The organism is Ensifer sp. NM-2, from assembly GCF_003024455.1.
Taxonomy (GTDB): Bacteria; Pseudomonadota; Alphaproteobacteria; order Rhizobiales; family Rhizobiaceae; genus Ensifer; species Ensifer canadensis.
On sequence record NZ_PVZR01000028.1, the window covers coordinates 1 to 57,355 of the forward strand.

The window sequence follows — 57,355 nt, forward strand, 5'->3', positions numbered from 1 at the left end:
TCCGGGGTGATCGTGGCGCACTTGACGCCGACGCCGTGCTTCTTGATGGCGTTGGCTGCATCGATCGTCACCTGGTCGTCGGTGGCGTCGCGGTTTTCCATGCCGAGGTCATAATACTCAAGATCGATGTCGAGGTAGGGATGGATCAGCTTGTCCTTGATGAACTGCCAGATGATGCGGGTCATCTCATCGCCGTCGAGTTCGACGACCGGATTGGCGACCTTGATCTTTGCCATGAATATGCCTTGATATACTCGATTGCTCTGCAAGCTTGAAAGATGACCCGCGCCGCAATGCGGCTAGGCGTGTATCATCAGGAAGTCTCCTCCGCCCTGATGATCTTGGTCGGCTAGGCATTCCTTAACCAGCCATGGCGTCAGTATTCCTGCGAAAAGCATGATCACTGAGATAACGGCGACGCCCGTTTCGAGTTCTGACAAATAGGTCCACACTTCGGTTCTCCTCCCTTGGCAGTCTATAATGGTTCTATCGTATATATGTTAGTATGATTTGCAATGCGGTATCTGAATTTATATGCGGCCGTCGAAGGGAGGCGACCGCACGAAGCGAGACCCGCGTAGAGGGCTCTGTCACTGAGGGGGGATTGAATGCAGCCTGCTACAAGAACAAACTTGACAGACAGCGCCGCAGAGAGCCTGCGCTATGCCATAGCCGATGGGCGTTGGACTATCGGCGAGCGCATTCCGAACGAATCGGATCTTTGTGGTTTGCTGTGTGTCAGTCGGGGAACCGTCCGCGAGGCGGTAAAAGCGCTGGTTTCACAGGGGCTGCTTGAAACGCGCCAAGGTTCAGGCACCTATGTCCGTTCGACATTCACGTCGGCACAAGCGCTCGTCCGCATCAAGAGTTCGGGACTTCGGGATTTGTGGGAAGCGCGCACTGCACTAGATGTGGAGGCCGCACGACTGGCGGCCTTGCGACACACGCAGTGCGACTTGGACCATATGGCCGAGCTCCTGGCTGCGCGTGGAACGGTGGCGGATGGTGGAGCTGAAGCATTTGTCCGTCGCGACGTGGCGTTCCATAAGTCGGTTGTCGAAGCTTCAGGCAATCGGGCATTGATCGAACTCTACGATTTCTTCAGCTCCGCTATTCTAGAAACGATCCAATCGACTCTCGTTGGTTGGGTGCCTGAACCAGATCAGAAAGCTCACGCTGCTATCATTCGCGCAATTCAAACGGGCGACGCTGAGCTTGCTGGAGCCGTTGCACGTGCACTGAGCGCACCGGCGCTGCAGAAGCTGGAAAGGCTCACTGCGACGCCCACACCTTAAGAGTAGGCTCCGCACTGCGGGCAGAGCGGAGTGTCTCGTCTGCTCGCCTCAGGCCTCTCGGCCGTTCGGCTACAAATAGACGCAATTGTATGGCGTCGTGCTGGAAAGCACTTCAAGCATTGCATCAGCGATGTTCTCCAGGCGACGCTTTTGATCGTCCTCGTCGCCAATGGCTGAAGCGTTCACCTCCATCGCGAGGCAGTCCTGTGTCGACAAAAGGATGGTCACGACTGAAATCCCGCCGTCTTCGAGCTCAAGAGAGAGCCCTTTCAACATGGCTCTGGTCGCGGCCGTTGCCGAGGCGGCGGCCGAGCGGCCGGGAACCTCAAGGGCAACTTCATTGGGCAAAAGAACAACGAGCCTTCCGCCCTCGCGGAGACGAGGCATGTACTCCTTTACGAAACGCCAGAAGCTCCAAAAAACCTCTTCAAATACAGTCTCTAGCTGTGCTCCGGATTGTTCGGCAATTACGGACCTGTCGGAAAAAAATCGAGGTGCGAACACCAGATACTCAAATCCTTCATCTGAGGATCCGTCGCTGATCGCAGCACTGCTATCAACGGCCGTAAGCCTAATGCCTGCCCGCGAGGCACTGTGGAGCAAATGTGCGTTCAAAACATTCGTCGGGCCGAAGAATGCGATCCGTGGTGTGCCTGTCAAAACCTTGCCTCATTGGCTGCTGCCTACCGTGAAGAGCCGACAATATTCGTAGCTACAGCCGAAAACAATCGTGCTCTGGGAGACGCAGTAGTTTAGCCTCTTGCTTCTCCTCCGGATCGACCGTCACTTGGCGCGCGACTTCTGCGACGTTCAACGTTGGCCATCGCGGCGCAACAATTTAAGGACAGCGAACAACACCATAACGGTAGGTGGTCACTGCACTGCCGGATCCGCAAGCACCTGTTCACAACGCTAAGCGTAAGCATCCGGCCACCGTTCTCGTCCCGCCAGTAAAACTGCATGTCCAGTTCGGCCAGGGAGGCGGTACAGGGAATCGAAGCAAGCTCGACGTTCGGCCAGTTGCAGCTGTCGCCCTGGATTTCCGTGCCGGTGCCTTCACGATCGGGCGAATGCGCCATCGCCCCGAACCTGGAGCCCAGCAATCCGTTAGACGATATTCGATGTATGAGCGCAGTATATTGCGGACAATGGCGCGCTCGCTGATCCTGGAAGAACCGATAGGGGCAGTGCCGGTAGTCTGTCTTCACGCCACGCTGGCCTTGCACAGGTGGCGTTCTCTTTTTGTACCCCTAGGATCGCATAAATGTATCGGGCCTTTATCAACCAAAGACAGCAATATCCTTGCTATCCAAGGTTTGCCATGCGATTCTTCGGGCATGATCCGAGGGAGATGAGAATGTCGGAAACGATGCTTGCAGCGCTTACCAACATTCGGACCGCGGAAGATATGATCGTGGCCTTTCGCGATGAGGAGCAGTGTCGGCGATTGCTGGAAAGCATGGTTTGGCCGGCTGGGAGAGTTTGCCCTGCCTGTGGTTACAAGCGCTCGATCGCGATAGCCGGGCGCGATATGGGCAAGCGGCGTGCGCGTCCGGGTCTCTATCAATGTTCCAGCGGCAATTGCCGGTTCCAGTTCACGGTGACGACCCACACGCCTCTGCATTCCACAAAACTACCTTTGAGCCTCTGGCTGAAGGGCATGTGGCTTATGCTGCAGTCGGATAAAGGTTTGTCCTCGGTGCGCCTGGCCGAGGCTCTGGGAGTGAGCCAACCCACGGCCTGGCGGATGGGACACGCGCTGCGTCTCATGGCGGCGCGCGAGCACATGCTCGATGGCACGGTGGAGATCGACCATTTTCATCTCGGTGGGCGACCGAGAATAAATCCGGACGATCCACCGCCTGGACGAGGCCGAAAAGGTCTACCGAATACCCAGAAGACGCCTGTCATGGTGATCGTGCAGCGACCAGATGACGTCACACCCGGCACTCCGGCCGGTGACGCGCGTGCTGCGGTGGTGACTGGTCTTTCGCTACGTGCAGCGGCGCGCGCGGCCGAAGCGCAGATCGACCCCGACGCCTACTTGATGAGCGATGAGGCGGCAGCGTTCATAGCCCTTGGCGAGAACTATGCCAGGCATGACACCGTGAAGCATTCCAGCCGCGAATACGTTCGCGACGCCGTCCATGTCAATTCGGTCGAGGGTTTCAATTCCCGCGTCCGTCGCACAATTGCCGGCGTCTTTCATCATATCAGCCCGCAGCACGCCGACCTGTATTTCCACGAGATCGGTTTCCGCTGGTCGCAGCGCATTGTGACTGGCCAGGCTGTGCGAAAAAGCCGAAATGGCAAGGAGCGCATGAAAACCCTTTGGTCACGAGTGCCGCCGGCGCTGCAATTGCTGCAAGTCTTTCGCGCCGCTACCGGCCGTCAACTGCGCAGAAGTCCGGATGGTGGGATCATCGTCAAATCAGCAGTCGCTGTCTTTGGTTGATAAAGGCCATGTATCGATTGGAACACGCGCGCGAGTATAAGCGCTCTAGGCCGCCGATTGTGAAGCTATTGCGAAGAAATCGTTACGGTTGCTTCGTTGAATTCGCCGGGACCTTTGGGCAAGTTATCATCAACTCGACCGACGGATCCCCACGCGAAGGACTGACTGTTTGTTGATGAAGGGGGGAACTCGACCCGTCTGGGTTGCGCACTCCGTTTGACCGGCTAAAATCGGGTGGGCCTATCGCCCGCGAAGCGAAAGTTCTTTCCAAAAATGATGAAATCCAGCCTCGATCACTTGCCCGAGCCGAAGCGGCAGCAGCTTACCCGAGCGATGGAGATCCTGCGCGAGGAGTTCGCGGACGCCTTGGCGGGAGGCGAGGCGGAATTCAAGAAAAAAGGCCGGATCCTCAAGGTGATCCTATTTGGTTCCTATGCGCGCGGCGATTGGGTGGATGAGGAGCACATCGGCAAGGGCTATCGCTCCGATTACGACCTGCTGGTGATCGTCAACAATCGAAAGCTGACGGATTTCACCGCGTATTGGAACAACGCTGCGGACCGGCTTCTTAACGACCGCATCCTGAAGGGCATGCAAGTGTCCTTCATCGTGCACTCTCGCCGTGAGGTGAACGAGGAGTTCAGGCGCGGAAAGGACTTCTTCTGCGACATTCGCCAGCAAGGCATTGTCCTTTACGAGCTCGATAACGAGCCGCTGGTGGAACCGAGGCCTATCAGTCTTGAACAGCAGTTCAGGATCGCCCACGGGCACTTCGAGAGCCGTTTTCCGCACGCAGAAGGGTTCGTGATAGGTGCTGAATTTCATTGGAAGGGCGGTCGCCCCAACCATGCCGCATTCGAATTGCATCAGGCGATCGAGCACGCCTACTCAACCGTGCTTCTTGTTCTAAAGGAATTATGGTCCGCCAACCCACAACCTGCGTTCCCTGCGCGGTTTTGCAGAAGATCTGGACCGTCGACTCGCAGACGCCTGGCCACAAGACCGGCAGCGCTACTCGGCCTGGTTCAATACAATCAATGAGGCCTATGTGAAGGCGCGGTATTCCAGCCATTACCAGATAAGCGAAGAGGCGCTTTCCTTCCTAATTGAGCGTACGCAGGTACTTCACGCGCTGGTAAATGCGGTGTGCGAAAACCATCTGATCACGCTGGCTGGCGAAATCGCCGAGGAAAAGTCTAAGCGATGATCCGGTGTCGGCATTTGGGTCTGGAAGCAGGCGCCACAGGTTCACGCGATCGGCGCCCGCTAGCCTGTGGTGATCAGGATCAGGAGTACGAAGACCGTCGGCACCAGGACCAGCGCCGGGACGATGATGGCGGGATAGCCGAAGGCAATGATCGCCAGCAGCCAGATCAGCATACAGTTGATGAGAAACAGCACCTTGGCGGTGCCGGAACCCTGCGCCGCTTCCTTGAGCATCCAGCCGAACACCGGCACGCGATAGACTATTTTCGCAATCATTGTTTTCAAACCTTTCTTTCGGGGCGGACGCCAAGCCCGCCGTGAACTGTTGGGATCGCTGCACTCGTGCGAGGGTCAGTCCCTGCGCATAAGCCCTGCCATCGTCCGCAATTGCTGCTCGTCGAGGATGCGCACCGTCTTCGGATGGTTGAAGTCGATCAGGCGATCGCGCTTGAAACGGTTGAGGCAGCGGCTGACGGTCTCGACCGTCAGGCCCAGCCAGTCAGCCAGGTCGGCACGCGAGAGATAGAGGTTGAAGCTGAACCGGGCGGCGCTTCCGGCGCGACCGCGCCATGCGAACTGGTCGGCAAGATCGATGAGCGCCGTGGCAACCTTCTCCGTCGCTGTCTTACGTCCGAGCAGGGTTGCGTGTGCCTGCATCCGGTGCAGCGTCGCCTTAAGTTCGGCGGCGACAGCCGGCCCGTGGTCGCCGTCTTCGACCTGGCTGGCGGCGAGCGTCTCTATCCGGGCGAAGGTCAATGTTTCGGCGGTGGCGATATTGCGGCCGTCATGGGTGAAGCCGAAGAGCCGTCCCGGGCCGAGCACGTCGGTGATCTGGCGACGGCCGTCGTCGAGCAATTGCGACAGCGCGACACAGCCGTCGACGACGCGATAGAGTTGGCGGTTTCGCCCTCCCTGGAAGAGCAGAGTGGCGTGCTCTCCTACCAGTCGCTGCCGGTTGGGGGAGAGCTTGGTCGTCGAAAAGGCCGCCGTTGGCGGGGGCGGAAGTGTTGTTTCCGCGAAAGTGATCGTATCGGGCATGGTGGCGATCCGTATTGCGATCTCGTCGGCATCGTCGCTGAGCGACGCGTCGGAGATCAGACATCAGCGGTCAGTCACGATCGGTCGTGACAGGGGCTCAGGCGTGGGAGCTCGATGCTGGCGGCCCGCGTGGGCTGGCATTGGGCGGGAGCTGTGACCTCGCGGATGCAATCGGCTGTTCCGGCGGCAGCACTTTTTCACTCTTGCGCGCGATCGAGTGCAAAGAATCGGCAGGTGCCGGCAAGTGGGCCCAGAAGACGCGGCAGGCGCCGCAGAAGTGACTGTGGGAGAGTTGTTTGCCGTTGCCGTCGTCGTCGGCGGCTGTGGGCAGGCAGAGGTCGGGCAGGGAACCGTCGGGCAGCGCGAACTGTGCCCGCTCCGTCGCGGAAAGCGCTGTTGCCCCTGCGGGCGCCGGGTGCGCGAAGCCGAGAAGCAGCACGGCTATTGCGCAAAACATGCGCATGACCTGCTGCATTCTGATCCTCGTGCAAGGCTTCATTCGGTTTGCCTATCCCTGTGCCAATCTGATGGCTCAGGGATAGGCGACGTTATTGACAAACCTCAATGTGGCAAACCGCGCAGGGGCAGAATGCCGCATCCCGTCTATCATTCTTCCTCGACGAAAACCTCCTCGCGCTTGGCCTTGACGCTCGGCAGGAACACCACCACCAGCACCATGGCTGCGATCAACAGCAGGATCGCGCTGATCGGCCGCGTAACGAAGGTGGTCGGATCGCCGCGCGACAGGATCATCGCCCGCCGCAGGTTTTCTTCCAGCAACGGACCAAGCACGAAACCGAGCAGGAGCGGAGCCGGTTCGCAGCGCAGCTTCAAGAGCAGGTAGCCGACGAGGCCGAAGAAGGCGACGGCATAGAGGTCGTAGACGTTGGAGTTGACGCTGTAGACGCCGATCGAGCAGAACGCCATGATGATCGGGAAGAGCACATAATACGGGATCTTCAACAGCCGCACCCACAGCCCGATCAGCGGCAGGTTCAGCACCACCAGCATCAGGTTGCCGATCCACATCGAGGCGATGATGCCCCAGAAGAGCGCCGGCTGTTCTGCTGCAACGTTGGGCCCGGGTACGATGCCCTGGATGATCATCGCGCCGATCATCAGTGCCATGACCGGGTTTGCCGGGATGCCGAGCGTCAAGAGCGGGATGAACGAGGTCTGGGCACCGGCGTTGTTGGCGCTTTCCGGGCCGGCGACGCCGGCGATGGCGCCGTGGCCGAATTCTTCCGGTCGGTCGGAGACGCGCTTTTCGACGGTATAGGAGGCGAAGGCCGCGAGGATGGCGCCGCCGCCGGGCAGAATGCCCAGCGCCGAGCCGATCGCGGTGCCGCGCAGAACCGGGCCGACCATGCGCTTGAAGTCGTCGCGCGTCGGCATCAGGTCCGTGACCTTGGCCATCAGCACTTCGCGCGTGCGCTCGTTTTCGAGGTTGCGCAGGATTTCGGCGATGCCGAAGACGCCGACCGCCAGGGCGACGAAGTTCAGGCCGTCCGAATATTCCCGGATCCCCAGGGTGAAGCGTGGCGTGCCGGTGTAGATGTCGGTGCCGACGAGGCCGAGCAAGAGGCCGAGCGCTACCATCGCCAAGGCCTTGACGATCGATCCGTGTGCCAGCGCGACCGACGACACCAGGCCGACGATCATCAGCGAGAAATATTCTGCCGCGCCGAACTTCAGCGCGATCTCGGTCAGGGGCGGGGCGAACACCGCGACCAGGAAGGTCGAGACCGTACCGGCGAAGAACGAGCCGAGCGCGGCGATTGCCAGTGCGGCACCGGCCCGGCCTTTGCGGGCCATCTGGTAACCGTCGATCGCGGTGACGGCAGACGAGGATTCGCCTGGCATGTTGATGAGGATGGCCGTGGTCGAGCCGCCGTACTGTGCGCCGTAATAGATACCGGCGAGCATGATCAGCGAGGAGACCGGCTCCAGCTGAAAGGTGATCGGCAGCAGCATGGCGATGGTCGCCGTTGCGCCGATGCCGGGCAGCACGCCGATCAGCGTGCCGAGCAGAACGCCGATCAGGCAGAAGAGCAGGTTTTCCGGCGAGGCGGCCGTGGTGAATCCGAGTGCAAGATTGCTGAATAGATCCATCATCCCTCTCCTAGTACTGGGTCCAGGGGCCGAAGCGCTGGAAGGGCAAGCCGAGGCCGTAGCTGAAGACCGCGACCGAAAAAGCCGTCAGCGCCAGCGACAGGGCGATGGCGGTCAACGGTTTCATGCGGCCGGAGGCAAAGCAGGCGATGAGTGCCGTAAAAAACAGCGAGGGGACGAAGCCCAGACCACGAACCGTCAGGCCGAAGAAGATCGGTGCCGGAAGGATGAACAACATGCCGCGCACGGCGATAGCCCCGATCGGCTCTCCCTGGACCCGGGTCGACTGAACGAGGATCACGATACCGAGAAGCGTCAGGATGACGGCGAGCACCAGCGGGAAATAGCCCGGGCCCATGCGGAAGGCGGTGCCGAGCTCGAGGTTGAAGGCCTGCCAGGCGAAGAACAGCCCGACGGCCGTCAGGAGGCCGCCACAGAGCGCATTGGTGGTGTCGAAGGAGATTGATTTCATCGTGTCCCCATTTGGTTTTTTTTGGCTGAGCGCCGACCGGGAAGGGTCGAACTCAAGCTCGGACTGCCAGTTGCCAGTGACGTCTTGCGACTGACGATCGGATGACACCTTGAAGTGTAACCGAAGCCGACGGCCGGCGCGATTACCCTCCGGCGATGCCGTATGCCCTGCCTCAGGCGACAAACCCGCCACGATCCAGTCGGCGTAGGCTTAAGAATCGTGGCGGGCAGCGTCTCAATTTAGTCGGCGTACTGGCCGGCGGCTTCGATGACCGGCTTCCAGCGGGTGATTTCGCTTTCAAGCTTAGCCTTCAGCGCTGCCGGGGTGGCATCGGCTTCGCTCGACGGTACCGTGCCGAGTTCGCCGAAGCGGGCGACGACGTTCGGATCCTTGAGAGCCACCTGCAGCGACTTCGACAGCCGCTCGTTGACTTCGGCCGGCGTGCCCTTCGGCGTATAAACACCGTGCCAGATGCCGACCTGCAGCCCCGGAAGGCCGCCTTCCGTTGTCGTCGGCAAGTCCGGGAAGACCTTGAGACGTTCAGGCGAAGTGACGGCATAGGCCTTGATCGTGCCGCCCTGGATCTGCTTGGTGGTGTTGGTGGTCTGGTCGCACATGATGTCGACCTGGCCGCCGAGCAGATCGGTCATTGCCGGACCGGTGCCCTTGTAGGGAACGGTGGTCAGCGGCGTTTCGATGGCGCTCATGAACATCATGCCGCAGAGGTGCGAGGCAGCGCCGATGCCGGCATTGGCAACGGTGACCGTGTCCTTGTTCGCCTTTGCGTATTCGACGAGGCCCTTGAGATCGGTCGGCTCGAGATCCTTGCGCGCGACGATCGTCATCGGCACTTCGGTGACGAGACCGACATACTCGAACGCGTTCAGCGTGTCATAGGCGAGCTTGCGGTAGAGCGTGGCGCTGGTTGCCATGCCGATATGGTGGAGCAGTACCGTGTAGCCATCCGGATCGGCCTGGGCAACGCGACCGGCGCCCAAAGTGCCGCCGGCGCCGCCGACGTTTTCGACGATGATCTGCTGGCCGAGATCCTTCGACATGGATTCGGCGACGAGGCGTGCGACGGTATCCGTCGGGCCGCCGGCCGAGAACGGAACGACCATGGTGATCGAGCGTTCGGGATAGGTCTGCGCATTGGCGGAAGCGGCAAACAGGGACAGCGCGGCAACGGCGCCAAGAAGCGCATTCAGGGTTTTCATCTTTTCCTCCCGGATGAAATATCGACCAGCCGGCAAGGCTCCTCCCATGCCGATTCTGGTTGACCCATTTGCAGAGGCAATCTTAGCACAGACAACGGGTTCGCCGTGCGTTGCCGTGCATTTCTGCCGACGGTTGTCTGGTTTTGGGTGGATTCGGAAACAAGAGGCTCGCTTGGTGGGTGGATTTCCACCCATTGCGGGCGCCGCGGATCACCGCGGTCGTGGCGACGCTGCCCGCGAACGGCCGTTCGGCGGCTATTGCTGTCCCGTACGCTGCCTCAGATACTGCACTTCGTCTGTTGTCAGCGGACGCGTCGCGCCTTTCGCAAGCTTTCCGAGCGCGATGTCGCCGATCGAGACGCGCACGAGCCGCAGCACCTCGAAGCCGAGGACGTCGAGCATGCGGCGGATCTGGCGATTGCGCCCTTCGTGCAGCTCGACCTCGATCCAGCTGTTCTTCTCGCCGCCTCTTAACTGTCCGGCGCGCGCAGCGCGCAAATGCTCGCCGCCCTCGTCGACGCCGTCGACCATCGACCGGAGCTTGGCGTCGCCGATCTCGCCCGGTACCTGGACATGATAGACCTTGCCGAGATGGGTTTCCGGGTCGAGCAGGCGCTGGGCGAGCACGGTGTCGTTGGTGAAGAGCAGCAGGCCCTCGCTCGCCTTGTCCAGCCGACCGACCGGCGAGAGGAACTGTGCATCGCTCTCGCTCAGGCAATCAAAGACGGTCGGGCGCCCCTCCGGGTCGTGCCGTGTCGTCACCAGGCCACGCGGTTTGTTGAGCATCAGGTAGATCTTGTCTTCCGCCAGAACGGCCTTGCCGTCGACGGCGATGCGGTCTTTTTCGATATCGACCCATTGGGCTAGATCGGTGGTCTTGCGGCCGCCGATGCTGACTCGGCCCTCAAGCACCAGCTTTTCCGCCTGCGTCCGCGAGCAGTAGCCAAGCTTGGAAAGGGCACGGGCGATGGTTACGCGCTTGCCGATGTCGCCGGTCATGCGTCCAGTGCCTTCGCCTCGTCCTGCTGCCGGCCGTTTCTGCCTCACTTCGGGTCGTCTCCATCTATCTCTGGCTGCCGGCGCCTGTCGCGAAGCCTCGGAACCGTCGTTCAGTCGACCTTGATATAGTCGATCTGCCGGGCAAGCCAGCATCCGATCGTCAGGCCGGAAACGGCGCCCTGTCCGTTGCGGTGGATCCGTACGGTCCAGTCGCCGGGCGCCGGCGCGTCCATCGAGCGCTTGCAGCTGAGCAGCCAGACATCATCGGCAAACGGCCGCAGCGCATGCATCGCACCCTTGCCGAGCATGCCATTAAAACCGGCAAAGAAGATGCCGTTGGTGGAAACGATTTCGATATCGGCGTCGAGTTCTGCGGAGTGGTAACGACCGGCTATGTCAGGCTTTGCCTTGCCGGCAACCCTCTCGGCCGTCGTCTGCAGGTTCTCGCGCTCACGCTCCATGTGCAGGCCGGTGCCGTTCGGCGTCAACGAAACCGATCCGGAGCGGGCGATAGCGTCCGCTGCGATCTGCAGCGATTCTCCTGCCGTCGCGAAGCGCAGTTCAAGCCACCCCGATCCCAACGGCCGCGTCGACAGCGCCAGGCCGGTCTCCGGTTCGAGATAGGTGCCGAACTGTTCGCTATTCCAGTCGCCGGCTGCCGCCTTGGCATCGCGGTGACCGAGCGCGACCTTCATCAGTGCCGTCGCCGCGGCATGGGCGTCGGCCTCGTGGTTGAACATCACGACGATCGAGAGGCGCTCACTGGCCGCATGAAGGCGACGGCTGCGGAAGCCGCGCAAGGCGCCGCCATGGCCGGTGATCGCGACGTCGCCGATCCGTTCGTGGGCAAGGCCGAAGCCGTAAGTTGCTGCCCGCCCGTCCGCATAGGTCTGCGGCGCGGAAAGCCTGCGGTAGAGGCCGGCTTCGTCGTCACGCGTACGATCGATGAAGCGCTCCCAGGCGAGCATGTCGTCAAGCGTCGCCGAAATACCGGCATCCCCCGCCCAGTAGATCCGGTTGGTCGCCTCGAAATAGCCTGTGGTCTCATTGCCCTCGTAGCCGATCACGCCGTTCGGCGAGATACTGGTATCGGGGGTGAGGGCGGCCGTGGTCATGCCGGCCGGACCGAAAGTGCTGCGGTCGTAGAGCTCGGACAACGATCGACCCGAAAAATCTTCGATGAGGTCGGCCAGGATACGGTAGTTGCCGTTCGAATAGGAATAGCGCGTGCCGGGCTCGAAATGCGTCGAGCGGGCGCGCGACAGCAGCGGCCGGGCGTGCTCACGGCGGAAGACGCCGTCGGCCATGGCGCCCTGCAGCACCGTCAGGGCCCAGTAGTCGCGCAGGCCAGACTGGTTGTGGCAGAGATGCGCCACGCTCGGACGTTTGCCTTCGATCAGCGGCAGGTAGGCATCGAGTGCGCCATCGAGCTTGGCGGGATCGCCCACCGTGTCGAGCAACACCGCGCAGGTGAACTGTTTGCTGATCGAGCAGATCGGCAGCAGCGTGCCTGCCGTCATCGGCTTGCGCGCCGTAAGATCGGCATAGCCCCAGACGTGCTTGAGGATGACCTCGCCGTCCCTGACGACACCGACGACGCCGCCGGGCCCCCTGTATTGCTGCGGCAAGGCGAGCACGGCTCGTTCGAGGGCGGGAAGATCCAGGGTGTTCATGGTGCGCAATGCCAGTCGGTGGGGCCAGTCGGTAGGCCCAGTCGATGGGGCCAGTCGGTCGGGAAGGAAACCTGCCGCCCGGACGGGCGGATCGGCTTCGTACCTACCGCTCCGTCAACGCAAGTGCAACCGCGCTGCGCCGGCCTCAACGCAATCCGGCCTGGGCGTGATAAAGCCGGCTATAGGTGCCCTTGGCGGCGAGCAGCGTGTCGTGTGGTCCTTGTTCGCTGATGCCGTTCGTGTCGACGACGATGATGCGGTCGGCATCGCGGATCGTCGCCAGGCGGTGGGCGATGACCAGTGTGGTTCGACCTTTGGAAAGTTCGGCAAGCGATTGCTGGATCGCCTTTTCGGTTTCCGTGTCGAGCGCCGATGTGGCTTCGTCGAGGATCAGGATTGACGGGTTCTTCAGGAACATCCGGGCGATTGCCAGGCGCTGCTTCTGACCGCCGGATAGCTTGACGCCGCGCTCCCCGATGACCGTGTCCATGCCGTCGGGCAGAGCCGCGATCATGCCGTCGAGTTTGGCCCGGCGAGCGGCATCGAGGATATCGGCTTGGCTTGCGCCCAGACGTCCATAGGCGATGTTGTCGCGGATTGTGCCGGCGAACAGGAAAACATCCTGCTGCACGATGCCGATCTGTCCGCGAAGAGAGGCGAGCTTGATGTCACGAATGTCGACGCCGTCGACGGTGATGCTGCCTTCGGCGACCTCGTAGAACCGCGGCAGCAGCGAGCAGATCGTCGTCTTGCCGGCGCCCGAGGGGCCGACAAAGGCCACGGTTTCTCCGGCTTTGATCGTCAGGTCGATGTTGGCGATGGTCGGCTTGTCGGGGCTGTAGCCGAATGAGACGTTGCGATAGGTGATGTCGCCGCGCAGGCCGGACACGTCGACGGCGCCCGGACGATCCTCGATGTCAGGCTCGGTCTCCATCAGCTCGATGAAGCGTTTGAAGCCGGCGATGCCCTTGGGATAGGTCTCGATGACCGAGTTGATCTTCTCAACCGGGCGGAAGAAGACGCCGACCAAAAGCAGGAAGCCGATAAAGCCGCCATTGCTCAATTGTCCGGTCAGCACGAAGTAGCTGCCGGTAATCATTACGATCAACTGCGTCAGCCGCATGCTCATGTAGCTGAGCGAGGTGCTGGCGGCCATGATGCGGTAGGCCTCGAGCTTCGTTTGGCGGTAGTTCTGATTGTCGGTCTCGAACAGGTTGCGCTCGTGCTCTTCGTTGACGAAGGCCTGGACCACGCGGATGCCGCCGACATTTTCCTCGATGCGGGCGTTGAAGTCGCCGACGCGGCCATAAAGGTTGCGGAAGTTGCTGGCCATCCGGCCGCCGTAGCGGCTGGTGACCCAGGCGGTGATCGGCACGACCGCCGCCGTGATCAGCGCCAATTGCCAATGCACCGTCATCATCAAAAGCAACGCGCCGATGAAGGTCATGATCGCGATGAAAAGGTCTTCGGGGCCGTGATGAGCGACTTCGCCGATCTCTTCGAGGTCCTTCGTCAGGCGCCCGACGAGATGCCCGGTCTTCTGGTTGTCGAAGAAACTGAAGGAAAGCTTCTGCAGATGATCGAAAGCCATGCGGCGCATATCGGTTTCGATGTTGATGCCGAGCATGTGTCCCCAATAGGTGACCGTCGCCATCAAGCCGGTATTGACGAGATAGACGACGAGAAGACCGACGGAGGCGAGCAGGATCAGTGTCCATTCCTGGCTCGGCAGCAGCTGGTCGACGAACAGCTTGACCGCGACCGGAAAGCCGAGCTCCAGCAGGCCGGACAACACCGCGCAGGTGAAGTCGAGAATGAAGAGGCCGCCATAGGGCCGGTAGAACGCGAAGAAGCGCTTCAACATGACAACCGCACTCACATGGGCAGCCGCTTGGGAACGGCCGTAAAATCTGAGTTCAAATGTCATGTTTCTACCCGGAAGCCAACAGATATGCGACCGAAAAAGCGAATTGATGCTGTCACAAAGCGCACCAACCCGGGCATGTAATCCCCGGATGAGACGGAACGTGGGAAAGGGAAGAAAACGTTAACCATAAGCTCCGTAGAAGAGGGAATCAGCAGGGGAGCGAATGAAGCAATGGCAGGCGATAGATCAGATGAAGCGGCGGTGTTTGGCGGACGTGATGTCGTCCCGTTTCCGATGGCAAGAAGACTGAGCACCATTCGCATCTGTGCTGCCGAACTCGAAGACCTCCATGGTGACGACGCCGTGCAATATTGGCGGCGGGAATGCCGGGCACTTGCTGACGAGTTGCTTGCGCTCGGCTGCTCCGATGCGGAAATGCGTGAGCAGGTCATGGCATTTCAGGCCGAGGTACAGGCCGAACTCTGGCAGCGCCACCAGTCCCGGCTTTCCGCCGGTGCAGTAAGCCAGTAATTCGAACGGACGGTTCGACCTTTCGTATTGATCGCTCGGCCAGCAAGGGAAAGCCCCGGCGCTTGCGCCGGAGCCGTGGTGGTCAGCGCCCGATGGCCCCCTGCAGACGATGCGCCGCCCATGCGGCCGCGCAGCCGAGGCCGGCGACACCAGCCAGTTCGCAAAACGCGAGCCATCCGGGCTCCAGATGCGCCGCGAAGAATGATCAGGCCAAGAAAATAGGCAGGCACGTTGTTGACTGGGGCGGTTGCACGTAAGGACACCACAATCATCGCGACGACAAAGACGACCGGCCCGAAGGCCAGCGCCCCCATTGCAGGCATCAAAGCCCGGAGCGCGAGGGCCGCAGCCATGCCGATGGCGATGCCGACGGCAAGGCAGATGTAGCTGGTCAATGCCTCACGTGCCGTGTGACCGCGGGTAAAGAACGCGACCCACCCCATGAACATCGCCCAGACGGGCCAGCCGACGCTTGCCGAAGTCGTGGCAGCGACGGCGGCCGTGGTTGCCGCCACGAGCGTCAGCAGATTGAATTTCCAGGCGGAGGGCGCTCGGCCGGTTGGTTCTGTTTGCGCGGCCATGACATATCCTCGAAATGGGTTTAATGGGCGCTTTCACCGGACAGCCAAGGTCAGGCTTGGGTCTTTTCGATCGACAGCAGGTCGGCGATGCCGATGCGCCGGGCGAAGTCGATGCGCATGCGTTCGGCGACCTCGATCACTTCCGCAGCACCGTCTCCGACGAAATCGATGACCGATCGCGCGGGGCGCGATCCCTCCGGCAGGCCGACGATGCGCACGACTTCGTCGGCAACGGCCCGTGGATCGGCATCATCCGGCGTCAACTCGCTCAGGCGCTCGCCGACCTGGTCCAGGAGACCGTCATAGCGGGCGTAGGCCGCGACCGTTTCCTCGTCCGCTGGGCGCCCGGCGGTCGGGAAATGATTGGTCCCGCGGGTAAAGGCGCCGGGCACGACGATCGAGGTCTCGATGCCGAAACGCGTCAGTTCGTAGGACATGGTAACGGCAAGGGAATCCATCGCCGCCTTGGCAGCTGCATAGGGTCCGAGGAAGGGCGGGAAACCGCCTTTGGTGGTGGTGCTGTTGATCCACAGGACAAGCCCGTGTTCACGCTTGCGCATTTCCGGCAGCACGGCGCGGTTGACCCGCTGCACGCCGAAGAGGTTGGTATCGAAGACCTTGGCCAGTTCCTCCGGCGTGAACGCCTCGGTCGGGCCGATGACGAGGTGACCGACATTGTGCATGACGACGTCGATGCCGCCCTGTTCGGCGATGATCGTCGCAACGGCGGCGTCCGCGGAGGGCTGTGACAACACATCGAGTTCGAGCGGGCGCAGATCGTATCCGCCGCGCTCGGCGGCGGCGCGCATCTCCAAGGCGCGGTCGCTGTTACGGCCGTCGATGCCGCGCATCGAGGCGTAGACGGTATGTCCGGCGCGGGCAAGTGCTTCGGCGGAAAGCCTGCCGATGCCGGAGCCGGCCCCGGTAACAAGAATGACGGAAGACATGGTTCTGCTCCTTCGTTCGAAAAGGGGTACGGGAGGGGATGGGCGCGGATGTCAGGCAACGCCGCCGTTAGCGCGCAGGATCTGACCGTTGACCCAGCCGGCATCGGGACCGACAAGGAAGGCGACGACACTGGCGATGTCGTCCGGCTGACCGAGCCGCTCAAGCGGCGGCATCTTGGCAAACTGGGCGACAAGCTCTTCGCTCTTGCCCGACAGAAACAGATCGGTCGCAATCGGACCTGGCGCCACGGCGTTGACGGTGATGTCGCGGCCGCGAAGCTCCTTGGCAAAAACGTGTGTTAGCGCTTCAACTGCGGCCTTGGTGGCGTTGTAGACCGCATAGCCCGGCAGGTTTAGGGCGAGGGTCGTCGAGGAGAAGTTGACGATGCGGCCACCGCTGCGCATGCGTTTTGAGGCTTCGCGCAGGGTGTTGAAGGTGCCCTTGGTGTTGATGGCGAAGTGACGGTCGAATTCCTCGTCGCTGGTTTCGGCAAGAGCGGCGGTCTTCAGGACGCCAGCGTTGTTGATCAGTATGTCGATGCCGCCGAACGCAGCCTCGGTTGCGTCGAACAGGCGCTTCACCGCTTCCGGATCGGCAACATCGGCCCTGGCGGTTAGGGCGCGGCCACCCTTCTCCTCAATCTTTCGTGCCAGCTTCTCGGCGGAAGCGGCGTCACCGGCATAGTTGATGACGACCGTGAGACCGTCGGCGGCCAGGCGTTCGGCAATCGCCGCACCGATGCCGCGCGAGGCGCCGGTAACGATGGCGACCCTGTTGGTGTGTTCCTGCATGATGTTTCTCCTTCGTTGTGAAGCGCTTGGCTTGTTGGTGAGGAGAAGATGACGTCTTTCGTGACTCGGATAATCATGCATAATCCGGCAACATAATCCGGAGATTACGAACAAATGGACAGGTTCGATGCCATGCGCGTGTTCTCGCGCGTCGTTGAAAGGCGCAGTTTCACGCAAGCCGCTGATGATCTTGGCCTGCCGCGCTCGACGGTGACCGATGCGGTTAAGCAGTTGGAAGCACGGCTGGGTGTTCGCCTGCTGCAGCGCACGACGCGCCATGTTAGCCCGACATTGGACGGTGCTGCCTATCACCAGCGCTGCATCTCCATTCTCGACGATATCGAAGATGCCGAAGGCGCCTTTGCCGGCGCCAGGCCCAAAGGCCTGCTTCGCATCGACGTGCATGGAACGCTGGCACGCCACTTCGTGCTGCCGAGCCTGCCCGCCTTTCTCGCGACCTACCCTGAGATCGAACTCTACATGAGCGAGGGCGACCGTTTGGTCGATCTCATTCGGGAAGGCATCGATTGTGTGCTGCGGGTCGGCGAGCCGCAGGACAGCGAGATGATCGGGCGGCGCATGACGATGCTCGATGAGATCACCTGTGCGTCACCCGACTATATCGCCCGCCACGGCAGGCCCGAAAGGTTCGATAGCCTGGAAGGGCATCGCATGGTCGGCTTTCGTTCGTCGACTTCAGGCGCTCCGATACCGCTCGAATTCCAGATTGGGGGCAAGGTCGAATATGTCGCACTGCCGGTGACGGTCGCGGTTAACGCCGCCGAAAGCTTCGTTGCTGCCGCAAGGCTGGGGCTCGGGCTCATTCAGGTGCCGCGTTACCATGTCGAGCGAGATCTCCACGAGGGTACGCTGGTCGAGGTGCTTGAAAACTGCCGTCCGACGCCGACGCCGGTTTTCCTGCTCTATCCGCGCAACCGCCAGCTTTCGCCGCGGGTGCGCGTCTTCATCGACTGGCTGGCTGGCGTGTTCGCCGAGGGTTGCGATCGATAATGTGCATCAATCCGTCGGCAGTTCCGGATCCCAGGTGAACAGTTCCTTTGCTCGGGCAATCCCCCGCAGAGCAAAACGTCCGAGCGAAACAGCGTCTGCCTGAAGCTCAGGCGGGCAGGCCTCGACGAAATCCGCCGACATGATCACCTGTCGTTCGACCGAGCGGCACATCGAGGCGATACGGCTGACTTCGTTGACCGCGGGGCCGACGACGGTGAAGTCGAGACGGTTCTGGCTGCCGATATTGCCGTAGAAGACCTCGCCGATGTGCAGGCCGAGATAGACGTCGGTTGTCGGCTTTCCCTCCTCTTGTCGGCGCGCATTCAGCGCCACCAGCATGCGCCGCAATTGCCGCTCGGCGGCGGTCGCGTTGGCGCAGGCAGTCGTTGGCTCGTCGGCATTGAAGATGGCAAGCACGCCGTCGCCGATCAGCTTGAGCACGCTGCCGCCGTGATCGTGGATGGCTGAGATGACCATGCCCGCATAGTCGTTGAGGAAGGGGATGATGTCTTCCGGGGCGGCTGTGTCGGAGATCCGGGTGTAGTTGCGCAGGTCCGAAAACCACATGACGGTTTCGATGCGCTCGGCCTCGCCGCGCACGATGCTGCCTTCGACCACGCGCCGGCCGGCATCGGCGCCGAGATAGACATCGGCGAGTGTGCTGATGATCCGGACGCAGGACGTGGTCTTTACCGCCAGCGCAAGGGTCGGCAGGAGAATGCGAAGGGCGGCGATTTCTTCTTCGGCAAAGCCGCTTTGCCGGCGTGTGGTCCAGTAGGAATAGAAGCAATCCATCTCGCCGACGCGGCCCTGGTCGGTGAAGTGATGGATCATGTTGATGCAATCGGTGTGGCCTTCCGCCTTCAGGCGGTCGAGCACATGATATTGCACCGAGCGCTCGTCGGCGAGGCGCACGCGCCGCTCCGGCTCGCACGCCGTCAGCATGTGGTAGAAGATCGAGCGATGCCAATTCGCCTGCGCTTCTCCGCCGGTGGTCGAGGAATATTGCACGACCTCCGGCGCCACGTCGCTTTCGCGGTTCCACTGGAAGGCCCGGCCCTCGAATTCCGGATGCAACGTGTCGATCAGCCCCTGGCCACGGGCAATGTCCATGCCCGCGGCAATGCAGCGCTCGCAGAAGCCGGCAAGCATCTCGGGTTCTTGCAGGCCCTTGAGGCCCTCTTCCGACAGCCAGAGGATGATGTCGCGGATCTGTTGGTCGTTCATAACGGGTCCCGCTCTGGAGCTGCCGGTGGCTTGGCGCAGTCTGCGTTATCAATAGCCAAAGTGCCGGCGCGGTTCCAGCACCTGAAGCGATTCAGGCCTCAAGCAGATAGGAAGGTGCAGCCCGCAGCCGCGCGATGTCGCGTAGCGGCGGCGCACCGAAAAGGCGGGCGTATTCGCGCGAAAACTGCGAAGGACTGTCGTAGCCCACATGATGCCCGGCCGTGGCCGCATCGATCGCCTGGCTGAGGATCAATCGTCGAGCCTCCTGCAGCCGGAGCTGCTTTTGATATTGCAGCGGGCTCATCGACGTCACCGCCTTGAAATGCTGATGAAAGGACGAGAGGCTCATATTGGCTTTTGCTGCCAGATCTTCGATGCGCAGCGGCTTGCGGAAGTCGCGTTTGATGAGGTCGATCGCGCGGTTGACCTGGGTCAGCTTGCTCTCGGAGCGGGCGATCTGGCGCAGTCGGTGACCCTGCTCACCCATCAGCAGACGGTAGAGGATCTCGCGTTCCGCCAGCGGCGCCAGCACGGCGATTTCCTCCGGCCGGTCGAGCAGGCGCAGCAGCCGGACGATCGCGTCGAGCAGCTCGGCGGTGGTGTCGCTGAGGAACAGCCCGGGTCCGGGCACGCCGCCATCGATCGGCGAGTGGCCAGCCTCGAGCGCCAATGCACTCAGCATCGTCGGGTCGAGGTCGAGGCGCAGGCAGAGATAGGGTTTTTCCGGTGACGCGTCGATGACCTGGCCGATGACCGGCAGGTCGACGGAAACGGTGAGATACCGGTTTGGATCGTAGGTGTGGACCGTCTCGCCCAGCATCACCTGCTTGGATCCTTGCGCGATGAAGCAGACGGCGGGTTCATGCAACGTATGGATCGGCTCGGTCGGGCTCGACGATCGGATCAGGATGAGGCGCGGTATCGCCGTCGACAGCACGCCGTCGATGCCGCTGTTGCGCTCCATCAGGTGCTGGAATTCATCGAGATCGCCCAAGGCCGTTTTCCTTTATGCGGGATTGGCGTCCGGCAGAGGCTGACCTTTTCCGGGCGCAAGTTCAACGGGATAATTGGTGCGGCAGCGGCGGATGCCACCAGCCGCCGCTGCCCCTTGGCCTAGTCTTCCCGGCGCAGGATCATGCCGGCATGATAGAGCACACCGTCGATGAAATCGCCGTCGGCGGTAAAACCGGTATCGTCGACATAGTCGATATGATTGCCGGTCACCCAGTAACGGCCCTGATAGGCGCTCTGCCGTTTGCCTCGCGCTTCGTCATAGCGGCCATCAGGCAGGAGGTGGTGGCGGATACGGCCGTCTTCGGTAACCCACATGCCGACATATGGATGCGGCGCCTGTTGCATGATTTTCTCCTGTGCGGATGACGGATCTGGCGTCGGGGCGGAAAGGAAGAGACCCAATACCACCCATGTTCGAAAAGCGCGGCTCATCTGCGAGCGCTCCATTTGTTCCTGATCAGTGCGGGCTTGCCGTCGGGCGCACGATGATCTCGCTGACATCGACATCTGAGGGCTGTTCGATGGCATAGGCGATTGCCCGGGCAATTGCGGTGGCCGGGATGGCGATGCGCCGGAAGTCGCGCATTGCGCCGCGGGCAGTCTCGTCAGAGATGCTGTCGGCCAGTTCCGATTCGGTGACGCCGGGCGAGACCACGCTGACGCGGATGCGATCGGTTTCCTGGCGAAGGCCATCGGAAATCGCCCGGACGGCGAACTTCGTGGCGCAATAGACGGCGGCGGTCGGCGAGACGGCGTGACCGCCGATCGACGACAGGTTGACGATCTGGCCGTTGCCCTGCTCGGTCATCACGGGCAGGCTGGCGGCGATGCCATTCAGCACGCCGCGGATGTTGACATCGATCATCCGGTTCCACTCGTCGACCTTGAGGGCCGAAAGTGGCGACAGCGGCATGACGCCGGCATTGTTGACGATGACGTCAAGCCGTCCGAACTCGGAAACGGCATGGGCTACGAAGGCCTGCATATTGGCAAGGTCGGTGACATCCAGCGCCTTGAAGCTGGCGGTGCCGCCGGCGGCGCGGATTTCGCCGGCAAGGGTTTCCAGACGATCGGTGCGGCGGGCGCCAAGAATGACGCGGGCACCGGCGGCGGCCAGATATCGGGCGGCCGCCTCGCCAATGCCGCTGCTGGCGCCGGTGATGGCGACGACTTTTCCTTGAAGCTCGGACATGCTTGGTTCCTTTCGCGATGGGCCGGGGCGTCCCCGGTTCTGAAAGTCACCATGCGCTCTCCGGTCGATGGAGCGGTAGAACAGCACTCCGGCATTCTTGCACGATTCTCCGAATGGCCCGCCGCTACGGTCCTGACCCGTCGTCGGGCGCCCCGGTGCCGCGGGTCTAGACGGCCAACTGGAGCGCCTGCCCGTCATTTTCCGCCGGAACGGCGCAGCAGATCAATGCCTCGCCTTGGCCGACCTCGAAGGACGGTTGCTGGGGATAGGCGACCTCGCCTTCCAGAACCCGCGTGCTGCAACTGCCGCAACTGCCGTTGCGGCAACCATATTCGGGCGAAAGGCCGCGGGCTTCGGCCAGCTCGAGCAGGGTACCTTCGCCCGGTTGCCAACGGGCTTCCTTGCCGGAGTCGGTAAAAATCACGCGGACCGATGTGTTGGCAGGCGGCTTCGACACCGTCGGCAATCCTGCGTCGAGGTTGCGGGTCAGCGACGACAGGCCGAATGTCTCCGCATGGATACGGGCGTCGGCGACGTTCAACGCCCGCAGCCCGTCATAGAGCGATTGCATGAAAGCCCGTGGGCCGCAGAGATAGAAATCATAGTCGTCAAAGGGCAGTGTTGATTGCAACAACGGGAGGTCGATGCGCCCGGCGGCGTCGTAGTTCTCGCCCTTGCTTGCGCCATCCGTCTGGCTGAGCACGCGCGTCAGGTGGATCTTGCCTTGGCCGGCATCGACAAGGGAAGTGATCTCCTGGTCGAAGGCGCGTTCATCGAGACTGCGGGCAGATTGGAACAGCCATGTCGGGCGGATGCGCCGCTTGCGCAAGCCCTCATAGAGGATGTGGCGCAACATCGCGATCATCGGCGTGATGCCGACGCCGGCGGCAAGCAGCACCGCCGGCCGCCGCTCGCTCGCGTCGATGACGAAACTGCCAGCCGGCGCGCGGGCCTCGATGACATCACCGGAGCTGAGGCGATGCAGGAGGGAGGAGACGGCGCCGTCACGCTTGACGCTGATGCGGTAGGCAGCGTCTGAGGGGGCGGCCGAAAGCGTGTAGCTGCGAACGATCGGCTTGCCTTCCGCCTTGAGCCGGATCGACAGATGCTGGCCGGCATGAAACGATGTCAGACCGGCATCATCGGCCGGCTCCAGGTAGAGCGAGCGGATGGTCGCGCTCTCGTCCCTCGTACGCACGATCCGAAATGGCCGCCATTCTCCGGCGCGGGCGGCGGCGCGCAGACGGTCCTCCGTCTGCTGCCAATCGCCTGTCATCAGCGAATTGGGCGACCAGCCTGCCTGCCCGAAGGACCAGCGAAGCGGCGAACCATCAGGCCGGTAGATCACCTGCCGCGGTCGAAAATGCCAGAGGCGTTCGGCGCCTTGGAACGCGTCGATTTCCGGCGAGGCGAGGATGACTTCGGCCTCGCCCGTCATCTGTAGCATGTCCCCGGTCGCAAAATCGACGAAGAGCAGGCCTGCCCTGGGGTTGAGCATGAAATTGCCCAGTGTGTTGAAGAACAGATTGCCGGCGAAGTCAGGGATCGTCAGCACGCCATCCTCGCTGACGTGGACAAAGCCGGTCTTGCCACCGCGATGCGAGACGTCGACCTGACGCTCGCCATTGTCGCGGTCGACATAGGAGGCAACGAAGAATGTGTCGGCGTTGGCGATGATTTCTTTCGCGCGCGCATCGAGACTGTCGAGGTGAACGGGGGGCGCCTTTGGTGGAGCGTTCGGTTCCCGCGTGAATGAAAAATCCCGCAACTGGATATATTGCGGACAGTTGCCGAAGCTCTGGCCGACGGCGACAACAAAGCGATCGTCCGCTGTCCGTCGGATGGTGCCGTTCAACCGATTCCGGCGCCGCGTTTCCAACTGGATGCCGAGCACGGCAATGGCGGCGCCATCCTCCATGCCCCCGTCGGCCGGGTCGTTTCGGTCGCGTGGCAGCTGGACATTGAGGGCATGTGCGTCCGGCGCCTGCATGAAGCCCGGTTCACCCGCCCGCAGGCTTGCCCAGACATCGCCGGCGGGATCGACGGCTCCAAGCACGATGAAGGGCAACATCGGAAAAAACTGCTGGTGCTGCTCGGGCATGAAGGAACGAACGAAATTGCGGCCCGGCGCGTCCATGCGGTCGACAACGCCGAGGCTGCGTTGAATGGCAAGTTCGCCCTCATGCCAGGGGGACGCGGCGTGGGTCGGCTCGATCTTCTCCAGCATCGGTGGCTTCCTTTCTGATGAGAAAGGCCAGGGCGGAGCAGTCCGCCCTGGCAGGACAATCATGCGGCAAGGCCCGCTGCGGTTTTCTGGAAGCCGACGAAACCGGGCAGGGCTTCGATCCGCCCCAGCCAGTTGCGCACGTTGGCATAGTTGCCGAGGTCGACATTTCCTTCGGGCGCGCTGGAGACATAGCTGTAAAGCGCGACGTCGGCGATGGTCGGCCGGCTGCCCAAAAGGAAATCACGCTCAGTGAGTTCTGCGTCGAGCAGTTCCAGGATGCGATGCGCTCGGGAGATCACCTCTTCGGGGCGAAGGTTTGCGCCGAAGACTGTGACGAGCCGTGCGGCGGCCGGTCCGTAGGCGATCTCGCCGGCGGCGACCGAAAGCCATTTTTGCACTTTCGCCGCACCGACGGCGTCTTCCGGCAGCCAGTCGGTGCGACCGAGCTTCTTGGCGAGATAAACGAGGATGGCGTTGGAATCCGTCACGATGGTGCCGTCGTCGTCGAGCACAGGGACCTGACCGAAGGCGTTGAGCTTGAGGAAATCCGGCGCCTTGTGCGCCCTTGCCATCAGGTCGACATCGACGAGTTCGTGCGGCGCGCCAAGCAGAGCCAGAAAGAGCTGAGCGCGATGCGAGTGGCCCGAAAGCGGGTGGCGGTAGAGTTTCATGGTCATGTTCCCTTTGGTAGCGGCGTCCGTCGATCTGGAGCGTCGGCGGATGCATGATGCGGTCACTCGGCAGCGTCTGGCGATTGCGAAAGCCGGATCATTGCAGCTCGTTCGGCGCTTCCGGGCAGTTCGGAATGAACTGCCTTCTTCAGCAATCTATGCCCTTCCAGATTTTGGCTGTAGAGTGCCTTCGTGATAGATGGTCTCTCGATTATTGGAAGGCAGATGGATCGACTGGATGCAATGACCGTGCTTCTCGGTGTTATCGAGGGCGGGAGCCTGTCTGCCGCGTCGCGGCAGCTGCGCATGCCGCTGGCGACGGTCAGTCGCAAGGTTTCGGAGCTTGAAGCCCACCTCGGTGCGCAATTGCTGACCAGGACGAACCGCAGGATCCAGCTGACCGAGGCAGGGCGATCCTATGTCGAAGCGGCGCGGGAAATTCTTGCTCGGGTCGACGAGGCGGAGCGGGTAGCGGCCGGCGAATACTCGACGGTCAAGGGCGATCTGACGATGACGGCGCCGATCGTTTTCGGACGGCTGCACGTGTTGCCGGTCGTCGTCGATTTTCTGAAAGCCAACCCTGAGGTCAACATGCGCTTGTCGCTTGGCGACCGGCTCGTCAACCTCATCGACGATCACATCGATGTTGCGCTCAGGATCGGCAACCTGCCGGACAGCAACCTGATCGCCACTAAGCTCGGCACGATACGGCGTGTCGTCTATGGGAGCCCGAGCTATGTCGCCAGACATGGCCAGCCTGGCCATCCGCACGAACTTGCCGACCATGATTGCATCACGTTCGAAGGTTTGATGTCGAACCGCAGCTGGAGCTTTGCCGATGAGAGGGGCGAGATGGCCACGCCGATCCACTCACGCCTCGTGGTCAACACCGCGGAGGCTGCCGTCGACGCGGCGGTTGCCGGCCTCGGCCTGACGCGTGTTCTGTCCTATCAGGCGGCACGCGCCGTCGCCGATCGTTTGCTTGTGCCGTTGCTGGAACCCTTCGAACATCCGGCGCTGCCGGTTCAACTGGTCTATCTGCCGCAGGGTCTCGTGCCGATGAAACTCAGGGCATTCGTCGATTTCGCCGCGCTCCGGCTGAGAGCAGTGCTGAAATGACGACGGCCGCACCTTCCTTGCGGATCTTACGCTGATATCACGAGCTGATCTGCGGCGCCTCGCGGATGACGACGCCCCCTTCAGCGGTCACCGCTTGCGGGTCACGGGCCGGCCGAGGCTGATGCATCGCTTGTAGCGGTCGCGGCCGGTGGACGAGCGTGACCAGAACGAAGGACAGGATCATCAGCAGATACCAGGCGCCTAGCTTTTGCAGCGATACCGGTGTCCAGCCGGCGTGCTGCGAGGGATAGATCCAGGCGCGCGACCAGGTTCCGATATTTTCGGCAAACCAGATGAACAGAGCGATGAGCAGAAAACCGATGAGCAGCGGCATGCGGTGGCGGAACCGGAAGACACGGTAGTGCACATTCGTGCGCCAGAACAGGATCGCGATGATTGCAAACAGCAGATAACGCAGGTCGATGACGAAGTGGTGCGTGAAGAAATTGGCATAGATGGCGAGCGCCAGCAGCACCGTCGCAGAGCGGGGCGGATAATGGGTGTAATGCAGGTCGAGAATGCGGGTCACGCGCGCCAGGTAGGAACCGACGGCGGCATACATGAATCCTGAAAAGAGCGGCACGCCGCCGATGCGAAAGAAACTGGGCTCCGGATAGATCCAGGAACCGACGGACGTCTTGAAAATCTCCATGAGCGTACCGACGATATGGAAGATCAGGATAACCTTGGCTTCGGCAATGGTCTCGAGCTTAAAGGCCAGCATCAGAAGCTGAATGCCGAGTGCGGCGAGGAAAAGGAAATCATAGCGGGCAAAGCCGATTGCGTCCGGCCAGAACAGCTTGGTTGCAATCATGAGCGTCAGCATGGCGCCGCCGAAGAGGCATGCGAAAGCCTGCTTGATGCCGAAGACCAGCAGCTCCGTCAGGCCGCCAAGCAAGCCGCGGTCAGGAAGCCGGTCGAGCAACCGGTGGGCGGCCGCATCGATGCGCGCTTCGCGCGAGGTGAACCGTTTTTCGTCCGACAGCCGAGCCACGCGATTCGCCTCCTTGCCAGTGCCGATGGAGCGATGCCGAGGCAATGCGGTCGAATTGTGGATCAGTCGGAGCTGGACGGTTCCGGCTGATCCACACGCTTGTCTAGATCATTTCACTGTTTCACCGAAACAGTGAAATGATCTAACTCGTTGAAATAACGCAATTCCGGACGGAAAACCGTTTCACACTTTTCCTGGAATTGCTCTAGGCGCCGACGCATTGATCGCCGTGGCTTGAGAGCGCCTGCGCTATCGGAACAGGCTTGGCAGCCAGAGGGACAGGCCGGGGATGTAGGTGACGAGCATCAACACGGCGATGCTTGCGCCGAAGAACGGCCAGATGGTGCGCATCGCCTCGCGGATCGAAATGCCGCCGACGGCGCAGCCAACAAAGAGCACGGTGCCGACCGGCGGCGTGTTGAGGCCGATGCCGGCGTTGAGGATCATCACCACGCCGAAATGCACCGGGTCTATCCCGAACGCCTTGACGACAGGAAGAAGCACCGGTGTGCTGATGATCACCAGCGGCGCCATGTCCATGAACGTGCCAAGCAGCAGCAGAATGATGTTGATGAGCAAAAGCACGATAACAGGGTTGTCGGAGATCGCGCTGATCGCCGCGACCATTCCCTGCTGGACCTGCAGGAACGCCATCAGCCAGCCGAAGGAGGCGGCGGTGCCGATCACCAGCAGCACCATCGCGGTGGTGCGCACCGCCTGCAGCACCGCCTCGACGAAGCCGCTCCAATCGAGTTCGCGGTAGACGAGGATCGCAACGAGCAACGCATAGAACACGGCGATGCAAGAGCTTTCCGTTGCCGTGAAGATGCCGGAGCGCACGCCGCCGAAGATGATGCCGATCAGGAGCAGCCCTGGAAGCGAAGCCAGAAAGTAGAAGCCGAGGCGGCGCAGGCCAGGGAAGGGTTCCGACGGATATCCTTTCTTCCGCGCCACCACATAGGCTGTGACCATCAGGGCTGCAGCCAGAAGCAGACCGGGCAGGATACCGGCGGTAAAGAGATCGGCGACCGAGACGTTGCCGCCCGCTGCGATCGAATAGAGGATCATGTTGTGGGAGGGCGGGATCATCAATGCGATTATCGCCGCATTGACCGTGACGTTGACGGCGTAGCTGCGGTCATAGCCGCGCGCCGCCATCTGCGGGATCATCAACCCGCCGACGGCGGATGCGTCGGCGACGGCGGAGCCGGAAATGCCTCCGAACAGCGTCGAGGCGACGATATTGACCTGGCCTAGACCGCCGCGCAGATGCCCGACGATGCCGGCGGCAAAGCGGATCAGGCGGTCGGCGATGCCGCCGCGCACCATCAGGTCGCCGGCGAAGATGAAGAACGGGATCGCCATCATCGCAAAGACGTTCATGCCGGAGTTCATCTGCTGGAAGACGACGATCGGCGGCAGCCCCATGTAGATGACGGTGGCAAGCGACGCGATGCCAAGGCAAAAGGCGATCGGCATGCCGATCATCATCAGGAGCGTGAAGGTGCCGAAGAGAATGCTGTAGGCCACTATGCTGCCTCCTGAATGACGACATCGGCGACGGGCGCTTCGCCCAGCACAACGTCGGCAAGACGCTCCGCCGCAAACAGTGCGATCAGCAGGCCGCCTGCGATCATCGGGAAGAAATCGACGCCGCCCGGCCAGCCGAGCACGGGGATGGTCGCCGCCCAGGTGCCGGCGGCAAGCAGGGTCGAATAGAAGCTCATGGCCAGGCCAAAGAGCACGATCAGCGAAAGGCTGACGATATCCATCAGGCGCTGCGTCGCAGGCGATGCCGAATGGCGCACGAAATCGAGCCCGAGATGCACGCTCTCGCGCACGCCGACGGCCGCGCCGAGCAGGATGAACCAGGACATCAGATGCAGCGACAGGGGTTCCGACCAGCTGGGCGTGTCGTTGAGGACATAGCGGGCGAAGACCTGCCAGCCGACGATTGCCGTCATGGTGACGAGGCCGAGGCCTGAGATGTAAAGCGAGAGCCGGCTGAGCCGGGCTAGCACAGGCCTGACAGCCTGCAAGAAACGCCACATTGCCTTTATCCTCCGTTGGCTGCCGGCGAGTGGAGTGTCCAACCGATCGGGCCGGACACTCAGGCGTATCGGATGCCGCTAAAGCGCGTCGCGATCTCCAGGATTCGCTAAGCTCTTGATTTTTCGCATCTCGGCATCGCAAAACCGCTGCACACTTTTACGCAGCTTGCTCTAGTTGATGGCGCGGATCCGCTCGAGCAGGTCCTTCATCTGTGGGTCGGTGACGAAGCGATCGTAGACCGGCTTCATCGCCGCGGAGAATTCGGCCTTGTCGACGGTGATGACGTTGGCGCCGGCTGCACGAACCTTTTCCTCCGACGCCTTTTCCCGCGCCGTCCAGAGCTCACGCATCTTCACCACCGATTCCTTCGCCGATTCCTTCAGGACCTTCTGGTCGTCGGGCGAAAGCTTGTCCCAGCTCATCTTCGAGATCACCAGGATTTCCGGATTGAGGGAATGTTCGGTCAGAGTGTAGTTCTTGGCAACCTCGAAATGCCTGGAGGATTCGTAGGACGGCCAGTTGTTTTCCGCCGCATCGACGACACCGGTCTCAAGCGACGAATAGACCTCGCCGAAGGGCATCGGCGTGGCGTTCGCGCCGAACGCTTCCATCATTGCAATCCACAGGTCCGACTGCTGGACGCGAACCTTCATGCCCTTGAGATCGGCCAGCTTCTCGATCGGCTTCTTGGTGGAATAGAACGAGCGCGCGCCGGAATCGTAGAAGGCAAGTCCGATCAGGCCGTGCGGTTCGAAGGCGGCAAGCACTTCGTCGCCGATCGGCCCGTCGACGGTCTTGTGCATGTGCTCGGTCGAGCGGAACAGGAAGGGAAGCCCGAGCACGACGGTCTGCGGCACCAGGTTGTTGAAGGGTGCTGCATTGACGCGGTTCATGTCGATGACGCCGAAGCGCGTCTGCTCGATCGTGTCCTTTTCGCTACCAAGCGCTGCATTGTTGGTGACGTCGATCTTGATGCGGCCATTGGTGCGCTTGGCGACCAGTTCGCCCATGTATTTCACAGCCTCGACGGTCGGATAACCGTCCGGGTGGATGTCGGCCGAGCGCAGCGTGATTTCCTGCGCCTGCAGGGTGCCGGCGCTGAGGGCAACGCCCAGGGCCAGGCAAAGCGTTTTTGCGATGTTCATTTTGTCCTCCTCCTTCTTGTAGCGCCGAAGCCTCCTCGCTTCGGACGAATGCGGGTGGCTTCAGGCACCTCTGTCCGTGAATGGCTTCAAGCCAAAGAGCCGTTCAGGATTTTCGACGAGCACGCGATGACGGGCGCCGGCGTCCGGCAGCCAGCCCAGAACTGTGTCGGTCAGTTCGGCATCGTCGGGATAGTCGGCGTTGGTCTTTGCAAGGTTGTGTGGCCAGTTGCTGCCCCAGACCACGCGTTCGGGCGCATGCGCGACAACCGCGCGCGACAGTGCGGCGACGTCGGCAAAATCGGGGCCGCCGGTCTTTGAGGATTCGTAGACGCCGGCGAACTTGAACCAGCAGTTGCCGCCATCGATCAGCCGCTTGACCGCGGCGACTTCGGGTCCATCTGGTGCCGCGCCGGAGAAGAACTTGCCGTGATGGTCGAAAACCCAGCGGGATTTCAGTTTCTGCAGTCTTGGTTCGTGCTGAAGGATGTTGCTGCCGTCGAACTGGATGGCGACCATCCAGCCGCGGGCTGCCGCGCGGTCATCCACAGCTTCGAGTTCGTCAAGGCCGACGGCGCCGCCGGGCAGATCCATGATCCTTGCGCCGATCACGCCAGCATCCGACAGGGTATCCAGCTCACGCTCCGAAGTCTCCGCGCCGAAGGCGGCGACGCCGCGGGCCGAAGGCCCCATCGCGTTAAGGCAGGCAATCAGGTTTGTGTTGTCACGCTGATGGGCATTGCCCTGGGTGATGATGACCCTGTCTACACCGAGCCAGCGCATGAGCTTTCTGTATTGATCCGCATCCGGCAGGGCGCCGGCGGGAAGTGCGGGCCCGCCAGCAAGGGCGGGAAAGCCGGGCAGATACATATGCATCTGCGTGTCGACCGTGCCTTTTGGCAACGGGTTTTTGGGCGGGCGACCGGAGAGCGTTCTGACCAACATCTCAATCATCCCTCATCCGGAACTCGGCAAGCGCATCGCGGTCGATTTCGATGCCAAGTCCCGGACCACCGGGGATTTTGACGACCCCCTGGTCATGCTCGATCGGCGTCTTGATCACCGCCTGTCGGAACGGGTTTTCGGTGCGATCGAATTCGAGGATCGCCTCGATCGGGTTGACGCGCACCGGATTGGGCACCATCGCTGCCATGAACTGGAGGGCGGCGGCGATATGAACCGCCGTGCCCCAGACATGCGGGACGATGCGGACACCATGGAGCGCTGCCATATCGGCGACGCGCCGTGCCTCGGTGAACCCTCCGACGCCGGCAAGATCGGGCTGGAGAATGTCGACGGCGCGTGTCTCGACCGGTTCGCGCATCCCCCAGCGGCTATGCCAGGTTTCGCCGCCGGCGACCGGTATCGGCTGGCCGGCACGCACCTCGCGATAGGCACCGAGCTGTTCCGGCACCACCGGCTCCTCGAACCAGTCGATGTCCAACTCGGCAGCCTTGCGGCCAAACTCGAGCGCCTCAAGCACGTCGTAGCCGTGATTGGCATCGACCATCAGCCGCATGTCCGTGCCGACCGCTTCGCGCACGGCACGGACGACAGCAAGATCCTCGCGCACGCCAAACCCGATCTTGATCTTGCTGGCATGAAAGCCCTCAGCGCGATAGCGGGCGACTTCGGCGGCGTTGTCCTCGACCCGGTCGATGCCGTCGCGCTTGAAGCTTCCCGTCGCATAGGCCTTGACCGTTTCGCGGAAGCGGCCTCCGAGAAGCGTGGAAACCGGCACGCCGAAATGTTTGCCCTTGATGTCCCAAAGCGCGATGTCGATGCCTGACAGCGCGGTCAGCGCCAGGCCGCGCTGGCCCTGGTCGCGCAGCGCGTTGTAGAGCCGCGCCCAGATCTTTTCGGTTTCAAGTGGATCGGCGCCCGTAAGCCAAGGGGTATAGGCGGCGACCACGGCGGCGTTGGGTCTTGCTGGGCCAAGGCATTCGCCCCAGCCGGTGGTGCCGTCGTCGCAGACGATCTCCACCAGCACATGGGCCCGCCGGTCGAAGCGCATCGACGCGCTCTCGAACGGCACCGCAAGGCGGTGTTCCAGCAGATGCGTGCGGACGGCTGTGATTTTCATCCTAGCGTTTCCAGGGCGCAATAAGCGTTGCGAGCATGTCTTCTTCCTGCGCCGTCAGGTCGTCGAGCGGCGGCCGCACGCGGCCCGCATCAAAACCCTGCAGCCGGACGCCGGCCTTGATCGCGGCGACGGCATAGCCCTTGCGGCGGTTGCGGATGACCATGAAGGGGTAGAAGAAATCACGCAGGATCTCTTCGCAGCGTGCCCGATTGCCAGCGCGCAACGCCTTGTAGAACTCGACGGCGAGCCCCGGCACGAAATTGAAGACGGCGGACGAGTAGGTGGTGAAACCCGCTCCGAGATAGGCTTCGGCGAAGAGTTCGGCCGTTGGCATGCCGCCGAGATAGGTGAGCCGGTCGCCCATCGTCGCGGTGATCTGGCGGATGAGGCCGATATCGCCCGTCCCATCCTTGAAGCCGATGAGGTTGGGGCATTCGTCGCACAGACGCTTCAGCGTATCGACTGTCAGCACCGAGTTGTCGCGGTTATAGACCATGACGCCGATGCCGACGGACTGGCAGATCTCTCTCACATGAACGAAGAGCCCCTCCTGCGGCGCGTCGATCAAGTAATGCGGCAGAAGCAGGATGCCATCAGCGCCGGATTTTTCGACGGCGCGCGCCAGCTCGACGCCGATCTCGGTGCCGAAGCCGCATCCCGAAACAATGGCGGTTTTGCCGGCAGCTTCTTTAGCGGCGGCGACGATGCCCGGTATTTCCTTAGGCGAAAGCGAAAAGAACTCGCCGGTCCCGCCGGCGGCAAACAGCACTGGGGCATCGAAGCCGGACAGCCATTCGACATGGCGACGGTAGCTCTCGGGATGGAACTTTCGCTCGGCATTAAAATGCGTCACGGGAAACGACAACAGACCGGCGCCGAGCGCGGCCTTGATCTCTTGCGGCGTCATACTCGATTTCCTCTGCCTGCCTCCTCCGGCAAAGTTGTCGTACATGTATGATGAGATTGTGTCAATGAGTTATCGTACAGGTGAGCGCTGTTCGCGAAGCAGTGTCCGGTAGCGGGCCTGGCTGCCGCGCAGATGGCGTCGCATCGCCTCGCGCGCGCCCTCTTCGTCGCCGTTGGATATGGCGACAACGATGTCGTTGTGTTCGTTGTCGAGCATGGCGATATAGGCTGATTGGTCCTGTTCGCTGTCGTCGTTGCGCAGTGCACCGCGCGGGATGACGTTTCTGCCGATCATCGCCAGGAACTCGCGGAAGCGCGGATTGTTGGTGGCCTCGGCTATGGCGAGATGCAGGGCGAAGTCGGCTTCGACGCTGGAGATGCCGGCGTTGAGGCAGGCGCGTACCGCATCGTGTCTTTCGATGATCACCTCTTCCTGAGCGGGCGACCGGCGAAGCGCTGCAAGCCCTGCGGCTTCTACCTCCACGGCGGTTCGCAACTCCAGCAGTTCGATCATGGAAGATACGCGCGCCGGGTCGATATGATGCAGGGAAAGCGGTATGGGTCCGGCGGCGGGTGGGGGCTCGAGAACGAAGACACCCGCGCCCTGACGCGCCTCGACCAGCCGGTCTGCCCGAAGTGCGGCGATCGCCTCGCGCACGACTGTGCGGCTGACGCCATGAGCCTCGGAGAGCTGCGCCTCGCTCGGCAACTTGCTGCCCGGCGGAAACTGACCCGCAGTGATCGCCCGCCGCAACGTGTCGCCGAGCCTCGACGTCAACGTGCCTGTTCCGGTGCCCGGCTCCAGCTTCGTTTGAACGCTCATCTCGTCTCCTTCTCGTGGTCGTTTGTCCGCCTGTCGGTACGTTTTGTCCAGCCTGTGTGCCACATCAATCGGCTTGTGGCATCACATGTCCGATTTATTGACGTGACAACATCAACCTGTATGATGAGTTGAGTTTAAATGCAATGCATGGATACCGGCTGCAGGGCGCCGGTTACGGAGGACGGGACTTGAAGCGACTGTTGATCACGGGTGCGGCGGGGGCACTGGGTCGCGCCATGCGGGGGCGCGTGGCTCACCTGGCCGAGATCGTGCGTCTCTCGGATATTGCCGATCTAGGCACGGCGGCACCGCATGAGGAGATCATGCCCTGCGATCTCGGCGATGCGGCCGCTGTGCATCGGCTGGTCGAGGGCTGCGACGCCATTCTTCATCTCGGTGGCATCTCGGTCGAGGACAAGTTCTCCAAGATCCTCAATGCCAACCTGCTGGGTCTCTACAATCTCTACGAGGCCGCACGGGCGCACGGTCAGCCGCGCATTCTTTTTGCCAGCTCCAACCACACAGTCGGCTTCTACCGGCAGGACGAGCACGTGGAGGCGGATGCGCCGATGCGCCCTGATGGCCTCTATGGCGTGTCGAAATGTTTCGGCGAGGCGTTGGCCCGGATGTATTTTGAGAAATTCGGCCAGGAGACGGCGCTTGTTCGGATCGGCAGCTGCATGGAAAAGCCGACCAACCACCGCATGCTGTCGACCTGGATGTCCTATGACGATTTTGCCGCGCTGATCGCTTGCGCGTTCCGGGCGCCGATGCTCGGATGCCCCATCCTCTGGGGCATCTCGGACAATGACAGCCGCTGGTGGGACAATTCGCACGCCGCCTATCTGGGCTGGCGGCCGCGGGATAATGCCGAGCGCTTCCGCGCCGAACTCGAAGTTTCGCCTGGCCGGCCGGAGGCCTCGTCGCCGCTTGCCGTCTATCAGGGCGGAATGTTCACGCAGGACCCGATTTTTACCGAAGACTAGCAGGTTGGGGATGTTAGCCTGACCTTTGCCATCGGCGACAGTGCGCCGTTGGATGCTGCGGCCGGCCGGCGTCCTAGAGCAATTCCAGGAAAAGTGTGAAACGGTTTTCCGTCCGGAATTGCGCTATTTCAACGAGCTAGATCATTTCACTGTTTCGATGAAACAGTGAAATGATCTAGCGCTCTGTGGAGAGGGGACGCACCTGCTTTACGTAGGTTCGCCCGACGCGGATTTCGCTTCCGTCCGACAGAAGCGCGATCAAGGCGGCGAAGGGCGCCTGCCGCAAGCCGACGATGCAATGGCGCCGAACGATCGAGCTTCGGTGGAGCCGGAGAAACTCAGCCGGGTCCAGCCGGCCTGCGAGTGAAGCCAGGCTCTCGTGGTGCAGGTAGGATTTGTTCTCGGTGTGGATGCGGACGTAGTCGCGCTCCGCCTGGAACCGCACCACGCGATCGAGCGCGATGCGAATGAACTCGCCTCTTGCCTTCACCCAGATATCGGCGACCTGCGCCTCCTGCTTGCGAAGCGCCTGCCGGAGCGCCCGCACGGTTTCGTTGAGTTCCAGCACGCGTTCGGCGCTTGTTCGTGCCGCAATCGCCATGCGGGCCCGATCAATCGCAGTTCGTAGACGATTGGGCTCGATCGGTTTGGTGACATAGTCGACCGCGGCGGCCTCGAAGGCGCGAAGGGCATAGTGATCGAAGGCGGTCACGAAAACGACGGCAGGTGCGTTGTTGCCCAACCGTTCCAAAATGTCGAAGCCGGTGCCGCCGGGCATCTGGATGTCGAGCAGGATCACGTCCGGCAAAAGTTCGGCGACGAGAACGCAGGCCTGCTGCACATTGCCGGCCGTCCCGACGATCTTGATCCCGGGCATGGCCCCGAGCAGGCGTATAAGCCGGCGACGCGCCAGGGGCTCGTCATCGATGACGAGGATCGACAGGGGCTCTATCTGGATTTCGTTCATGCGAGCCTCAGGGGCATTGTGATTGCTGCTCTGAAACGCTTGGGCGTTACAAGGCCGGATACACAGGCGCCGACGCCTGGAAAGCGCGCCTGCACCCGATCGGCGACATTCTTGAGACCGATCCCGGTGCCGGAAGACTGGCGTCGCCCGCCCCCGGTCTCCGGCGCGATATCGTTTTCGACGGCGATCTCGAGCGCATGGCCGACCTTGGCCGCGCTGATGACGATCTCAACCTGATCAGGAGAGCGGCCGACGCCGTGTTTCACGGCGTTCTCGATCAAGGGCTGCAGGATCAGACTTGGCACCAGAGCCTCTTCCAGGCCATTGGCGATGTCCATCCGCAGCTTCATCCGGTCGGAGTAACGCTCGCCTTCGATATGCAGATATCCGGTTTGCAGGGCGAGTTCATCCGCAAGCCGCACGTCGTGCAGCGGGTCGAGCTCCAACGTCGTGCGCAGAAAGTTCGAAAGCGACATCACCATGCGGGTCGCTGCAATGGTCTGCCCTTCCTCGATCAGGCCGGTGATGGAGTTCAGCGTATTGAACAGAAAGTGCGGATTGACCTGGTATCGGAGCGCACGCATTTGCGCGGCCAGTGCTTCCTCCCGCGAGATCGCCAGGCGCCGATCGCGCTCACGCAGCTCGAAGCTGTAGAGCAGCGCGACGAAGAAGAACGACCACCCCACGAACGTCGCCATGCTGTAGACGAGCGTGTAACCGGTATTCGTCCAGTCGACCGTGATCGGGTCGGGACGCACGAATAAAACATAGAGCAGGAAGTCGATGCCGGTATTGGCAAAGGCGGCAATGAGAGAGGTGGAGAATCCAACGACGATCTTGGTGGCTATATGCCGGTGCCTGACCCGAAACATCGCCGCCGCGATACCGTAGGAAAGAACCATGCCACAGGACATCAGCAGCAATTTGCCGGGGGCAGACACGATCGGATCGGTTCCGAGTATGCCCCACAGGATACTGCTGATGAGAAATTCCACGAACCAATAGAGAAAACCGAGCCAGAGCGTCGTGCGCCGAACGCTGCCGATATAGGCGCTTTCGTCCGGCGATTTTGTTTCGTCCTTGGGTTTCATGCCATTTTTATCGTTCAACCGGCCGCCAATGTCGATTGCCGTTCGTCGGCGAAATCAAGCCGTTTGCAGAAAGTCCCGACCTTTCGGGCGCTGCTATTTGCCGCTTGCGGAATGCAAACCCCGTTGCTTTTGCCGGCCTGCCGCTCCGCGGAGGCCTTAGCGTCATGCCAGCCTCAAGGGCATGGTGATCGCCGCCCGAAAGCGGTGCGGTGCGACAAGACCGGAAATGAAGGCCCCCATCTCCGGAAATCGGGCCCTGATGCGGTCGGCGACATTCTTGAGGCCTGTACCCGTTCCCGGAGGCTTTTTGGTCGCGCATTGCGGTTCGATCGTCAGGTCGTTTTCGACGGAAAGCTCGAGGGTTTCACCGTGACGTGCCGCGCTGATCAGGATTTCGACCGCGCCGGCCGAACTGCCGACGCCGTGTTTCACCGCATTCTCGATCAGCGGCTGGAGAATGAGGCTCGGCACGAGCGCCTGCTCCAGGCCGGGTGCGATGTCGAGCTTCAGTCGCATGCGGTCCGAGAAGCGCTCGCCCTCGATGTTGAGATAGCCGATCTGCAGCGCCAGCTCGTCGGCGAGACAGACGTCCTGCATTGGGTCGAGTTCGAGCGTCGTGCGCAGGAAGGAGGAGAGCGAAAGCACCATGCGGCCCGCCGCCGTCGAAGCACCTTCCTCGATCAGCCCGGCGATCGAATTCAAGGTGTTGAACAGGAAGTGCGGGTTGACCTGGTAGCGCAGCGCCCGCATCTGCGCCGTTAACGCTTCTTCTCGCGTCAAGGCCAGGCGCCGTTCGCGTTCGCGCAACTCAAAATTGGAGAGAAGCGCAATGTAGAAGAAGGCCCATCCGTGGAACAGCGCCACGCAATAGATGACGGTATAGGCGACGTTGGTCCAGTTGACGTCGGCCGGATCGCCATGCGCGATAAGAAAGTGGCAAGCGAGGTCGACGCCGGCGTTGATCACTGCCGCGACGAGCGACAAGGCGGAGCCGACCAGGAGCTTGAAGAGAATGGAACGCTCCCTGCACCTGAAGAGCGTGGCTGCCATCGCATAGGACATCAGCGTGCCGTTCAACACCAGGATCAAGGTGATCGGCGCAACTTCTATTGGGTCATATCCGAGGACTGCCCATAGTACGCTGGTGATGACGCCCTGCATGAATTGATAGAGGAAGCCGTAGGAAAGGGTCGCACGGCGAACACCTGCGGTATACTGAGTCTCTTCCGGCGAAGCCGTGTCATCTCCTCGTGCCATGTGGGTTTATCCCTCAAGCCGAGATGGTTGTCGATTGCCGTTCGTCGGCGAAATCGAGCCGTTCGCAGAAAGCCCCAACCTTTGGGCGCTGCAATTTGCCGTTTGCAGAAAGCAGAATTCTCCCCTTTCCCCGGCTTGCTATAGCGCCCGATGACCCGCCGCCCCCTGGCTCGTATTCGCCTGGGGGTTGTGCGCTGACGAACGCAAATGAAAAGGGGCAGACATTGAATACCTGTGTGAAGGCGGACGTTTTGAGGATCAACCTTCTGAGCTCGACTGCGCTTGGACGCGCCGGTCTTGTCTCGATCATGCTGGCGGCCGTGCCGTTCGTCCCGTCGCCGGCGAAGGCGGCCGGATTGCTCGTTCCAAACGACACGACCTGGACCACCGACCAGACGATCAACGGCAATCTCGTGATCCGCGGCGGTCCCAGTGGCGCTACTCTGACGATCAAGGACGGCGCCTCCGTCGAAAGCAAGGGCGGCTACATCGCTGACGGCAAGGGCTCGGTCGGAACGGTCGTCGTTTCCGGTCCCGGCTCGACCTGGGATATCGTCGATCCAGATCCGCGCGGCTACCGCGTGCTTTTCGTCGGGGGTTTCGAGGGCGGCATCTACGGCGGCAAGGGCACGCTGATCGTCGAGAATGGCGGCAAAGTCTCGGCGAAGGAGACCTACATCGGTGCCTTGCAGGAAGGCGACGGAACGCTCGTGGTTCGCGGTGCCGGATCCATGCTCAGCACCGATTTTCTGGGCGTCGCCTTCGGCGCACTGACGCTCAACACTGGCGCGGTCAGGATCGAGGACGGTGGCGTCATCAACTCCAACAAGGCCATTTTCGAGAACGGCACGGTTCTGGTGAGCGGCGAGAATTCGCGCTGGATCAACGCCGGCGACTTTACGATCGGCGACAGCTTCACGATCGAGAAGGGCGCCGTGGTCTCGACCAACACCGCGACCCTCCGGGAGGATGAGAGCGTCGACACCATTCAAGTGTCTGTCGACGGCGCTGGCAGCGAGTTCAAGGTCAATGACAAGCTGACGATTGGCGAGGCCGGAGACGTCAACCTTTCGGTCGCCAACGGCGCAAAGCTGTCAGCGGGCGGTGGTATCGTCCTTTCTGGCGTCGGTGGTGCGATCCGGGAAGGCATGGGCAGTCTTTCGATCGGCGGCAAGGTCGATATGGATCGTGTCGGCGGTCCGATCGCTCGGCAGGCGCAGGCGGCCGGCACGGTCGATCCCTCCTCGAAGATCGATTTCGGCCCAAGGAAGGGGCACGTCAATTTCAACCACACGAACACTGGCTATGAATTTGCCAACACGATCGGTGGCCAAGGGTCGATCAACAATTTCTCGGGCGAAACGGTCGTGAGCGGCGACCTGACGAAGTTCCACGGCAAGGTGAACGTCTCCGGCGGTAAGCTGGTTCTCAAGAGCAACCTCGACACAATCGATAACGACGCGGACACGGGCCCCTTGGACTACAGCACGACCCGGTTCGACGTGAAGGATGGAACCCTGATCGTCGATGGCGAAGCGGGAAGAGTGCAGACAACTTTTCTTGACGGAAAGACCTACACCAATTCCGTCGTCGTCTGGGGGGAAACGCTGAACCGCATTGGCAATCCGGCCTCGACGGCTTTCGGCCGCCTTGGCGGATCCGGCACTATTGGCACCACCGCGGTCGACAAGAGAGCGGTCATTGCACCGGGAAACAATTCGACCGGCACGCTGACGATCATGGGGCAACTGGAAATGAGCGACGGCTCGATCTACGAGGCCGACATCGCCGGCGACGGTCGCTCCGACAGGATCGCCGTCAAGGGCCTGCAGAACGGCGTGCGGGGCGATGGCGTCGCGACGATCGGCAATGGCGTCAATGTCGAGGTGACCGCGCTCGATGCCAATACCAGCTACCAGAACGGCCACACCTATACCATTCTGACCGCGGAAAACGGTGTCGACGGTCAGTTTGCCCAGGCGATTTCGAAGTCCGCCTTTCTCGATGTCACGCTGGAGCAGAAGGACAAGCAGGTCGATCTCAAGATCGCGATCAAGGATACGGGTACACCTAATCCTGGTAATCCCAATCCTGGCAACCCGAACCCCGGTAATCCAAATCCCGGCAACCCGAACCCTGGCAATCCCAACCCTGGAAACCCGAACCCGGGCACGCCGGGCACGTCGGCCAAGTTCGAACGCGTGGCCATCAGCGGCAATCAGAGGAACACGGCGCTCGCCCTCAACACGCTTGCGCAGAGCGGGCCATCGCTTGCGCTCTACAACATTCTCCTGAGGCTCGACGCCGCCAATGCGCGTGGTGCCTTCGACCGCCTGTCCGGCGAGGTTCATGCTTCGGCACAGACAGCGCTGATCAATGACAGCAGCTTGCTGCGCAACGCGGCGAACGACCGCATTCGCGACGCTTTCGGCGACGTTGCTGCTGCGAATGTCCCGGTTCTGGCCTACGGGCCGGAGGACAAGATCACGACCGGTGCAGTCGCCGCGATCGACGCGGTCGCCGTCCCGCCGCCGCCAATGGTCGGCTGGGGACAGGTTTTCGGCTCCTGGACCAACACCGATGGCAACGGCAATACCGGCCAACTCGATCAGTCGACGGGTGGCTTCATCACCGGCTTCGATGCGGCGGTCTCGGACAATGCGTTGGTTGGCATCATGGCCGGCTACAGCCGGACGAATTTCGACGTCGACAGCCGTGCTTCGAGCGGCGACAGCGACAACTACCATCTCGGCGTCTACGGTGGCGGCCGTTGGGGCGATGTCGCGTTGCGGTCCGGCCTTGCCTATACCTGGCATTCGATCGAGACGGAGAGAGCGGTCGTCTTCCCAGGTTTCCGGGACGCGTTGAAGGCCGACTATGATGCCGGCACATTCCAGGCGTTCGGCGAAGTCGGATACCGTATCGACCTGCCGAGCGTAGCGCTCGAGCCCTTCGCGAACCTCGCCTATGTCAGCCTTCACACCGACGGTTTCACTGAGAGTGGTGCTGCGGCGGCTCTGTCGAGCAGGAGCAACACGACCGATACGACCTTCACGACGCTCGGTCTTCGTGCGTCGGCCCCTCTCAGTCTGGGGGCCACCAATGCCAAGGTGCGCGGCATGCTTGGTTGGCAACACGCCTTTGGCGATACGACGCCTTTCTCGACGATGGCTTTCGGCACGGGCAGTGCCTTCTCGGTTGCCGGTACGCCGATCGCCGAGGATGCGGCGATCATCGAGGCCGGCATTGATTTCGCGCTGACCGACACTGCGAGCCTCGGCATCACCTACACCGGCCAGTTCGGCTCAGGCACGACGCAGAATGCCGTCGATGCCAAGCTTGATGTGCGCTTCTGATGCGGCTTTTACGCTGGATCACCGCAACGTTGATGGCGACGATCGTCGCCACCAACCCGCTCTATGCGCAGGAGGCGCCGAAGGACGCGACGGCCCCCTCTTCGCTCGCCGAGACCTACGACGACTGGAGCGTCGCCTGCGCGGTGACAGACGGCAATCGCAGGTGTGTTCTTTCGCAGCGCCAGGTTCACCAGAGCGGACAGCGCGTGCTGACGCTGGAACTTGAACCGGTCGACGGCGCTGGCCTCCAGGGACAGCTCGCGCTGCCTTTCGGTCTCTACCTGGACAAGGGCGTCTCTCTTGGGGTCGATGATGCCACGGGTAGCAAACCCTCGCGGTTTCGAACCTGCATGCCGGTCGGATGCATCGTCGCGCTGACGTTCAATGAGGAGACGATCAAGCTGCTGCGTGGCGGCAAGGTGCTGAAGCTCGTCGCCTTTGCCAGCGACACCGAGAAGGAGGTCAGTTTCTCGATCTCGCTCAAGGGGTTTGCAACCGCGCTCGACCGCACCATTGCCTTGATGCAGAAGGCTTGAGGCGAGGCGTGTTGCCGGCGGCTGCTTGCGCCTCAGTTGCCGGTACGACGATAGCGACGGCTCAGGCGCAGTTAGCCATCGGACCTCTCTCGGTCCTCCCCGGGGAAGGCGCTCTCTCGTTCGGTTGGGCCGCCAGCCCCGATGCGAACTGGGGAGCGCTGTCCTTGCCGGCGATCCAGACCGCGTTTCGCCCTGCCGCCTTTGCCGCATAGAGCGCTCGATCGGCGGAAGACAGAAGCTCGCTTGCCTCCTGTTGCCTTGCGACAAAGGCAACACCGACGCTGACGGTCGCCGAAAGCGTCGTGTTTCCGGCCCTGACCCGCGCCTGCTCGAAGGCACTGCGGATGTCCTCGGCGATGGCTGCGGCCTGCGATCGGTCGACCCCGGGGAAGCAGGCCGCAAACTCTTCGCCGCCCATGCGCGAGAGGAAGCCCTTGCCGCCAACGGCTTGCGAGATGACCGCCGCGCACTCGATGAGCACCTTGTCGCCGACAGCGTGTCCATGGCGATCGTTGATCGCCTTGAAGTGGTCGATGTCCATGTACATCAACGCTCCATCATCGGGTCTTGTCGCCAGATAGGCGTCGACGCTCGCCATGAAAGCGCGCCGGTTCTGCACACCGGTGAGGGCGTCGGTTTCCGACGCCAGCTTGTATCTGTACTGCGTTCTTTCTTTGATCAGCGCGAAGAACGAGAACCCGCCCGCAAGACTGTGGATGAAGAGTTCGAAGGTCAGCAGCTGATACCATATCGGCTGTTCGGCGCCCGACGCCGTGTTGCCGAAAAGCGGCCAGACGAAGATCAGCGGGATGCGCACGAGATAGAACAGGCCATGCGTGGCGAAGAGAAATGCGACGATGTAAGAGCTTGGAAGCCTGCGGAAATTGTCGGAGCGGAAAATCTCGACCGCGATCATCGCCGAATAGACGAAGATCAGCGCGGAAAACAGCACGATCCTGCTGGTGACATTGTTCTGGACATAATCGGAAAAACCGGTGACCAGCAACCACAACACCGGCCCGGCCAATGCGGACGCGATCTTCAGCGGTTGATTGTCGAAGGCGCGCAGGCCGAGCCAGATGAGCGCCAAGCCCAGAACCGTCAGGGCGTTGCCCAGCGTCACCGGGACGAAGGAATAACCCGGACCTCGGAAGGCAAGCAGGGTAAATCCAAGTGCGGCGACCAGAAATGCGCAGGACCACAGCCTCAGTTCCAGGCTGTTGCGCTCCTGGCGTGACGCGAGTGCGAAGAAGACTGCAAAGACCACCAACGTCGCGAAGGAGCTGATCATGATCGTCGGGGTATGTAGCGCTTCCACCGTCAACTCCTGGATTCTGCGGGACGTTATGCGCCAGAATCTTAAAGGTTTCGCAAATGGGGCGGCGACGAGTAAGCAGGGGTCGGGGACACCGAACTCGGTATCCCCTGCGCGCTATGATGACCTGGTTTGTCGCATCGTCAGGTCCGATATCAGCCGCTGTTGGCCAGCCCGGATCACGTCTTCCATCGCATGTCGTGCGCCTTCGGCGTCACCGCGGCGAATTTCCTCGACGATGCGGATATGGGTCACGGCGACGCGGTCGATTTCGCTGCGGTCGGCGGAAGGATTGGTGAGTTTGAAGACGCCGATCAGTGCCGCCTCGATCAGGCTGCCGACCGTGCGCATGAACGGGTTGAGGGACGCTTCGAGCAGATGCAGGTGGAATTCGAGGTCGGCATGGGCCAGCGTTTCGGCGCTGTGGTCTTCATTGCCCATGGCAACGGCGAGCCGCATCATCTGGGCGATGTCGGCGTCGGTGGCGCGCTCAGCCGCAAGCGCTGCCGCAAAGGGTTCGAGCGCCAGCCTGATTTCGCTCAGGTGATTCAAAAACTCCTCGTCGACGCCAACGCTGAAATGCCAGGAAAGCACGTCGCTGTCGAACAGGTTCCAATGCGCCCGCGGCATGACCCGCGTCCCGATGCGCGCGCGCGGGAACACCAGACCTTTGGCCGCGAGCGTCTTCATTGCCTCGCGCAGCACGGTGCGCGACACCTTGAAGCGTGCCGCCAGCTCGACGTCACCAGGCAGAATATCGCCGGCTAAGAACTCTCCGCCGACCACCGCGCGCCCGAGCTCGTCCACGACATGGCCGTGGCTTGAGCGTTTCACAGGTTGCTTTGCGAAGGTTCCTGGCAGCATGAGGTGCACCCATGCCCTTCCTAGACGTGCCGCTGTTCGTTGCGGGACACGTATACGATGCCCTTCTGCATGAGGATGAAGACGAACAGCAACAGGCCGATCAGGATCTTCGTCCACCAGCTGGAAAGCGAGCCGTCGAAGGTGATGTAGGTCTGGATCAAGCCCTGGATGAGGATACCGATGAAGGTCCCGGCAACAAAGCCGGAGCCGCCGGTCAAAAGCGTGCCGCCGATCACCACCGCAGTGATCGCATCGAGTTCGACGCCGACGGCCGCAAGCGAGTAGCCGGCCGAGGTGTAAAGCGAGAACACGATGCCGGAAAGGCCCGCGAGCAAACCTGACAATGCGTAGATCATGATGGTGGTGCGTCCGACCGGTACGCCCATCAGCTTGGCGGTGGCGGTGCCGCCGCCGAGGGCATAGACGTCGGTGCCGAAGCGGGTGCGGTGGGCAATGAGGATGCCGATGGCAAAGACGAGCAGCATCAGCCCACCGATGAGCGTGATCCTGCCGCCGCCGGGAAGCTTGTAATAAAAACCCTTCAACGTGCTGTAGAACGGATGCTTGATGGCGATGGAATCGATCGACAGCACGAAGGCCATGCCGCGGGCCAGAAACATGCCGGCGAGCGTGACGATGAAGGCCGGCATCTCCAGATAGTGGATGATGGCGCCCATTACCGCTCCGAAGAACGTCGTGATCAACAGCACCATGGCGAAGACGGCGAGCGGATGGGCGCCGCTATTCTCCAGCACGACGGCCAGGAACACACCGGTGAAGGCGATCACCGAGCCGATCGAAAGGTCGATGCCGCCGGACAGGATCACGAAGGTCATGCCGACGGCGGCGATGCCGAGGAAGGCGTTGTCGGTCAGCAGGTTGCCGATGACCCGCGTCGACAGGATGTTGGGATACTGCGCCACGCAAAGCGCATAGCTCAAGACGAAGATGACGATGGTTGCGGTCAGCGGCAGGTATTTGGGTTTCATCGCGCTTGCCGCTCCGTCGGTTTTCTGCTGGCGCGCAGAAGCGCGACAAAGGTGAAGGCGTTTCGAACCGGTGGCGACTGCAGCACGAGAATGAAGACGATGATCGCCGCCTTGATGATCAGGTTGAATTCCGGCGGAAAGCCGGAAAGCAGGATGCCGGTGTTGATCGACTGGATGATGATGGCGCCGAGCACGGAGGCGGCGATGCTGAAGCGGCCGCCGAGAAGCGAGGTGCCGCCGATGACGACGGCAAGAATGGCGTCGAGTTCGAGCCAGAGCCCGGCATTGTTGGCGTCGGCGCCCTTGATGTCGGCGGCGGCGATAATGCCGGCAATCGCGGCACAAAGGCCTGATAGCATATAGGCAGCGATCAGCAGCACCGGCGTCAGCACACCGGATAGCGTGCTTGCCTGGCGGTTGACGCCGATCGCCTCGATCAGCATGCCAAGCGCCGTCTTTCGCACGATCAGCGCTACCAGGATGCCGAAGATCAGCCAGATGATCACGGGCAGGGGCAGCCAAGCGAATGAGCCGCTGCCAAGAAAAATCAGCCCCTCATCGTTGAAGGTGAGGATCGCGCCTTCGGTGACGAGCTGAGCGATGCCGCGCCCGGCGACCATCAGAACCAGCGTTGCGATGATGGGCTGGATATCGAGAATGGCGACGAGGATACCGTTCCAGAGACCGCAGAGAATGCCGGTGCCAAGGGTGATCAGAAGCGTCATCGCCAGCGAGTGGCCCGACGTGATCGACGAGGCGGCGACTGCCCCGCAGATCGCCATCACGGCGCCGACAGAAAGATCGATGCCCTTGGTGGCGATAACGACGGTCATGCCGATCGCGAGCAGAACCACAGGGGCGCCGCGGTTGAGGATGTCGATGAGACTGCCATAGAGGCGGCCGTTCTGGATTTCGAGGCGGAAGAAGCTCGGGAACACGAAGGATACCATCAGGAGAACGACCGCCAGCGCTATCAGCTGCGGTAGGAGCCTGATCGCATAGCCCCTAAGTATTGCTGTCATGCCGCTCCCCGTTCATTCGCCGATGCGATGGCCTCGATGATCTGGTCCGCCGTGATCCGATCGCCTTCGAGCGAGGCGACGTGCTGGCGGTCGCGCAGCACCACGATGCGCGTGCTGTAGGCAACGAGTTCCTCGATCTCCGACGATATGACCATCAGCGACATGCCTTTCTCGCGCAGACCCTCGATGAGCCGGACGATCTCGGCATGCGCGCCAACGTCGATGCCGCGCGTCGGCTCGTCGAGGATCAGGAATTCGGGTTCCGTTGCTAGCCAACGGGCAAGAATGGCTTTCTGCTGGTTGCCGCCGGAAAGCAGTCGGATCGGCTTTTCGCGATCGGCCGTGCGGATGTCGAGCGCCCTGATATAGTGGTCCGCCAGGCGGTTCTGCTCGGTACGGGAGATCGGACGGGTCCAGCCGCGTCGCGCCTGAAGGGCGAGCACGATGTTTTCGCGCACCGAGAGATCTCCGACGATGCCCGCGGTCTTGCGGTCCTCGGGGCAGAAGCCGAACCGTCGCGCGATCGCCTGGCGCGGCGACGATAGCTGGACGGTCTTGCCGTCGACTTCAGCCGTGCCGCTGTCGGCGCGATGGGCACCAAAGAGGATCTCGGCCGTCTCCGTGCGGCCGGAGCCGAGAAGCCCGGCAATGCCGACAACTTCGCCCGCCCTCACATCGAGGTCGAAGGGGGAGACGTGGCCCTTGCGGCCAAAATTGCGGAAGCGATAGCGCACCGATCCGGTGAGATCCGCTCCTTCGCGCGCAGAGCGGATTTCCGCTGCAAGCTCGCGGCCGATCATCATCGAAATCAGGTCGCGCCGCTCGAGTGACGCCGTGTCTCGGGTGCCAACCAGCTGGCCGTTGCGAAGCACAGTGATGCGGTCGGAGATTTCGTACACCTGTTCGAGGAAATGGGTGATGAAGACAATGCCGAGGCCACGCGCCTTCAGTCGCCGGATGATGCGAAACAGTATCTCGACTTCGTGGGCGTCGAGACTTGCCGTCGGCTCGTCGAGGATCAGCACCTTGCCGGAGAGATCGACGGCGCGGGCGATCGCGACGACCTGCTGTATGGCGACGGAATAGCTGTCGAGCGCGCGGGTGACGTCGAGGTCGAGCTCGTAGTTTTCAAGCAGTGCGCGCGCCTGACGGTTCATGGCGCGGACATCGACGAAACCCAACCGGCGCGGCTGTCGGCCGAGGAAAAGGTTTTCCGCTACCGTCAGGTTCGGCAGCAGGTTGACCTCCTGATAGACGGTGCCGATGCCGAGCTTCTGCGCATTGAACGTATCGCGCGGATCGATCTCGACGCCGTCGAGCAGGATCATGCCCCCGTCGCGCCGGTACGCGCCGGTGAGGCATTTGACCAGCGTCGACTTGCCGGCGCCGTTCTCGCCGAGAAGCGCATGGACCTCGCCTCTGCGCAAATGAAAGTCAACCTTGTCCAGGGCTCTCGCACCGGGAAAGACCTTGTCGATCCGGGTCGCCGAAAGCAGGTTGTCGCCGATGGTCTGCATGATCCCTCCCTGACTGGAACGCGGCGCACTCAGTCGAGCACGCCGCATTACTTCAGTGTTCCGAAAATCAGCATGCTTCACCTCGATCCTCGTGCTCGAGCGAAGCATGCCGACCGGACATCGAGCCCGCGGCGACAACGAGGCGGGCGAGCCCGTTCCGTCGTCCAACTCCGCAGTATCGATCGTCTGGCTTGTGACAACAGGCGCCGACGGTTCGCGTCGACGCCGGTCGCGCCTGGGATCAGTAACCGAGACCCTTCTTCGCTTCGTAGATCTTCATCGGATCGTCGGCCTGGGTGTAGAGCTTCGATTCCGTCTGGATCCACTTCGGCGGCTTTGTTCCGTCCTTCTGGAACGCGGCGAGCGCGTCGAAAGCGGGGCCTGCCATGTTCGGGGTCAGTTCGACGGTGGCGTTGGCTTCGCCCGCGGCCATCGCCTGGAAGATATCCGGCACGGCATCGATCGAAACGACGAGGATGTCGCTGCCCGGCTTCAGGCCGGCTTCCTTGATCGCCTGGATGGCGCCGACCGCCATATCGTCGTTGTGGGCGTAGAGCGCGCAGATATTCTTGCCGCCGTCTTCGGCCTTGAGGAAGCTTTCCATGACTTCCTTGCCCTTTGTGCGGGTGAAGTCGCCGGTCTGGCTGCGGACGATCTTCAGGTTGTCGTGGCCGGAAAGCGCCTGCTCGAAGCCCTTCTTGCGATCGATCGCCGGTGAAGACCCTGTCGTGCCCTGGAGTTCGACGATGTTGCACGGCTTGCCGGCAACCGTGTCGGTAAGCCATTTGCCGGCGACATTGCCTTCATGCACGAGGTCAGACGTGACGGCGGTCATGTACAGCTCGTCGGACGCATCGACGGTTCGGTCGAGCAGGATGACGGGGATTTCCGCGTCCTTGGCTTCCTCGAGAACCTCGTCCCAACCGGTGGCGACGACGGGGGCAAGCAGGATGGCGTTGACACCCTGGGCGATGAACGAGCGTAGCGCCTTGATCTGGTTTTCCTGTTTCTGCTGGGCATCGGCGAATTTCAGGTCGATGCCGCGCTCTTCAGCCTGCTGCTTCGTCAGCGTCGTCTCTGCAGCGCGCCAGCCGGACTCCGAGCCGATCTGCGAAAAACCGACAACGAGATCTGCGGCAGATGCGCTGCCAAACGTGCAGGCAGCAAGGATCGTTGCACTCGCGAGTGCTTTGGCGAATTTCATGATTTCCTCCCAAAGAAAGCTGCTCTCCTCGCAGCAGTTTCAAAAAATCATATAATAATACTTTTGTAAACTCACCTTTGAGGACAAGCGCCGAGGGCGCGCATCGGATGCGCCTCGCCGGCATCGTTCCGGGCCGTGCGACGCGGCGGCTCGCTTCCGGCTCGCATTCGCCGCACGGTCAAGAGGATCGAAGACAGCCGCCGATATCGCCTGCATCCCGCCTGCATTGTTCGAAACCGTTCGTTGGCGGCGAGCAGGGCATTCGTCGCACGAGCTGGTCCAGAATGAGGCTTGTCACCATTGAACGCGTGTGCAAAGATGCTCGCGTGTGCAAAGGAGTCGTGCCCGAATGAACCTGGAAAGACCATTCTATTCGAACGATCTTGAGGGTCGGGCGAGCCTTTGCCGAGACATTATCCTGTCGGCCGGAGCGCTTGTGCTCCGTGGCTTTGAAGACAGCGCGACGCGCGCCTTCTCGATGAAGGGGCCGCAGGACTTTCTGACCGAGACGGATGCCGCCTCCGAGGCGCATATCCGCAAGGCGATCGCCGAGCACTTTCCTGACGACGCCTTCTTCGGCGAGGAGGGCGGCGGATCGATCAGTAATCGTCTCTGGGTGGTCGATCCGGTCGACGGCACCGCCAATTTTGCCCGCAGCATCCCGCATTTCTGCATCTCGATCGCCTATATCGAGGATGGTCGGGCGGAGATCGGCGCCATCTACAATCCCGCACTGGATGAGCTCTACTTCGCCCGGCGCGGTTCAGGCGCGACCCGCAACGGTCAGCCGATCGCCGTCGCCGCCACCACGGCGTTTGAGACGGCGTCGGTGGAAATGGGCTGGTCCGGCCGCGTGTCGAACGAGATTTATCTCGAAACGATCCGCGATCTGCTGGCGCTCGGCACCAATGTCCGCAGGGCAGGCTCGGGCGCGCTGGCGCTTGCCTATGTCGCTGACGGTCGTTCGGATGCCTATATCGAACTGCACATGAACTCCTGGGACTGCGTGGCGGGATTGCTGCTTGTCGCCGAGGCCGGCGGTGATGTCTGTCCCTTCATGGAGATCGGTAGCCTTCGCGGCGGCGGGCCGGTTCTGGCATCCGCGCCAGGCATCGCCGGTGGGATAAGCCGGGCATCGCGGATACCGATCGCCTCGGCAGGCGACGTCGTTGCCGAACTGCAGCTCGCCTGAGCGGCTCTGCCAAGGGCGCCGACAATGCGAATTCTGGGTGGCATGCCTTTCGGCGTCGCCCGATCTGGAAAGGAAACGGCATGGATGCACCTGTTTATGCGCGCCCGGCGATCAGTCTGATCGCAAGCGGGATCGGTCCGCACAAATCCGATCTCTATATCGGCGGCAGCGACGGCGCACGCGATCTCGAATTGCTGAAGCACCACGGCATTTCGGTGGTGGTCAACTGCGCGATCAATCTCGATATCAACTGGGTGCGCGAGAGGGAGGCTGACGATGGTGGCGATCTGCGGCCGAGCGGCTATGCCGACATTCGCTACTACAAGCTCGGCCTGATCGACGGCGAAGGCAGTCCGGATACGATGATGCTCGGCGCCTACTACATCCTGGACGGAGCATTGCGCCAGGCGATGCCGAAGCGCGAAACCTATCCCTTCGCCGATGGCGGCAATGTGCTGGTCAACTGCCGCGGCGGACGCAGCCGATCCGTCTCGCTCGTGGCCCTGTTCCTGCACAAACAGCAGCCGGAGCTTTTCCCGACGCTTGACGCCGCGGTCGCCCACATTCGTGAACACCGCGAACTGCGTCCCGACGAGTGGTTCGAGACACCGAAGCCGATGCTTTACGAGGCGGCACGCCGGGCGTCTGAATGGATCGACATGATCGCCGGCAAGACATCCGGGCGGGACTGATGTTGAAGCGCAGCCAAGCCAGTATCGCCGTCATCGCCGACGCGCATTTCCACGATCTCGAAGGCGATTTCGATTTCCCCGGCATGAGCATCGACGGGCAGCGGATGATGGTTCGCAGCTGGGCCGAAACGCGGCAGTCGACCCGTGTTTTTAACGAGAGCGCCAAGGCACTTTCAGTGGCATTGGACGAGGTGCGGGATCGGGGCATCCGGCACGTCGTCCTGCTCGGTGATTACACCGATGACGGTCAGCGGCAGACGACCGCAAGCCTGCGCCGGATCCTCGACCGGCACGCCAACGCATACGGCACCGCCTTCTATGCCCTTCCCGGCAATCACGACATTTTCGGTCCGACGGGGCGCCACCACACCAAGGAGTTCCTCGACCAGGATGGCGCCAGCGTCTGGGTGACCAGCGATCCTGCGTCGACGGCGGCGGGCGCGATCGTCACTCCGCGCATGTATTGCGAGGGATATCCCACCGGCCTCGGCCCGATGGCTGCCTGCGGCTATTTCCGCAAGCCGGAATATCTCCATTGGGAGACGCCGTTCGGCCTGTCCGACGATATCGAAAGTCGGCGTTACGAGGTGGTTTCGCCGGATGGAAGCAACCGATATTCGTTGATGGATGCCTCCTATCTGGTCGAGCCGGAACCGGGAATCTGGCTGTTGATGATCGACGCCAATGTGTTCGAGCCACGGGATGGCACGTTCGTAGGCGGCGAGGAAGCAGCCTTTGTCGACAGCACCGCCGCCGGCTGGAACGCCATGCTGCGCCTGAAACCCTTCATCGTCTCGTGGATCACAGACGTCTGCGCGCGGGCAGAGGCGCTGGGCAAGACCGTGCTCGCCTTCTCGCATTACCCGGCGCTCGATCCATTCGACGGCGCGACCGGTGCCGAGCGAGTGCTCTTCGGGGAAACCAACATCGCCCGCCGCACGCCGCGCCAAGCTGTCACCGATGCCTTGCTGGGCGCCGGGCTGACCGTGCATTTCAGCGGCCACCTTCATGTCGAGGGTGTAACGCGACGCACCCGCGGCGAGCGCCAGTTGACCAATGTGGCAGTGCCCTCGCTCGTCGCCTATCCTCCAGCCTTCAAGATCATTCAGACGGTGAACGGCGGTATTGTCGTCGATACCGTCGAGCTGTCGGCGAAGACGGTGGATCCGCGTCTGGCGCAGGCCTATCGCCGCGAGACGGAGCGGCTAGGGGAGACGGACGATGCCGCCTTCAATGCCGAGGATTACGGCGCTTTCCTGCGGGCTCATAAGCTGGCTTTGGTTCGCCACCGCTATTTTCCCAAGGAGTGGCCGCAGGATGTGGTGAGCCGCGTCTCGGGCGCCACGCTCTCAGGTATCTGCGCGGAACTTCTTGATGCCGACGTGGTGGTGCAAGCATTGCACGCGCTTGCAAAAAAGTCCGGATTTTCGGCCGAACAAGTTGCTGCCTGCCGCATGATCGATGTCATCGCCGACTGGTACTGCCTGCGCCAGGCGGGTCACTTGGCGCTGCCTGCGATATCGCCCGAGCGGCTGCGTCTTTACCGCGCCCTTTCCGAGCGCTTCGGCCGAGAGCCGGATGAGGGGTGGGACCGCTCTGTCGCCGGTTTCCTGTCGATCTTCCTGGGCGCGTTTGCCGCCTTTCTCGACCGAGCGGAAGTGGGTGCGCGGCAGATCGAGATCACCTTGCAGCGAGAAGCGAAGGAGGTTGTTTGACCATGGACCAGCAGTCTTTTGTATTACCCGGTCGAGGGGTGAAACCGCCGGCAAGCGTCCCGGAGTTGAAGGAGGCGTTTCGCCTCGGTGCCCGCGGGCTCAAGGGCGGGCGGCTCGAAGTCGCGAAGTTCGCGCTATCCCATCCCTATGACATCGCCTTTGCGAGCGCACGGGAAGTGGCTGAGCGGGCCGGCGTTTCGACCACCACGGTCATGCGGCTGATCAGCGATCTGGGCTTTGAGAAATACGCCGCATTCCAACAGTTGTTCCGCGAGGAACTGCGCCGCGGCAGACAATGAAACTGGGCTTCGAGCAGTAACGAACCGAAGGACCGTCCGACCGGAGTGCACCCATGGAATCGGCCATCGTCAGCATCAATCTCGTTGGCGCCGTGGCGCTGCTGCTGTTCGGGCTTTCGCAGGTCAAGGATGGCGTGCAGCGCGCCTTCGGCGCCCGGCTGAAGGCCGGCTTGGCCGCCGGCACGCGCGACGGTTTGCGATCCTTCCTCGCCGGACTGGTTGCGACGATCGCACTGCAAAGCTCGACTGCGACGGCACTGATGATCGCATCCTTCGCCGAACGCAATCTCGTTGCGCCGCGCATGGCGCAGATCGTGCTTCTGGGCGCCAATGTCGGAACGGCGATGACGGCGTGGATCGTGTCGATTGGCATCGGCTGGCTCTCACCGCTGCTGATCCTCGTCGGCGTCATCCTTTCACGGGGAACGTCGAATGGGCGAAAAGGCGGTGGCGCCGCCCTTGTCGGCGTCGGGCTCATGCTGTTGTCGCTGCATCTGATCGGTCTTGCGACGGAACCGGTGCGCACATCTGCGGCGCTCTCGGCCTTTTTGGCGATGCTCGACAATGCCTGGCCGGTCGCACTCATTTTCGCGGCCATGCTGGCGATCCTGGCATCCTCGAGCCTCGCCATCGTCGTCCTCATCCTGTCGCTCGCGGCAACGGGCGGCATTTCGACCGGGCTGATCATCGTCCTGGTCCTCGGTGCCAATCTCGGCGGCGCCGTGCCGCCGGTCCTGGCGACGCTGCATGCGCCGATCAGCGCGAGACGCGTGACGATCGGTAATCTCATCGTGCGCGCCATCGGCTGCTTGGTGGCGCTGCCGCTTGCCGGCTATTCGGCACAGTTGCTCGATATCCTGCCGCTGTCGCATGACAAGCTGCCTGTGGATGCGCATCTCGTCTTCAATCTGGCGCTGGCGGTGCTTGCATGGCCGCTGTCGCGACCGCTCGCCCGGATGACCGCGCGGCTGTTGCCGGAGCCGAAGCAGACGCCGGACGCGCCGAGCTATCTCGACGAGGACAAGCTTTCGATGCCGGTGGCAGCCCTTGCCGGCGCCAGCCGCGAAGTCCTAAGCGTCGGAGATCTGATCGAAAGCATGCTGGCGCAGGCAAGCGATGCGCTGCAGCATGCGGATCCTGCGAAGCTCGCGGGCATCAGCACGCTCGAAGGCCGGGTCGATCGGCTGCAGCATCAGATCAAGGTCTATGTCTCGCGCCTTGGTCATGCGGATATCGGCGAAGACAACCGCCGGCGAGCAATGGATGTCGTCGACTACGCTATCAATCTCGAACATATCGGCGATATCATCGAGAAGGGCCTGCTGGCCGAACTCGCAAAGAAGATTGCGTTGGGCCTGACCTTTTCGAGGGATGGCCACGAGGAGCTGACACGGCTGTTTGCGATCACGCTCGACAACCTGCGCATGGCGCAGACGGTGTTTGCCACCCGCGATGCGGCTTTGGCGCGGCGGCTGGTGGAGGTCAAGGAAGACGTCCGTCGCCTTGAGCGCCAATCGGCCGAGCGGCACCTGCAGCGCCTGCGCGAGGGGCGGGCGGAAAGCATCGAAACCAGTTCGCTGCACCTCGATATGCTGCGCGACCTCAAACGCATCAACGCCCATATCGCATCGGTCGCGCACCCGATCCTCGACGACAGCGGCCTGTTGATCGAAAGCCGCATCCGACAGGCCGGCTGATTTCGAGAGGCGCGCCTGGAGGAGGGACTAACGCACCGTCTTGCGCTCGATCATCGACACGGGCACCACCTGCAGCCGGGTCGCGGGCTCATCGGTTTCGAGCGCCGTCAGGACGTTCGCGGTCAATGTCGATAGAGACTGCTCGATGGTGGTCAGCTCATAGCTCTTCCAGCTCGCCTGGGGAATATCGTCGAAGCCAACGACAGACACATCCTGCGGCACACGGCGATGCATTTCGATGCGAGCGGCATCGAGGAAACCCAGCGCCAGCAGATCAGTGACGCAAAATGCTCCGTCAATCCGCTTGTCGCGCAAGAGGTCACAACCGGCCTGATAGCCGCTTTCGTAGCTCGTCGGCCCGTCCGACCAGGCGACCACCTCGATCCCGGCGGTCTGCATCCGCTGCGTAAACGCAGTCGCTCGCCGAACCTGTGCCGGCGTCTGGCTGGCACTGGAGACGACCGCAACCTTCTTGCATTTGGCCGCGATCAACCGGAGTGCGGCCAGGTCCGCCCCGTGCGAATCGTCACTCAGCACCATGTTGGTATCGGTGCGATCGAGCCGTTGATTGACCAGGATCAGCCGGACGCCATTGGCGATACACTCATCGACGATCGAGGACGGCGGCTCGCCCGAAAGCACGACGATCGCCTGGGCGCGGAATTCAAACAGCAGCTCGATCAGCGGCGCGATATCCTTGCGCGCATCGGCGGCGTTCAACAGCAGGCACTGGAGCCCGCGCCGGAGCAGGCCGATGCTCAAGAGATCGAGCTGCTTGGAAATGAAGGGCGCACTGAGGTTGGTGCCCACGACGCCGATCAGGTTCGAGCGGTCGTTGTTCAGCCCCTGGGCCAGCCGATTTACTCGATAGCCGAGTTCGCGCGCCGCCTTCAGTACCTTGCGCCGGACAGGCTGCGAGACGCTGGCACCCGGCGTGAACGTGCGCGAGACGGCCGAGCGTGAAACACCCGCGCGTTTTGCGACCTCCTCGGCCGTGACGAACCCTCGTGCCATGGTTTCCCCCAAAGAATCAGCTCGCGGCTATCTGGGCCACAAATGCCGGTTCATTCCAACGAAAAAGTATCCTTTGGCTCTGCAGGTGATTGGCCTGAGTGCTGCGCGCCCGCCGGAAATCCGGCTGTTTTAGTTCGCCATTCCCTATGCGGCCGGAGCGTCTTCGCTGGCCAGTCGCGAGGCAATGACCACGTGTTCGAAAAAAGCGGATCCATCTGAGAAAAATATGCAATAAAATCAAAGCGATAAATCGTTGCGCACGTGTGCATTTTTTTGTTGACAAGCGCGACCTCTCAATGGATCATGCATTCCATAGGCGGTGACGAAATGGAATTTTTGTTCCGTCTATGTTCGTGATGATGGCGCCGGCTTCTGAGGAGTGGCCGGATGCCGTCGGGCCCGATCCGGACAGGATCGTTGATCGGGGTCGGTCGCGAACAGGGAGGATTGGATCGATGACGAGATATCGCGTTCTCGCGGCGGGTTGCCTTGCTCGACATGGAGCAGGGGCGGCTGCCTGCGCGGCTTTCCCTGATCTCCCCGTTCGCATGTTTGCTCGTCCGCAAGGCGCCGGCGCATAGCCGGATCGTGTTGCGAGGCGAGGTCTCAAGGGGAAAGAGCATGGCTTTTCTAAGTGATTCAGCGAAGGCGCCTCGGGCCGCGGGCGGTGAGGCCGCTGTGCCTTCGGCCTGGCAGGTCTGGCGATACCGGTTGAAGGTCGCCTCCCGTGAGCCGACGACATTGATCGGGGTTCTGACGGCACTGCTCTTTACCTATCTGATCGTCGTGCCGATCATCTCCATCGTGCTTGATGCCGTGCAGGTGCAATTCGGGCACGAGCGACGGCTCGGCAAGGATTTTGGCGACCTGACGCTCTATTATCTCGACCGGACGTTCACCTCGCCTGTCTCCGTCGATCTCTTCTGGCGGCCGCTGTTCAATACGCTGTCGGTTGCTGTCGGTGCGATCCTGTTGTCGCTATTGATCGGGACCGTTCTCGCCTGGCTGATCAGCCGCACCGACATGTTCGGAAGGCGCTGGTTCGCGACCGCCCTGATCGTGCCTTACATGCTGCCTGCATGGACGTTCGCGCTCGCCTGGACCACGCTGTTCAAGAACCGCACTGTCGGCGGCCAGCCCGGCTGGTTCGAGGCTCTCGGCTGGACGCCGCCGGACTGGGTCGCCTATGGCCGTTTTCCGATCACCATCATTCTCGCCCTGCACTATACGCCTTTCGTCATTCTGCTGTTCGGCTCGGCGCTTAGGCGCTTCGATTCCCAGCTGGAGGATTCCGCCCGCATCCTCGGCGCCAAGCGCTACCAGGTGGCAATGCAGATCATCCTGCCGCTGATGCGCCCGGCGCTGATGTCGTCGATGATCCTGATCTTCGCAAAGTGCCTCGGCGAATTCGGCGTGCCCTATGTGCTCGGCCTGCCCGTCAAGTTCGAGGTGCTCTCCACCTCGCTCTTCCGCAGCATCGCCTCGCGCCAGACGGGTGTCGCCGGTGTCGTCGCCGCCTCCATCATGCTGATTGGCATCATCACCCTGATGATCGACGCGCGGCTGGTGCGTGAAGCGCGCCGCTTCGTCACCATCGGCTCCAAGGGCTCGATGAACCGGCAAAGCCGCCTCGGCAAGCTCAGGCTTCCGGCAACGGGTTTCGCCGCGACGATCTTCATGCTGAGCGTCGGTCTGCCTCTGCTGACCCTGTTCCTGTCGACGGTCATGAAGCTGCCGGCACAGTTCACCCTCGACAACTTCACGCTCGACTACTGGATCGGCCGAGACCTTCATACCGTAGCGCTGCAGACCGGCGTGCTCCTGAGCCCCGATCTCTGGGCGGCCGCCAAGAACACGCTGATGATCGTCGGCCTCGCCTCGATCGCCTCGGGCATTCTCGGCCTGCTCGTCGGTTATGTCGTCATCCGCACGCCGGTCAGAGCCCTGTCTGTCTATCTGCGCCAGGTGACGTTCCTGCCCTATCTGGTGCCGGGCA

General features: G+C 62.0%; 52 protein-coding genes and 1 pseudogene (1 of these 53 cut by a window edge). 15 read left to right on the forward strand and 38 right to left on the reverse strand.

Going from position 1 to position 57,355, the window contains the following annotated elements; translation table 11 throughout:
• The coding region (locus C6558_RS33645; protein WP_245449261.1) for an isocitrate/isopropylmalate family dehydrogenase at window positions 1-236 on the reverse strand (236 nt) is incomplete at its 3' end.
• 372 nt (window positions 237-608) lie between these two features.
• Here C6558_RS33645 and C6558_RS33650 point away from each other — a divergent pair.
• A complete protein-coding gene (locus C6558_RS33650; protein WP_107028368.1) occupies window positions 609-1,295 on the forward strand; it encodes a FadR/GntR family transcriptional regulator in 687 nt (228 codons plus the stop codon).
• Window positions 1,296-1,364: 69 nt separating this feature from the next.
• Here C6558_RS33650 and C6558_RS33655 read toward each other — a convergent pair whose 3' ends face one another.
• Window positions 1,365-1,955 carry a hypothetical protein gene (locus C6558_RS33655; protein ID WP_146160942.1) on the reverse strand — a complete coding sequence of 197 codons (591 nt, stop codon included), beginning with the start codon at window positions 1,953-1,955 and terminating at the stop codon, window positions 1,365-1,367.
• 697 nt (window positions 1,956-2,652) lie between these two features.
• On the opposite strand from C6558_RS33655, the gene C6558_RS33660 reads away from it, so the two are divergent.
• Both C6558_RS33660 and C6558_RS33665 read left to right on the forward strand, forming a co-directional pair.
• Window positions 2,653-3,750, forward strand: coding sequence for an IS1595 family transposase (locus C6558_RS33660; RefSeq protein WP_107028370.1), 1,098 nt, complete (start codon window positions 2,653-2,655; stop codon window positions 3,748-3,750).
• 276 nt (window positions 3,751-4,026) lie between these two features.
• A pseudogene (locus C6558_RS33665) lies at window positions 4,027-4,957 on the forward strand (nucleotidyltransferase and HEPN domain-containing protein).
• A gap of 59 nt (window positions 4,958-5,016) precedes the next feature.
• On the opposite strand, the gene C6558_RS33670 reads toward C6558_RS33665, so the two are convergent.
• The 9 genes from C6558_RS33670 to C6558_RS33710 all read right to left on the reverse strand — a co-directional run bounded on the left by C6558_RS33670 (window position 5,017) and on the right by C6558_RS33710 (window position 14,331).
• Complete coding sequence (locus tag C6558_RS33670; protein ID WP_107028371.1) at window positions 5,017-5,232, reverse strand: hypothetical protein; 216 nt, start codon at window positions 5,230-5,232, stop codon at window positions 5,017-5,019.
• Window positions 5,233-5,307: 75 nt separating this feature from the next.
• Window positions 5,308-5,994 (reverse strand): Crp/Fnr family transcriptional regulator, encoded by a 687-nt coding sequence (locus tag C6558_RS33675; protein ID WP_107028372.1) that lies wholly within the window; start codon window positions 5,992-5,994, stop codon window positions 5,308-5,310.
• 97 nt (window positions 5,995-6,091) lie between these two features.
• On the reverse strand, window positions 6,092-6,469 hold the full coding sequence (locus C6558_RS33680) for a hypothetical protein (protein WP_107028373.1): 378 nt from the start codon (window positions 6,467-6,469) through the stop codon (window positions 6,092-6,094).
• A gap of 131 nt (window positions 6,470-6,600) precedes the next feature.
• Window positions 6,601-8,106, reverse strand: a complete 1,506-nt coding sequence (locus C6558_RS33685) for a tripartite tricarboxylate transporter permease (RefSeq protein WP_025429897.1) — start codon at window positions 8,104-8,106, stop codon at window positions 6,601-6,603.
• A 10-nt stretch (window positions 8,107-8,116) separates the two neighbouring features.
• Entirely contained in the window at window positions 8,117-8,578 is a 462-nt protein-coding gene (locus C6558_RS33690; RefSeq protein ID WP_107028374.1) for a tripartite tricarboxylate transporter TctB family protein, read from the reverse strand.
• Window positions 8,579-8,817: 239 nt separating this feature from the next.
• Window positions 8,818-9,795, reverse strand: coding sequence for a tripartite tricarboxylate transporter substrate-binding protein (locus C6558_RS33695; RefSeq protein ID WP_025429899.1), 978 nt, complete (start codon window positions 9,793-9,795; stop codon window positions 8,818-8,820).
• 255 nt (window positions 9,796-10,050) lie between these two features.
• The gene (locus C6558_RS33700; protein ID WP_025429900.1) at window positions 10,051-10,842 is read right to left on the reverse strand and encodes a pseudouridine synthase; all 792 of its coding nucleotides are present in this window, start codon (window positions 10,840-10,842) and stop codon (window positions 10,051-10,053) included.
• A 62-nt stretch (window positions 10,843-10,904) separates the two neighbouring features.
• Window positions 10,905-12,467 carry a D-aminopeptidase gene (locus C6558_RS33705; RefSeq protein ID WP_084815064.1) on the reverse strand — a complete coding sequence of 521 codons (1,563 nt, stop codon included), beginning with the start codon at window positions 12,465-12,467 and terminating at the stop codon, window positions 10,905-10,907.
• A 145-nt stretch (window positions 12,468-12,612) separates the two neighbouring features.
• On the reverse strand, window positions 12,613-14,331 hold the full coding sequence (locus C6558_RS33710; protein ID WP_107028376.1) for an ABC transporter ATP-binding protein: 1,719 nt from the start codon (window positions 14,329-14,331) through the stop codon (window positions 12,613-12,615).
• Window positions 14,332-14,628: 297 nt separating this feature from the next.
• On the opposite strand from C6558_RS33710, the gene C6558_RS41200 reads away from it, so the two are divergent.
• A complete protein-coding gene (locus tag C6558_RS41200) occupies window positions 14,629-14,865 on the forward strand; it encodes a DUF6074 family protein (protein WP_245449265.1) in 237 nt (78 codons plus the stop codon).
• Here the strand turns inward: C6558_RS41200 and C6558_RS33720 are convergent.
• The 3 genes from C6558_RS33720 to C6558_RS33730 are packed head-to-tail and all read right to left on the reverse strand — an operon-like array spanning window position 14,793 to window position 17,185.
• Window positions 14,793-15,446 carry a DUF1097 domain-containing protein gene (locus C6558_RS33720; protein ID WP_199197101.1) on the reverse strand — a complete coding sequence of 218 codons (654 nt, stop codon included), beginning with the start codon at window positions 15,444-15,446 and terminating at the stop codon, window positions 14,793-14,795. The two genes, C6558_RS41200 and C6558_RS33720, sit on opposite strands and share 73 nt — an antisense overlap.
• A 50-nt stretch (window positions 15,447-15,496) precedes the next feature.
• Window positions 15,497-16,393 carry an SDR family oxidoreductase gene (locus C6558_RS33725; protein ID WP_107028377.1) on the reverse strand — a complete coding sequence of 299 codons (897 nt, stop codon included), beginning with the start codon at window positions 16,391-16,393 and terminating at the stop codon, window positions 15,497-15,499.
• A gap of 51 nt (window positions 16,394-16,444) precedes the next feature.
• Window positions 16,445-17,185, reverse strand: coding sequence for an SDR family oxidoreductase (locus tag C6558_RS33730; protein WP_025429906.1), 741 nt, complete (start codon window positions 17,183-17,185; stop codon window positions 16,445-16,447).
• 114 nt (window positions 17,186-17,299) lie between these two features.
• On the opposite strand from C6558_RS33730, the gene C6558_RS33735 reads away from it, so the two are divergent.
• Window positions 17,300-18,196, forward strand: coding sequence for a LysR family transcriptional regulator (locus C6558_RS33735; protein ID WP_107028378.1), 897 nt, complete (start codon window positions 17,300-17,302; stop codon window positions 18,194-18,196).
• Between the two features lie 6 nt (window positions 18,197-18,202).
• On the opposite strand, the gene C6558_RS33740 is transcribed toward C6558_RS33735, so the two are convergent.
• The 6 genes from C6558_RS33740 to C6558_RS33765 all read right to left on the reverse strand — a co-directional run bounded on the left by C6558_RS33740 (window position 18,203) and on the right by C6558_RS33765 (window position 24,527).
• A complete protein-coding gene (locus tag C6558_RS33740; protein ID WP_057206035.1) occupies window positions 18,203-19,423 on the reverse strand; it encodes an adenylate/guanylate cyclase domain-containing protein in 1,221 nt (406 codons plus the stop codon).
• A gap of 91 nt (window positions 19,424-19,514) precedes the next feature.
• Window positions 19,515-20,417, reverse strand: coding sequence for an AraC family transcriptional regulator (locus C6558_RS33745; RefSeq protein ID WP_245449263.1), 903 nt, complete (start codon window positions 20,415-20,417; stop codon window positions 19,515-19,517).
• 119 nt (window positions 20,418-20,536) lie between these two features.
• The gene (locus C6558_RS33750; protein ID WP_107028379.1) at window positions 20,537-20,884 is read right to left on the reverse strand and encodes an Atu4866 domain-containing protein; all 348 of its coding nucleotides are present in this window, start codon (window positions 20,882-20,884) and stop codon (window positions 20,537-20,539) included.
• Between the two features lie 10 nt (window positions 20,885-20,894).
• Window positions 20,895-21,629, reverse strand: a complete 735-nt coding sequence (locus C6558_RS33755) for an SDR family oxidoreductase (RefSeq protein WP_057213277.1) — start codon at window positions 21,627-21,629, stop codon at window positions 20,895-20,897.
• 166 nt (window positions 21,630-21,795) lie between these two features.
• A complete protein-coding gene (locus C6558_RS33760; protein WP_084815066.1) occupies window positions 21,796-23,856 on the reverse strand; it encodes a pyridoxamine 5'-phosphate oxidase family protein in 2,061 nt (686 codons plus the stop codon).
• Between the two features lie 59 nt (window positions 23,857-23,915).
• A complete protein-coding gene (locus C6558_RS33765; protein WP_025429913.1) occupies window positions 23,916-24,527 on the reverse strand; it encodes a glutathione S-transferase family protein in 612 nt (203 codons plus the stop codon).
• 225 nt (window positions 24,528-24,752) lie between these two features.
• Between C6558_RS33765 and C6558_RS33770 the strand changes: the two genes are divergently transcribed.
• Entirely contained in the window at window positions 24,753-25,646 is an 894-nt protein-coding gene (locus tag C6558_RS33770; protein ID WP_025429914.1) for a LysR family transcriptional regulator, read from the forward strand.
• Window positions 25,647-25,683: 37 nt separating this feature from the next.
• Here C6558_RS33770 and C6558_RS33775 read toward each other — a convergent pair whose 3' ends face one another.
• From C6558_RS33775 to C6558_RS33810, 8 genes are all read right to left on the reverse strand, one after another.
• The gene (locus C6558_RS33775) at window positions 25,684-26,640 is read right to left on the reverse strand and encodes a DUF817 domain-containing protein (RefSeq protein WP_063963241.1); all 957 of its coding nucleotides are present in this window, start codon (window positions 26,638-26,640) and stop codon (window positions 25,684-25,686) included.
• 249 nt (window positions 26,641-26,889) lie between these two features.
• A complete protein-coding gene (locus C6558_RS33780; RefSeq protein ID WP_025429916.1) occupies window positions 26,890-28,170 on the reverse strand; it encodes a TRAP transporter large permease in 1,281 nt (426 codons plus the stop codon).
• Window positions 28,170-28,691, reverse strand: a complete 522-nt coding sequence (locus C6558_RS33785) for a TRAP transporter small permease (RefSeq protein ID WP_025429917.1) — start codon at window positions 28,689-28,691, stop codon at window positions 28,170-28,172. The genes C6558_RS33780 and C6558_RS33785 overlap by 1 nt, the downstream gene beginning before the upstream one ends.
• A 171-nt stretch (window positions 28,692-28,862) precedes the next feature.
• Window positions 28,863-29,837, reverse strand: coding sequence for a TRAP transporter substrate-binding protein (locus C6558_RS33790; protein WP_057206047.1), 975 nt, complete (start codon window positions 29,835-29,837; stop codon window positions 28,863-28,865).
• A 60-nt stretch (window positions 29,838-29,897) separates the two neighbouring features.
• Complete coding sequence (locus C6558_RS33795; protein WP_084815067.1) at window positions 29,898-30,779, reverse strand: amidohydrolase family protein; 882 nt, start codon at window positions 30,777-30,779, stop codon at window positions 29,898-29,900.
• 1 nt (window position 30,780) lies between these two features.
• Entirely contained in the window at window positions 30,781-31,917 is a 1,137-nt protein-coding gene (locus C6558_RS33800) for a mandelate racemase/muconate lactonizing enzyme family protein (protein WP_084815068.1), read from the reverse strand.
• Between the two features lies 1 nt (window position 31,918).
• Window positions 31,919-32,824 (reverse strand): 5-dehydro-4-deoxyglucarate dehydratase, encoded by a 906-nt coding sequence (gene kdgD, locus C6558_RS33805; protein ID WP_084815069.1) that lies wholly within the window; start codon window positions 32,822-32,824, stop codon window positions 31,919-31,921.
• A 69-nt stretch (window positions 32,825-32,893) separates the two neighbouring features.
• On the reverse strand, window positions 32,894-33,646 hold the full coding sequence (locus C6558_RS33810; RefSeq protein ID WP_057213267.1) for a FadR/GntR family transcriptional regulator: 753 nt from the start codon (window positions 33,644-33,646) through the stop codon (window positions 32,894-32,896).
• A gap of 188 nt (window positions 33,647-33,834) precedes the next feature.
• On the opposite strand from C6558_RS33810, the gene C6558_RS33815 reads away from it, so the two are divergent.
• Complete coding sequence (locus C6558_RS33815; RefSeq protein WP_057213265.1) at window positions 33,835-34,632, forward strand: NAD(P)-dependent oxidoreductase; 798 nt, start codon at window positions 33,835-33,837, stop codon at window positions 34,630-34,632.
• 175 nt (window positions 34,633-34,807) lie between these two features.
• On the opposite strand, the gene C6558_RS33820 is transcribed toward C6558_RS33815, so the two are convergent.
• The 3 genes from C6558_RS33820 to C6558_RS33830 form a co-directional block, all read right to left on the reverse strand.
• Window positions 34,808-35,599: a LytTR family DNA-binding domain-containing protein gene (locus C6558_RS33820; protein ID WP_051509268.1), complete on the reverse strand. Its 792-nt coding sequence runs from the start codon at window positions 35,597-35,599 to the stop codon at window positions 34,808-34,810.
• A complete protein-coding gene (locus tag C6558_RS33825; protein ID WP_084815070.1) occupies window positions 35,596-36,690 on the reverse strand; it encodes a sensor histidine kinase in 1,095 nt (364 codons plus the stop codon). The genes C6558_RS33820 and C6558_RS33825 overlap by 4 nt, the downstream gene beginning before the upstream one ends.
• 162 nt (window positions 36,691-36,852) lie before the next feature.
• Entirely contained in the window at window positions 36,853-37,947 is a 1,095-nt protein-coding gene (locus tag C6558_RS33830; protein WP_025429926.1) for a sensor histidine kinase, read from the reverse strand.
• A gap of 224 nt (window positions 37,948-38,171) precedes the next feature.
• On the opposite strand from C6558_RS33830, the gene C6558_RS33835 reads away from it, so the two are divergent.
• The gene (locus tag C6558_RS33835; RefSeq protein WP_158268993.1) at window positions 38,172-41,303 is read left to right on the forward strand and encodes an autotransporter domain-containing protein; all 3,132 of its coding nucleotides are present in this window, start codon (window positions 38,172-38,174) and stop codon (window positions 41,301-41,303) included.
• Window positions 41,303-41,839, forward strand: coding sequence for an invasion associated locus B family protein (locus tag C6558_RS33840; RefSeq protein ID WP_057206068.1), 537 nt, complete (start codon window positions 41,303-41,305; stop codon window positions 41,837-41,839). Before C6558_RS33835 ends, C6558_RS33840 begins: the two co-directional genes overlap by 1 nt.
• A 61-nt stretch (window positions 41,840-41,900) precedes the next feature.
• Here the strand turns inward: C6558_RS33840 and C6558_RS33845 are convergent, their stop codons facing one another.
• From C6558_RS33845 to ytfQ, 6 genes are all read right to left on the reverse strand, one after another.
• On the reverse strand, window positions 41,901-43,157 hold the full coding sequence (locus tag C6558_RS33845) for a GGDEF domain-containing protein (protein WP_128090490.1): 1,257 nt from the start codon (window positions 43,155-43,157) through the stop codon (window positions 41,901-41,903).
• A 114-nt stretch (window positions 43,158-43,271) separates the two neighbouring features.
• Window positions 43,272-44,018 carry a FadR/GntR family transcriptional regulator gene (locus C6558_RS33850; protein WP_057213258.1) on the reverse strand — a complete coding sequence of 249 codons (747 nt, stop codon included), beginning with the start codon at window positions 44,016-44,018 and terminating at the stop codon, window positions 43,272-43,274.
• A gap of 20 nt (window positions 44,019-44,038) precedes the next feature.
• Window positions 44,039-45,007, reverse strand: a complete 969-nt coding sequence (gene yjfF / locus C6558_RS33855) for a galactofuranose ABC transporter, permease protein YjfF (RefSeq protein WP_057213257.1) — start codon at window positions 45,005-45,007, stop codon at window positions 44,039-44,041.
• On the reverse strand, window positions 45,004-46,029 hold the full coding sequence (locus C6558_RS33860) for an ABC transporter permease (protein ID WP_107028380.1): 1,026 nt from the start codon (window positions 46,027-46,029) through the stop codon (window positions 45,004-45,006). The genes yjfF and C6558_RS33860 overlap by 4 nt, the downstream gene beginning before the upstream one ends.
• On the reverse strand, window positions 46,026-47,546 hold the full coding sequence (gene ytfR, locus C6558_RS33865) for a galactofuranose ABC transporter, ATP-binding protein YtfR (RefSeq protein WP_084815073.1): 1,521 nt from the start codon (window positions 47,544-47,546) through the stop codon (window positions 46,026-46,028). The genes C6558_RS33860 and ytfR overlap by 4 nt, the downstream gene beginning before the upstream one ends.
• 241 nt (window positions 47,547-47,787) lie before the next feature.
• Window positions 47,788-48,750, reverse strand: coding sequence for a galactofuranose ABC transporter, galactofuranose-binding protein YtfQ (gene ytfQ / locus C6558_RS33870; RefSeq protein WP_084815074.1), 963 nt, complete (start codon window positions 48,748-48,750; stop codon window positions 47,788-47,790).
• A 349-nt stretch (window positions 48,751-49,099) separates the two neighbouring features.
• Between ytfQ and C6558_RS33880 the strand changes: the two genes are divergently transcribed.
• From C6558_RS33880 to C6558_RS33900, 5 genes are all read left to right on the forward strand, one after another.
• A complete protein-coding gene (locus C6558_RS33880; RefSeq protein WP_107028381.1) occupies window positions 49,100-49,942 on the forward strand; it encodes an inositol monophosphatase in 843 nt (280 codons plus the stop codon).
• A gap of 80 nt (window positions 49,943-50,022) precedes the next feature.
• Complete coding sequence (locus C6558_RS33885; protein WP_107028382.1) at window positions 50,023-50,634, forward strand: dual specificity protein phosphatase; 612 nt, start codon at window positions 50,023-50,025, stop codon at window positions 50,632-50,634.
• Entirely contained in the window at window positions 50,634-52,349 is a 1,716-nt protein-coding gene (locus tag C6558_RS33890; RefSeq protein ID WP_084815075.1) for a metallophosphoesterase, read from the forward strand. The genes C6558_RS33885 and C6558_RS33890 overlap by 1 nt, the downstream gene beginning before the upstream one ends.
• Before the next feature lie 2 nt (window positions 52,350-52,351).
• Complete coding sequence (locus C6558_RS33895; protein WP_057213248.1) at window positions 52,352-52,648, forward strand: MurR/RpiR family transcriptional regulator; 297 nt, start codon at window positions 52,352-52,354, stop codon at window positions 52,646-52,648.
• Window positions 52,649-52,701: 53 nt separating this feature from the next.
• A complete protein-coding gene (locus tag C6558_RS33900; RefSeq protein ID WP_084815076.1) occupies window positions 52,702-54,345 on the forward strand; it encodes a Na/Pi cotransporter family protein in 1,644 nt (547 codons plus the stop codon).
• A gap of 27 nt (window positions 54,346-54,372) precedes the next feature.
• On the opposite strand, the gene C6558_RS33905 is transcribed toward C6558_RS33900, so the two are convergent.
• Window positions 54,373-55,359 (reverse strand): LacI family DNA-binding transcriptional regulator, encoded by a 987-nt coding sequence (locus C6558_RS33905; RefSeq protein ID WP_057206086.1) that lies wholly within the window; start codon window positions 55,357-55,359, stop codon window positions 54,373-54,375.
• A 621-nt stretch (window positions 55,360-55,980) separates the two neighbouring features.
• Here C6558_RS33905 and C6558_RS33910 point away from each other — a divergent pair.
• Window positions 55,981-57,355: the 5' portion of an iron ABC transporter permease gene (locus C6558_RS33910; RefSeq protein WP_057224465.1), read on the forward strand. Its footprint extends 479 nt past the window's final position; 1,375 of the gene's 1,854 nt are visible here — the first part of the coding sequence; its start codon is at window positions 55,981-55,983; the stop codon falls past the right edge of the window.

Coding starts and splice junctions, on each gene's coding strand:
- C6558_RS33650 (WP_107028368.1), top strand. CDS start 609: ATGCAGCCTGCTACAAGAACAAACTTGACAGACAGCGCCGCAGAGAGC.
- C6558_RS33660 (WP_107028370.1), top strand. CDS start 2,653: ATGTCGGAAACGATGCTTGCAGCGCTTACCAACATTCGGACCGCGGAA.
- C6558_RS33670 (WP_107028371.1), bottom strand. CDS start 5,232: ATGATTGCGAAAATAGTCTATCGCGTGCCGGTGTTCGGCTGGATGCTC.
- C6558_RS33675 (WP_107028372.1), bottom strand. CDS start 5,994: ATGCCCGATACGATCACTTTCGCGGAAACAACACTTCCGCCCCCGCCA.
- C6558_RS33680 (WP_107028373.1), bottom strand. CDS start 6,469: ATGCAGCAGGTCATGCGCATGTTTTGCGCAATAGCCGTGCTGCTTCTC.
- C6558_RS33685 (WP_025429897.1), bottom strand. CDS start 8,106: ATGGATCTATTCAGCAATCTTGCACTCGGATTCACCACGGCCGCCTCG.
- C6558_RS33690 (WP_107028374.1), bottom strand. CDS start 8,578: ATGAAATCAATCTCCTTCGACACCACCAATGCGCTCTGTGGCGGCCTC.
- C6558_RS33695 (WP_025429899.1), bottom strand. CDS start 9,795: ATGAAAACCCTGAATGCGCTTCTTGGCGCCGTTGCCGCGCTGTCCCTG.
- C6558_RS33705 (WP_084815064.1), bottom strand. CDS start 12,467: ATGAACACCCTGGATCTTCCCGCCCTCGAACGAGCCGTGCTCGCCTTG.
- C6558_RS33710 (WP_107028376.1), bottom strand. CDS start 14,331: ATGTTGAAGCGCTTCTTCGCGTTCTACCGGCCCTATGGCGGCCTCTTC.
- C6558_RS41200 (WP_245449265.1), top strand. CDS start 14,629: ATGGCAAGAAGACTGAGCACCATTCGCATCTGTGCTGCCGAACTCGAA.
- C6558_RS33720 (WP_199197101.1), bottom strand. CDS start 15,446: ATGGCCGCGCAAACAGAACCAACCGGCCGAGCGCCCTCCGCCTGGAAA.
- C6558_RS33725 (WP_107028377.1), bottom strand. CDS start 16,393: ATGTCTTCCGTCATTCTTGTTACCGGGGCCGGCTCCGGCATCGGCAGG.
- C6558_RS33730 (WP_025429906.1), bottom strand. CDS start 17,185: ATGCAGGAACACACCAACAGGGTCGCCATCGTTACCGGCGCCTCGCGC.
- C6558_RS33735 (WP_107028378.1), top strand. CDS start 17,300: ATGGACAGGTTCGATGCCATGCGCGTGTTCTCGCGCGTCGTTGAAAGG.
- C6558_RS33740 (WP_057206035.1), bottom strand. CDS start 19,423: ATGAACGACCAACAGATCCGCGACATCATCCTCTGGCTGTCGGAAGAG.
- C6558_RS33750 (WP_107028379.1), bottom strand. CDS start 20,884: ATGGAGCGCTCGCAGATGAGCCGCGCTTTTCGAACATGGGTGGTATTG.
- C6558_RS33755 (WP_057213277.1), bottom strand. CDS start 21,629: ATGTCCGAGCTTCAAGGAAAAGTCGTCGCCATCACCGGCGCCAGCAGC.
- C6558_RS33760 (WP_084815066.1), bottom strand. CDS start 23,856: ATGCTGGAGAAGATCGAGCCGACCCACGCCGCGTCCCCCTGGCATGAG.
- C6558_RS33765 (WP_025429913.1), bottom strand. CDS start 24,527: ATGAAACTCTACCGCCACCCGCTTTCGGGCCACTCGCATCGCGCTCAG.
- C6558_RS33770 (WP_025429914.1), top strand. CDS start 24,753: ATGGATCGACTGGATGCAATGACCGTGCTTCTCGGTGTTATCGAGGGC.
- C6558_RS33785 (WP_025429917.1), bottom strand. CDS start 28,691: ATGTGGCGTTTCTTGCAGGCTGTCAGGCCTGTGCTAGCCCGGCTCAGC.
- C6558_RS33790 (WP_057206047.1), bottom strand. CDS start 29,837: ATGAACATCGCAAAAACGCTTTGCCTGGCCCTGGGCGTTGCCCTCAGC.
- C6558_RS33795 (WP_084815067.1), bottom strand. CDS start 30,779: ATGTTGGTCAGAACGCTCTCCGGTCGCCCGCCCAAAAACCCGTTGCCA.
- C6558_RS33800 (WP_084815068.1), bottom strand. CDS start 31,917: ATGAAAATCACAGCCGTCCGCACGCATCTGCTGGAACACCGCCTTGCG.
- kdgD (WP_084815069.1), bottom strand. CDS start 32,824: ATGACGCCGCAAGAGATCAAGGCCGCGCTCGGCGCCGGTCTGTTGTCG.
- C6558_RS33810 (WP_057213267.1), bottom strand. CDS start 33,646: ATGAGCGTTCAAACGAAGCTGGAGCCGGGCACCGGAACAGGCACGTTG.
- C6558_RS33820 (WP_051509268.1), bottom strand. CDS start 35,599: ATGAACGAAATCCAGATAGAGCCCCTGTCGATCCTCGTCATCGATGAC.
- C6558_RS33825 (WP_084815070.1), bottom strand. CDS start 36,690: ATGAAACCCAAGGACGAAACAAAATCGCCGGACGAAAGCGCCTATATC.
- C6558_RS33830 (WP_025429926.1), bottom strand. CDS start 37,947: ATGGCACGAGGAGATGACACGGCTTCGCCGGAAGAGACTCAGTATACC.
- C6558_RS33840 (WP_057206068.1), top strand. CDS start 41,303: ATGCGGCTTTTACGCTGGATCACCGCAACGTTGATGGCGACGATCGTC.
- C6558_RS33850 (WP_057213258.1), bottom strand. CDS start 44,018: ATGCTGCCAGGAACCTTCGCAAAGCAACCTGTGAAACGCTCAAGCCAC.
- yjfF (WP_057213257.1), bottom strand. CDS start 45,007: ATGAAACCCAAATACCTGCCGCTGACCGCAACCATCGTCATCTTCGTC.
- C6558_RS33860 (WP_107028380.1), bottom strand. CDS start 46,029: ATGACAGCAATACTTAGGGGCTATGCGATCAGGCTCCTACCGCAGCTG.
- ytfR (WP_084815073.1), bottom strand. CDS start 47,546: ATGCAGACCATCGGCGACAACCTGCTTTCGGCGACCCGGATCGACAAG.
- ytfQ (WP_084815074.1), bottom strand. CDS start 48,750: ATGAAATTCGCCAAAGCACTCGCGAGTGCAACGATCCTTGCTGCCTGC.
- C6558_RS33880 (WP_107028381.1), top strand. CDS start 49,100: ATGAACCTGGAAAGACCATTCTATTCGAACGATCTTGAGGGTCGGGCG.
- C6558_RS33885 (WP_107028382.1), top strand. CDS start 50,023: ATGGATGCACCTGTTTATGCGCGCCCGGCGATCAGTCTGATCGCAAGC.
- C6558_RS33890 (WP_084815075.1), top strand. CDS start 50,634: ATGTTGAAGCGCAGCCAAGCCAGTATCGCCGTCATCGCCGACGCGCAT.
- C6558_RS33895 (WP_057213248.1), top strand. CDS start 52,352: ATGGACCAGCAGTCTTTTGTATTACCCGGTCGAGGGGTGAAACCGCCG.
- C6558_RS33900 (WP_084815076.1), top strand. CDS start 52,702: ATGGAATCGGCCATCGTCAGCATCAATCTCGTTGGCGCCGTGGCGCTG.
- C6558_RS33905 (WP_057206086.1), bottom strand. CDS start 55,359: ATGGCACGAGGGTTCGTCACGGCCGAGGAGGTCGCAAAACGCGCGGGT.